This is a genomic window from Lactococcus sp. EKM203L (genome assembly GCF_011800585.1).
In the GTDB taxonomy this organism is placed as follows: domain Bacteria; phylum Bacillota; class Bacilli; order Lactobacillales; family Streptococcaceae; genus Lactococcus; species Lactococcus lactis.
Window position 1 is genome coordinate 516,554 of record NZ_JAALEQ010000001.1, and the last position, 57,671, is coordinate 574,224.

The following is a 57,671-nucleotide window of genomic DNA, read 5'->3' on the forward strand; positions in this document are numbered from 1 at the left end:
ACGGTTTTGGTGGAATTGGTGGAGCATACATCAAACCACCAGCGCTTGCAAATGTTCGTGCTTTCTATACTCGACTCAAACCTGAAATTCAAATCATTGGAACAGGTGGTATTGAAACAGGACAAGATGCCTTTGAACACCTCTTATGTGGAGCTACAATGCTTCAAATTGGTACAGCTTTACACAAAGAAGGCCCTGCAATCTTTGATAGAATTATTAAAGAATTAGAAGAAATTATGGATAAAAAAGGCTATCAATCAATTGCTGATTTCCATGGAAAATTAAAATCATTATAAAAAATTATCATAAAAAGCTGAATTTAAACAGCTTTTTTCTTATCTTATAAATGAAATTTAAAAATTACTAAAAGAGATGATATAATGTAAAAGATTAAACAAACAAGGAGAAATATATGGAAATTTTTATGACTTTTATCGTTTATTCTTTTGTTGGTTGGATATGGGAGACCTTTTATTGCTCATTTAAAGACCGGCATTTTGTTTTTAGAGGTTTTTTATTAGGCCCTTATTGCCCTGTTTATGGTTTTGGCGTCTCTGCCGTCTTACTTTTAGTTCCAGATACCGGAAATTTATTCAGCCTTTATCTTAATACGATTGTGATTGTGACAGTCGTTGAATTCATTGGAAGTTGGATTTTAGAGAAATTCTTTAATATGAAGTTATGGGACTACTCAACCCTCCCTTTCAATATTGAAGGAAGAGTGGCTGTTCCCGTTTCATTATTTTGGGGTGTAGGTTGTATTATCTTAATTAAATTAGTTAATCCACCTGTTCAAAATTGGATTCATGATTTTAATGAATTAACCCACAGTTGGGGTGTGATTTTGATATTAATTATCTTTCTGGCTGACCTTGTTTCAACATTTATTTTTACGATTTCAACCAAAAAAGAAGTCTTGGCTATGATTGATGATTCTGACAAAGAAAATGCAGCAATCAAAGAATTTCGTCTTAAACATCTCTTTGCAAACCATGAAACAGCAGCAAATCGGATAAAAGTATTAGAATTACTTAAAAATAAACCTCTAAAATTAAAACATTATAATTTGCGCAGAATTCTCAAAAACTATCCAAATATGAATTTGACCAAAAAACGATAATTTAAAAATCGTAAGCGTTTTTAGTAGCCTTAGAAATAAATTCGTGGCATAATGAGGTCATGAATAAAACATTTGAAAAAGAAGAAATTTTAAATGAACTCTATAATCTTATATTAGACCGAAATATTCGTGACTGGGAACGCCAGTGTTTACTTCATACGAAAGTTCAATTAGAAAATCAAGGTCAACTTGCAGATGAGTTAGCAAAATTAGAAGTGACCTTAAGACCACTGGCATTACGCTATAATCTTACACCAAAGGTCGCTGAATTTTATCAAAAAATTTCCAACAGCAAACTCTTTGGTCGAGGAGTTGGTGGCATTATATAAGCCCTTAGTTCTCCTTATGCTTTAAAAGCATAAGGAGTTTTTAAAAAAGTATTTTAAAAAAAGTAAAATTCATTTTATAATGAATTCAATAAAAGAAAAGGAAGTACAAAAATGAAATCAGCTTATTTTGTCGAAAAAAATAAAATGGAAGTTAGAGAATTTCCCAAAGCGCAACTTGTAAAAGAAACAGATGCTATCATAAAAATTGTTCGTGCCTGCGTATGTGGTTCCGATTTATGGTGGTTCCGTGGGATTTCTGAACGTCAACCTGGACCGGTAGGGCATGAAGCTATTGGTCTGATTGAAGAAGTAGGCACCGGAGTTAAAAACTTTAAAGTAGGAGATTTTGTCATTGTTCCCTTTACGCACGGTTGTGGACACTGTCCAATTTGTTTGGCTGGCTTTGAAGCCAATTGTCCAAATGCAAAAGACGGTGTGAATGGCGGCTATCAAGGAGAATTCTATCGGGCGATTAATGCTGATGGTGCACTTGTCAAAATCCCGGGCCAACCAAGTGATTATTCTGATGATCAGTTGGCTTCATTGACGACTTTAGCTGATGTCATGCCTACAGGTTTTCATGCAGCTAAAGCAGCAGATGTCCATGAAGGTGATACAGTGGTTGTCTTTGGTGATGGAGCGGTTGGACTTTGTGCAGTGATTTCAGCTAAACTTTTAGGAGCAAAACGGATTATTGCCATGAGTCGCCATGAAGACCGTGCAGCACTTGCGCGTGACTTTGGTGCAACAGATATTATTGCTGAACGTGGTGAAGAAGCGATTCAAAAAATAATGTTCTTAACCAATGGTTATGGTGCAGATGCTGCCTTAGAATGTGTCGGAACAAAACAAGCAATTGAATCTGCTTTTCAAGCGGTAAGAGCAGGAGGGCGAGTAGGTCGTGTGGGAGTTCCTCATGATGTTGATTACAATGAATGGATTGATTCTCTTTTTTGGAAAAATATTCAACTTGGAGGTGGAGTAGCCTCTGTCGCACGCTGGGATAAGGAAATCTTACTTGAAGCAGTTTTAAGTGGGGAGATTAATCCAGGCCGTGTCTTTACAGCAGAATTTAGCTTAGATGAAATTCAAAAAGCATATGAAGCAATGGATCAACGTACAGCAATTAAATCTCTATTGAGAATTTCAGAGGGATAAATAAGAAAATAGTAAATAAATCAAAAGTCTACCAAAGTTGGTAGGCTTTTTTGTATTCTAAAAGTCTTGTTTTTAAATTAAGTTAAAATAATTACTTTATTTTTACCAAAGTTTCTAATTAGGCGTATAATGTTAAATAATCAGAAAACAAAAAACATTCACTAAAAGGAGGTTTTGCATTGGAAAATCAGAAAAAGCACTTTCAGATGAAGTCATCAAGTAAATTTTGGTTACTTAGCACTGGAATTCTTTTTAAGTTTGTTAGTGACTAGTCACCCTTTAGCAGTAAAGGCTGATGAAAATTCGGCTGTTACCCCACCAAGTCAAACTGAAGCTGTCACCAATCCAACTGTAAATTCTTCTCTTGCCGCGTCTGATTCGACAACCGAAGGAAATACAGAAAGTTCACAGGCAGAAATGCAAACTAAAGAGGCAAACTCACTAACTTCGCAGGCAAGCACAACCCTAAGCGCCAGTTCAGTTTCATCATCTTCAACCAGTTCGGCTCAGGCTTCAAGTGTAGAAATAAGCTATAATTCGTTAGAAACTGCAAGTTCGACCAGTTCAGGCTCGGAAATAAACGCCTCAACTTCAAAAGCCCCAAGTGTTCCTCTTGATTCATCAAAAGCAAATGTCACAATTGCTTCAAGCCTATCGGCGAGCGGAACAATCATAAGTCCTGCTCTCACAAATGGTTCAATTGCCAGTCAAGCCGATGGTCAAGACCCTGCAATAAGCTCGATTTCTGCTACCGGTTCAGTCGCCAATGATATTACAGGACCAGCCACGCTAGATGATGTCAATATTACAATCAAGGCTAACAACCTTGTGCCAAATAACTTTCTGACCCCAGACGGACTCCATTGGTCTGACAATACGCAGGTTATTCCAATCACAGGTCAGGTAACAGGTCAAATCAGTACTGAAAACTTTGGACAAACGGATGGCCCGACCATACCTGCGACCACTTATACTATGAATGCAGGAGATTCTGGACGAATTACCAATGTCGGAACAACCCTAGCTGGAGCGACGCTTGATATGATTTATCAGGTCATCTCGACAGACGCGGCAAGTTGGCAAAACCCCTCAGAAAGTTCGACAGATTGTCCGATTGGCCTTGCTTTTACGGGTGAGCAAAATATCGCCAACTCTGACGGAAACTCGATTGTCGCCCTTTATTTTGGGGTAAACAATGTCAAAATTAACTACCAAATCGTCGCACATAACACGAATTTTCAAGTGCCAGTCCTTGCTTCGTTTATCACGACCGATATTGATATGGCTCAAGGAGTCAAGACTAACCTTGCCAATCTCTTAACGGTCATTCCAAAGACAACTAACCTTGCGACAGATAGTTCTAGTATTATTTATGATACGACAAGCCCTGATACCGACTTGAATGGTCAAGCTAGTCTACCTTATGGCGGTTATCTGGGTGTTGGTTTTCTGTCAAATTTTGACTATGATTTTTATAGTCCAGCACCAGTACGTAGTGGAGATTCTTATCAATATTCGCAAGGGGTTCGCTATGACCTCTTTGGTTCAGCGCTTCAAGCACATTTGACGACCCAAGTCAGAGATATTGTTTATCTTAACTATTATGATGCGGACGAAAACAATCAGCTTATCGTTCCCCAACATCAATTTATCTGGTTTCCAAATGTTTCTTGGAATGTTCCAGCCAGTAAATTCCCACATTATGCTTATGGACAAGAAAGTCAGCACAGAAATGGGAACACAATAATAGTTGGTGATTATTATCACATCCAAAGTACCGTAACTTATGATTATTATGGTACGTACGGTATTTATCTAGGACAACAATCAATCACGGGGCTTTATAACAAGCCATATTCGGTCAATGTCCCTTATAACTTTGGTAATTACTACATCGAAGGAAGCACCACAGAGTCAGGACTTTATCCGAAAACTGATGAAACGTTAGATGTTTACTACAAATATGTTCCACCGATTGTTTATTACAACACGAGCAATCCCTATGCGACGACTTATTATGCCAATGGTTATGAATATGTACCGAATTACATTGCGCCTGTGGTTTATTATGCACCTACTTATAATGAATATAATTCTGGTGGGGGATATGGTTATGACGGAGGTACTCCTTATTCTGGTGGGAATGGTTACTCATCAGGAGCTGGATATAGCTCTACAAGTGTAGCTTCAAGAGGAGGTTATTCTCTTTATGTTCCACAATCTGCTTATTACTCTAAAGAAGCTCAGCTTGTAGCAGAAGAAGGGGAAAGAGCAGAAAAAGCCGATGAGGGAGGTTTCAATTTAGGAGAAGAAACAAGAGATGCTGTTCTTGGCAAAGGCATGAGTGAGTTTAGTAAATGGGCTCTTTACGCTGAAGATGACACCGGATATGGAGTCATTATAGATTATGGAATGCAAAAAGCCGAGGGAGAAGATACGGCTGATGCTCTCACTAAAACAGGAGCACACTTTGTATTGGGGGAGGCTGGAATGGCAGCCGGTATGGCTATACCAGTTCCGGGTTTGGATGTTGTAGCTGGGTTTGCATTCGGGTTTATTCTCAATACAGGATTTGACTTTTTATATGATAAATTAAGGAGGAAACGTTAATATGTCAAAAATAGTTAATAACATGACTCCTTTAGGATTTGTAGATAAAAGTAGAAAGAAACGATACTATATCAATCAGAATACAAAAGAAATTTATGTAGCCGAGGAACCTACTCAAAAATCAATAAGTATTATAATGTTTGCGATAATTGTTTTTCCTACTTTTCTTTCTTCTTGGGCTGAAAAGAGTTCTAGAAACTTTTTTATCCATACTAACTTTAAATATAATATTTTAATAATATTTTTGATTTTATTGGTCACACTATCAGTAATTGTATTAGAGATTTTCTTTTTTGAAAAATTGTACACTCATTATGTCAAACGAATAAATTATCAAAAAGAAGAGATTTCACTAGCTATGAAACAAAAAATACTTTCTACGGGAATTAAGATGTGGTATTTTACAAGAGTTTTACTTTTTGTAGTTCCATTTATATTTTTGGGATTAGCCATCAGTTTTATTATGACCTCTCAGTTGACCATACTTGTTTTGACTGTCTGTTTTGCACTGTTAATTCTAATCCTTTTTCCAATTACAAAAAGAACTTTCCAGACAATTGGAATATTAAAAGGACTAGTACAATTATCTAGGAATGTAAAGGATGTAAAGGATGAAAGAAGAGATTGACGAAAATAAAGAAAAAGAAGTGATTCAAAAAGCATATAAATATAATATCTTTCTTGGAATCTGGATTATCGCTGTATTCATCATTTTTTTGCTACAAATAACAAAAATTATTACAGACCAATATTTAACTTTAGGTTTTGGTTTAATTATTTTAATTTATGCGATTGCTCTTCATACCCAAAATCATAAATTAAAAATAAAAAGTATTGCTTCGATTTTAGTATATGGTCTTAATATCTTGAGTGTTATTGGTGTTGTTTTGATTATTTTAGCAAATCAGGCGCATAATCTTTTGGAGTTAGCGGTAGGGGTCTTATTGGGATTGGTGACGCTTATCTTACAAGTTTCAGCTGCTATTTTTGCACTATTGTCAGCGAGAAAATTGCGAAAACTCTATCCTGATATTCTTGATAATAGAAGAAAGAATACAAATTAGTATCTTATTTTTTACAAGTAAATATTTGATAAATGCTATTGAATCAAAATAGCAGACTGTGTTATAATGAAAGGAATAAAAAGATAGGAAGATTCATGACTTACGCAGACAAGATTTTTAAACAAAATATCCAAAATATCCTTGATAACGGTGTTTTTTCAGAAAATGCACGTCCCAAGTATAAGGATGGTCAAACCGCAAATAGTAAGTATGTAACAGGCTCTTTCGTTACTTATGATTTGCAAAAAGGTGAGTTTCCAATTACCACTTTGCGTCCAATTCCAATTAAATCGGCAATTAAAGAATTGATGTGGATTTATCAAGATCAAACAAGTGAACTTGCTATTCTTGAAGAAAAATATGGAGTCAAATACTGGGGCGAATGGGGAATTGGCGACGGTACGATTGGACAACGCTATGGGGCAACTGTCAAAAAATATAATATTATTGGAAAATTATTGGATGGTTTAGCAAAAAATCCTTGGAATCGCCGTAATATCATTAATATTTGGCAATATGAAGATTTTGAGGAAACTGAAGGACTTTTGCCTTGTGCTTTCCAAACAATGTTTGATGTTCGCCGTGAACAAGATGGTCAGATTTACTTGGATGCGACTCTTATTCAACGTTCAAATGATATGCTTGTTGCGCATCATATCAATGCCATGCAATATGTTGCTTTACAAATGATGATTGCAAAACATTTTTCTTGGAAAGTTGGAAAATTTTTCTATTTCGTAAATAATTTGCATATTTATGATAATCAGTTTGAACAGGCAAATGAGTTAGTTAAGCGAACAGCTTCTGACAAGGAGCCCCGTTTGGTGCTTAATGTTCCTGACGGAACAAACTTTTTCGATATTAAACCAGAAGATTTTGAGCTTGTGGACTATGAACCGGTAAAACCTCAATTAAAATTTGATTTGGCAATTTAGATTAACCAAAAAGTTACTGACAGAACACTGTCAGTAACTTTTTTATTGATAAAAATTTAAATATTGTTCGTTGACGAACAAAAAAGATTGTGTTATAATAATTCGTATGCGAACTAAAAAAGAAGCAATTGGACGACTTTTAAAAGTTGCCAGCAATCAAATGTCACGAGAGTTTGATAATTTTGCAGCTCAGCTTGATTTGACGGGTCAGCAAATGTCAATATTAGATTTTCTTGGAAACCAGAGTGAAGAAGACTCAGGAAAAGAAATCAGTCAGACGATGATTGAATTAGAATTTAATATCCGACGTTCTACAACAACGGAAATTTTGCAACGTATGGAAAAACGGCAGTTGATTAAGAGAAAAGCGAGCCCAACAGATGCTCGTCAAAAATCAGTTGAATTAACTGAAGAAGGTAAACAATATCTACCTGAAATTAGAACATATATCCAAGGTCATAATCAAAAAGCTTTGGCGGGTTTGTCAGCAGAGGAGATTGCTGCAGTTGAAAAATTTCTTAATAATTTTAGCATGCAGAAAGGAAAAGAATGAACACAGAATTAGAAACAAATACAGCCAATCATAAAATTAGCGCGAAAACGCGCTTTTCAATTGTCGCCGTGGCCCTTGTGGCTTTTATGGGGATATTAGCAGAAACAAGTTTGAATGTCACGTTTCCAACGCTTGAAAAGACCTTCGGACTTCCACTGAGTACGGTTCAGTGGGTAACGACCGCTTATTTATTAGTTGTTGCGATTGTTATGCCAACGAGTTCATATATTAGTCAACGCTTTCAAAATAGGACTTTATTTTTTTCAGGACTAATCTTTTTTACCCTTGGAGATTTACTGAGTTTAATTTCTCCGAATTTTACTATTTTAATGGCGGGACGCTTAATTCAAGGAATCGGGACTGGTATTGCCATTCCATTGATGTTTAATCTTGTCTTAACTAAAATTCCGCGTGAGAGAGTAGGACTTTGGATGGGATTTGCTGGGATGATTTTGAGTATTGCCCCAGCACTTGGACCAACTTATGGTGGACTTTTAACAGGGACTTTAGGTTGGCGAATGATTTTTGCAATTATTTTGATTATCCCAATCTGTCTCTTTCCTTTAGGAGCTTGGGCTATTGAGAAAAGTGAAAAAAAACGTCCAGGTAAATTTGATTTTATTGCTTTTATATTTTTGTCATTAGCAATGACCAGCGCTCTTTTAGCTTTAGATTCACTTTCAAGTGCTCATTTTTCATGGATCTGGTTAGTGGTCTTTATCTTGGGGTTGATTGCTTTTATTTGGCGTTCAAAAACAAGTACATTGAATTTTATTGATATCAATGTTTTTAAGAGCCCAACTTTTACTTTGTCTGTCCTAGTTTATTGTATTTTACAATTTGTCAATTTGGGAATTAACTTTATCATTCCTAACTTCTTACAAGTTTCGTTAGGAGCTACAAGTACATTAGCAGGTTTTGCTTTATTGCCTGGTTCATTAATTGGTTCAGCAGCACAAGGTCCAATTGGTGCGCTCTATGACCGCAAAGGGGCCAAGAGGATTTTATATAGTGGAAATACTGTATTCTTTATCGCTCTTGTTTTATTAACGATTTTTACTAAGAATCTGACTTTACTGGGTGTAATGGGACTTTATGTTGTATTCACAATTGGTCGTTCTTCAAGTTTTGCAACAACCATGACCAATAGTTTAGCTCAACTTCCTCATGATAAAGCTGCCTCTGGTAATGCTTGGTTTACTACAACTTCTCAATTTGCAGCGTCAGCAGGAACGGCTACAGCTAGTCTTATTGCAACAAAATCAAGTAATTTAACAACAGGAACTCAACATGTATTTATGTTTTTCCTTTGTCTTGCTTTGCTTAATTTTGTCTTCTATACTTTGATTTTGAACAAGAAGATAAAATAAATCTGATTAAAAAAGTTTCGTAATGATACGAAGCTTTTTTTATAATTTAATATAGTATGCTTAAAAAGCATAATTATTGATATAAAAAGCATTTCACGGCAGGTAAAAAATATTTTATAATAAAATCATCGAAAAGATAAAGCAATGTGAAGCTTTTGAGTTGACTTGAAGTGAACTTCAAGGAATATAATGAAAACAGAAGTTAAAAATGAATGGAGAAAAAATGTCAAACAATATTGAAAACAAAGTCGTCTTAATCACAGGAGCCTCAAGCGGTATTGGCCAAGCAACTGCTGAATTACTTGCTAAAAAAGGAGCCAAAATTGTACTAGCAGCAAGGCGTGAAAATCGTTTGCAGGAGCTGGCTGATAAAATTAAAAAGGCTGGTGGACAAGCAATCTATCAAGTGACAGATGTAACTAATCCAGAAGATAGTAAAAAGTTGGTACAATATGCGAAAGAAAATTTTGGCAAAATTGATGCTATTTTCTTGAATGCAGGAATCATGCCAAGTTCCCCTTTATCAGCTCTTCATGTTGAAGAATGGGAAAATATGATTGATATTAATTTAAAAGGTGTACTTAATGGGCTTGCTGCTGTACTGCCTGAATTTACAGCTCAAAAATCAGGACATGTTATCACAACGAGTTCAGTTGCTGGCCTAAAAGCATATCCCAATGGTGGTGTTTATGGGGCAACAAAATGGGCGGTTCGTGAATTAATGGAGGTACTCCGAATGGAATCTGCTCAAGAAGGAACTCATATTCGGACAGCTACTATTTATCCGGCTGCTATAAATACTGAGTTACTGAATAAAATCACTGACAAAGATGCAGCAGAAGGAATGACAGCTCTGTATGAACAATATGGGATTAGTCCAGAGGCAATTGCTCGCATTGTTGCTTTTGCTCTTGAACAACCTGAAGACGTTAACGTCAGCGAGTTTACTGTTGGACCTACAACACAACCTTGGTAAGAAAAGGAGAAAAAATGAAAATTGATGTCAAAAAGTTTTCTAAGATACAAGATATTTATATTAGCCCAGACCCGCAACAACATCGTCCTGCTTGGATTTGGTTTGCTTATATTGATGATGATTTAGCGGTAGCAGCAGGTCGCGGAAGGGCATCAAGTTGGTGGAATTCGGCAATGATTTCACGTAAGGGTCAAATTCACATTGACGGGAAAGTCTATCAAGTGGAATTTGAACCTGTGACAGATAAAGAAAATATTGATAAATTTATTGATTCTTATCGACAACGTTCAGGTTATAGCTGGGACCCTGCTTGGGAGAAAAATTTTAGACCGACAGTGATGCGCCTAAAATTTTTGAAGGAACTTGGAAAAAGCACAAGATAAAATAATTAAAAAAATTGGAGGTTTAAATGGAAAAACAAACCGCAGGACATGAACAACTTGGAGAATTTGCTCCAAAATTTGCTGAATTAAATGATGATATTCTTTTTGGAGAAGTCTGGAGTCGTGAAAAAGAACTTTCAGCACATGAACGTAGTGTCATTACGATTACTGCTTTGATTGCTGGTGGAAATTTTGAACAATTAAATTTTCATATGGCAAAAGGAAAAGAAAACGGAATAAGTCAGGAAGAAATTTCAGAAATAATTACTCATCTGAGTTTTTATGTGGGGTGGCCAAAGGCTTGGTCGGCTTTTAATATTGCAAAAAAAATTTGGGAATAAGAGGAGAAAGCTATGACAATTACGGTCAACATTTTGTACCAAGGTGAGGGGGAGAATGCCCGTCTTTTTGCTGACGAAATGGTCAGTTCTGGTCTTGTCTATAAAATACGTCAACAAAGTGGAAATTTACGTTATGAATATTTTGTTCCTTTGGATAATCAACAAGCAATTCTATTGATTGATGAATGGGAAAACCAAGAAGCAATTGACATTCATCATAAAAGTCCGATGATGACAAAAATTGCTGAATTGAGAGAAAAATATCAACTGCGCCTAAAGGTAACGCGTTATCAACAGATTGATTAGAAAAGAGAGAACGAAATGAATAAAAAAGAATTAGAGAATGCACTTATTTTTCCTCAAGGTGAAAAAAATCCTTATGGCGCTTATTTTACTGGCCAATCTTATTTAGAAGGAATGATTGCGGATAAGGACTTGCCCTTTGGTGTGGGAAATGTGACTTTTGAGCCGGGCTGTCGTAATCATTGGCATATTCATAAAGATGGTTATCAAGTTTTATTGGTTACAGCCGGTGAGGGATGGTATCAAGAAGAGGGTAAGGAGGCCCAACTTTTACATGCGGGCGATACAATTGTTACTCATGCAGGAGTTAAACATTGGCATGGAGCGACAAAAGATAGCTGGTTCAGTCATGTGGCCATTACCGCAGGAGAAGCAGTTTGGTTAGAAGAAGTTTCTGATGAACAATATGAAAACTTATAAAATAAAAGAGTATTTCCGAACATTCAGCAAAACCGAACAATAAATTGAAAAAGTTCTAGTTTTATCCGCTAGAGCTTTTTTTATTTGGCTCATTAGAATAGAATAAGAAGCATAAAGAATTCCTTAAATGGATGGAGGATATTGTGGAAAAAGAAAAGTTGCTCTATGAAGGAAAAGCTAAGAAACTGTATTTTACTGATGATTCAGAGGTACTCTGGGTGGAATATTGTGACCAAGCGACTGCATTAAATGGTGCTCGTAAAGAACAGATTACGGGAAAAGGTGCTCTAAATAATCAAATTACTTCATTAATTTTTGAAAAATTAAATGCTGAAGGTTTAGAAACGCATTTCATAGAAAAGTTATCAAAAACCGAACAATTGAATAGAAAAGTTTCAATAATTCCTTTAGAAGTTGTTTTAAGAAATGTTGTTGCTGGTTCTTTTGCCAAACGATTTGGTCTTGAAGAAGGAATTGTTTTACAAGAACCAATTGTTGAGTTTTACTATAAGGATGATGCTTTAGATGACCCATTTATTAATGATGAACATGTTAGATTCCTGAACATTGCAACTTATTCAGAGATTGAATTTTTAAAGAGTGAAACGCGTAAAATCAACGAGATTCTTAAAAAAATCTGGGCTGAAATTGGCTTAACTTTGGTTGATTTCAAACTTGAATTTGGCCGTCTTGCTGACGGAAGAATTATTCTTGCTGATGAAATTTCACCTGATACTTCACGTCTCTGGGATGCGAATGGTCAGCATATGGATAAAGATGTTTTCAGACGTAATATTGGCGATTTAGTTGAAACTTATACTGAAGTTTTGAATTTGTTAGAAAATGCGAAATAAATGAGTTCTAGTTTTTAGGACAGTTCCTCACATCTTATATTAACTGAGTTCGGGCCGCTAAAAGTTCTAAAAATAGGTAGCTACGCTGTCCATTCTTGCTACGCGACTAAAGTCGCAAGGCGAATAGCAACTGGAACCGGCGTAAGCGCAGAACAAGATTTTCCTAATTTTCGTCACTTTTGAACTAGCGTCCCTCATATCTTATATAGAAAGAATTTTAAAATGACTAAAGTACGTGTTTACGTGGCTTACAAAGCCTCAATTCTTGACCCTCAAGCCCAAGCGATTAAAGCGGCAACTCATAAAATGGGTTATCAAGAAGTTACAGAATTAAATGTTGGAAAATTTTTCGATTTTGAATTTGATGCAGAAGCTGAGATTGCTCGCGCAAAAGCAATTGAAATTGCCAATGAATTGTTGGCAAATCCAAATATGGAAACTTATAAAGTTGAAATTTTGAATGAACAAAGCGAAGGAGCTAATTAATGAAATTTGCAGTCATTCAATTTCCAGGGTCAAATTGTGATTTTGATTTACTTTGGGCAATTCGTGATGTTATGGGAGCTGGGGCAGAATTTGTCTGGCATGATGAGAAGTCGCTTGCAGGTTTTGACGGAGTGTTGATTCCAGGGGGCTTTTCTTATGGTGATTATTTACGCTGTGGTGCGATTGCGTCATTTGCCAATATTATGCCGGAAATCAAACGTTTGGCTAAAGAAGGAAAACCGGTTTTTGGCACTTGCAATGGATTTCAAATTTTGGTTGAATCTGGGCTTTTACCGGGTGTATTGATTCGCAATGAGGGTTTGAAATTTGTTTCCAAATGGCAAGCTCTTAAAGTTGAAAATAATCAAAGTAATTTTACGACTGAATATGCCAAAGACGCTTTGATTAATTTACCAATTGCTCACGGTGAGGGTCAATATGTTGCTGACGAAGCTCAGCTTGCTGAACTTAAAGCAAATGGGCAAATTATTTTCACTTATGCTGACGAAAATCCAAATGGGTCAGTTGAAAATATTGCTGGAATTGTCAATAAAGAAGGAAATGTGCTTGGGATGATGCCTCACCCTGAGCGGGCTATGGAAGAACTGCTTGGTGGGGCTGATGGAGTACATTTGTTTGCTTCTGTCTTGAAAAACTTTGTTGGAAAATAAAAAAATTACTGACAGAATTTAGATTTTAAAAAACGAATCTGTCAGTAAATTTGTAATTTGAAATAATTGAATTCAGAGCGCTGAAAGCTTTTAAAGTAGAGAATATACAAGTTGCATTTCTATTGGAACGTATATTCTTTAGACTACTAATGCAGTAAATTGTGTAGTTTTCTACGTTTTTAAGCAAGCGTTTCTCATATCATATAGGAGAATAACATGACTTTGGAGATGTCACCAGAACAGATTCAAGAAAGCAAAATATACCGTGAGTGGGGACTGACGGATGAAGAATATTTGAAAATCAAGGATGAGATTCTTGATGGCCGTTTGCCAAACTTTACGGAAACTGGGATGTATGCCGTGATGTGGTCAGAACATTGCTGCTACAAAAATTCAAAACCTGTCTTAAAAAAATTTCCGACGACTGGGCCACAAGTCTTGATGGGGCCTGGTGAAGGAGCTGGGGTTGTGGATATTGGTGATGATTTAGCGGTTGTTTTCAAAGCTGAATCTCATAATCATCCATCTTACGTTGAACCTTATGAAGGTGCAGCAACTGGTTCTGGTGGTATTATTCGTGATATTTTTTCAATGGGAGCTCGTCCAATTGCAATTTTGGATAGTTTACGTTTTGGGCCAATTGACAATGGTAAAACACGTCATATTGTGGACCAAGTGACAGCCGGGATTGCGGGATATGGAAACTGTATTGGAATTCCGACGGTTGGTGGCGAAGTAGCCTTTGATGAATCTTACGCTGGAAACCCTTTGGTGAATGTCATGTGTGTGGGTTTGATTGAACATAAACGCATACAAAAAGGACAAGCTAAAGGTGTAGGGAATTCTATTTTTTATGTCGGAGCGAAAACAGGACGTGACGGCATTCATGGGGCGTCTTTTGCTTCTAAAGAATTTGGTTCTGGTTCAGAAACACAACGTTCAGCGGTTCAAGTCGGTGATCCATTTATGGAAAAATTATTGCTTGAAGCTTGTATTGAAGTCATTCAAAATCATGGCGATATTTTAGTCGGAATTCAAGATATGGGAGCAGCTGGATTGGTTTCATCTACATCAGAAATGGCTTCAAAAGCTGGGTCAGGTCTGCGTCTTAACTTGGATAATGTGCCTCAGCGTGAAACAGAAATGATTCCTTATGAAATGATGCTGTCTGAGTCTCAAGAGCGTATGGTGCTTTGTGTCAAAAAAGGACATGAACAAGAAATTATTGATTTATTTAAAAAATACGACCTTGATGCTGTGAATATTGGGCAAGTGACTGATGATGGCTTTTATACGCTTTATCATAAAGGGGAAATGGTGGCTCATGTTCCAGTTGATTCATTGGCGGAAGATGCTCCAACTTATTACCGTGAGGCAAAAGTTCCTGAGCGAATTCAAAAATTTACTGACAGCGAAAAATATCTTCCAGAAATTACTGACAGCTCTGTCATTGAAATTTTCAAAAAACTTTTGGCTCAACCGACAATTGCTAGCAAGAAATCAATTTATGAAACTTATGATTCGCGCGTGATGACCAACACTGTTGTTGCACCAGGCTCAGATAGCGCAGTTTTACGAGTGCGTGGCACTAACAAGGCACTTGCGATGACAACAGACTGTAATGCTCGCTATCTCTATCTTGATCCAGAAAAAGGAGGAGCAATCGCAGTTGCTGAAGCGGCTCGTAATATCGTGGCCTCTGGTGGAAAACCGCTTGCGATTACTGACTGTTTGAACTTTGGAAATCCGGAAAAACCAGAACAATTTTGGGAATTAACAACGGCGGCTGACGGAATTTCACGTTCTTGTTTGGCTCTTGATACACCGGTTATTTCAGGAAATGTTAGTCTTTACAATGAAACAAACGGTTCAGCTATTTTACCTACGCCGATGATTGGAATGGTTGGTTTGATTGAGAATGTAAAAAATATTACGACTCAAGAATTTAAAAAAGCAGGTGATTTGATTGTTTTGGTTGGTCAAACCTTTGATGATTTTTCAGGTTCTGAACTTCAAAAAATGCTGACAGGAGAAATTTCTGGCAGAATTGATTTTGATTTAGAAACTGAAAAAATCAATCAAGATTTTGTTTTAAAAGCAATTACTGACGGATTGGTCAGCTCAGCACATGACTTGGCAGAAGGAGGATTGGCGATTGCTCTAGCTGAATCTGCTTTTGCAAATGGCTTAGGCGTTGATGTGAAAGTTGATTTAACCAATGCCCAATTATTCTCAGAAACGCAAGGTCGCTTTATACTCTCAATTTCACCAGAAAATCAAGCTACTTTTGAAAAATTACTGACAGAAAGTTCTGTCAGTGGCGAAGTAATCGGAAAAGTTACTGACAGCGGAATTTTGGAAATGAATGAACTTTCTATTTCTACTGATGAAGCTGTCAGCATTTATGAAGGAGCGTTGCCAGCTCTGATGAAATAAAAGTTGATATAGATGTCTTTTTTTACTTAAAATTAATAAAAATCATTTACTTTACACTAAAGAAACAAAGAAGTATAATTTTGTTATATTTAATCGAAAGAAGGTTTCAAAATGCAAAAAGATGAAGTATGGCTTGTTACTGGAAGTTCAACGGGTTTTGGTAGAGCTTTGGTTGAAGAATTAATTGCTCAAGACTATAAAGTAGTTGCTACTGCTCGCCAATTATCAACTTTGTCAGAGCTTCCTGACAAAGAAAATATTTTAAAAATAAGTCTTGATGTGACGAAAGGAGATTCTATTCAAAAAGCTGTTGCTGAAACAATCGCTAAGTTTGGACGAATCGATGTTCTGGTTAACAATGCAGGATTTGGCTATTTTGGTGTCATGGAAGAATCTGATCAATCAGCAGTGCGTAAGATGATGGACACAAACTTCTGGGGAGCGAATGATATGACCTTAGCGGTTCTACCATATATGCGTAAACAAAAATCGGGGCGTATTCTAAATACGGTATCCCGTGGTGGACTGACAACAACCGAAAACCTTTCTTATTATCATGCTACAAAATTTGCTATGGAGGGACTTTTTCAAACGCTCCGAAAAGAAGTTGAACCTTTAGGAATTTTTGTGACAAATATTGAACCTGGTTCTTTTCGGACAGATTGGGCAGGGCGTTCTAAAGAGAGTGCGCCAGATAAGTTTTCAGATTATGAAAAGGCGCATAAACTGCTTGAACATCTAAATTCATATTCTGGCACTCAGGTAGGGAATCCAGCATCGGCAGCCAAAGCATTTATCAAAGTTTCCAAACTTGAAAATCCACCAATGCACTATCTTATGGGCAAAGATGCTTACCAACTTTCTAAACAAGTTTTTGAAGAAGCTCTTGCCGAATTTAAAAAATATAAAGAAGATGCCAAGCATCTTGATTTTGGAGATGAAGATTATTGGAAATGATTTTTCCGAACAATTAACTTGAAAAAATTAAAAAAGTCCTATTAGGACTTTTTATTTCCAAACAATATAGATAGAATTAAAATATAATAAAAGAATCGATAGAGGGAAAAAATTATGTTTGGCAAAGAACAGACGCTTGATTTAATAGTGTTGAGGAAGAATTCGTCCAATGAAAATAGTTGGTGGCAACAACATCCAGATGACGAACGATCTCATTTAAATGAAGAATGTGGACTTTTCGGTGTTTGGGGACATCCTGATGCCGCTCGCCTGACCTATTTTGGACTTCATGCTCTCCAACATCGTGGGCAAGAAGGTGCAGGGATTTTGGTCAATAATAATGGCAAACTCAATCGTCATCGTGGTCTGGGTCTGGTCACAGAAGTTTTCCGTGATGAAAAAGATTTGGAAGAGCTGACAGGCTCAGCAGCCATCGGTCACGTCCGTTATGCCACGGCTGGTTCAGCGAATATCAATAATATTCAACCTTTCCAGTTTGAATTTCATGACGGAGCACTTGGGCTTGCCCACAATGGAAATTTAACCAACGCCCAATCATTGCGCTGTGAACTTGAAAAATCAGGGGCAATCTTCTCCAGTAATTCAGACACAGAAATCCTCATGCATTTGATTCGCCGTAGTCATCATCCAGAATTTATGGGCAGAGTCAAAGAAGCGCTCAATACGGTCAAAGGTGGCTTTGCCTATCTCATTATGACTGAAAACTCAATTGTCGCAGCCCTTGACCCTAATGGATTTCGACCACTCTCAATCGGAAAAATGAGCAATGGTGCGCTCGTTGTGGCCTCAGAAACCTGTGCTTTTGATGTCGTTGGCGCCACTTGGATTCAAGATGTTCAACCCGGTGAAATCATTGAAATTAATGATGACGGCATTCATGTGGACCAATTTACTGACAGCATCAACATGACCATTTGTTCAATGGAATACATCTATTTTGCCCGTCCTGACAGTAATATCGCTGGAGTTAATGTTCATACTGCCAGAAAACGTTCAGGAAAAATTTTAGCCCAAGAAGCCCAAATTGATGCTGATATTGTCATCGGTGTTCCTAATTCATCACTCAGTGCTGCTTCAGGCTACGCTGAAGAATCTGGCTTGCCTTACGAAATGGGCCTGATTAAAAATCAGTATGTGGCAAGAACCTTCATTCAACCAACTCAAGAACTTCGTGAACAAGGCGTTCGCATGAAATTGAGTGCTGTTCGAGGTGTTGTAGAAGGAAAACGCGTCATTATGGTTGATGATAGTATTGTGCGTGGGACAACCAGCCGTCGCATTGTCAAACTCCTCAAAGACGCAGGCGCCGCTGAAGTTCATGTGGCAATAGCCAGTCCCGCTCTCAAATATCCATGTTTTTATGGCATTGATATTCAAGATCGTGATGAACTCATCGCAGCTACACACACGACTGATGAAATCAAAGAAGCTATCGGAGCAGATAGTCTGACCTATCTCAGCCAGACAGGACTTGTCAAAGCGATTGGTCATGATAAACTTTGCTTGTCATATTTTGATGGCGAATATCCAACGCCGCTTTATGATTATGAAGCTGACTATTTGGAATCGTTAGCGAAAAATAGCGTGAAATAGAAAACTAGAGGATTCACTCTAGTTTTTTTAGCTAAATTCTAAAGCGATTATTTTAGATTACTCCTTTTAATATGTTAGGATAAGAAATAAAAGCAAGTGAGGTGAGCAAATGATTATTACAATAGTTGGAGGAACAGGACTAGTTGCCCAAGGTATTTTCAAAGAGCTTGCTCAAGTTGTGGATTATGAATTACACAGTTTATCAAGAAATGGTAAATCTAAAGATAATCTAGTTGAGCCAGTCCTCTATCATTCCGCTAATCTAAATGAAACCGGTGATTGGCAAGAACTTTTACAAAAATCAGATTGGGTGATTGATGCGGTAGGAATTCTATTTCCAAGTAAATCAAAGGGAACAACTTATGAAAAAAATAGTATTCAACCAGCAAAAATAATTATTGATACAATAGTTAACTCAGAAAATCAATGTCTTTTTATTTCGGCAAATGATGGTCCTTTTTTTATGAATGACTATATGAGAGCTAAAAAAGAAGTGGAGGCTTATGGTCAAAAACGTTTGAAATCAAGATTTGTTTCTGTTTTTCCAGGAATTGTCTATGATGCTTCACGAAAAAGCAGTTATTTTCCAGCACGCCTATTGGAACCACTCATAAAAATTCCAATTTTTTCTTTCTTAAAAAGTTATCGTCCAATTAAACGAAGTCAATTTGCTAAAGAGATTCATAAAATTATCGAAGGAAAAGAAAGTTCACTGACCTCTCGTATTAAATAAAAAACTCATGTTTAGACATGAGTTTTTCTAATTTACTTTGATTTTTTAAGAAGTGGAACTATTTTTGGATAAATAAGATAGGCGATGATAATTAAGATAATCAATGACGTAGCAATAAGATTCCATGATTTCATTAGTTCAATACTTCGAGCTGTAGGAATAGGGGTTGAAGTAATAACGAACAGGGTCTTGATAGATAAGCCGTTTTTCATGATGATGAGTGAACCTAAAAGCATCAACAAAAATTGGTGAAGAATACTTCCGATATTTTGAATGGTATATTTTACCCAGATCCGTTTATCTTCAACGATATTAATAGTACTTTCATAGTCTTGAGTTAAGCTTGAATTTAAACTTCCTTTGAATAAGCTAGTAAGGAATAAACCTAGAGCAAATAGAGGACTAAAAACAATCAAAAGTAAACCTAGAAAAATGCCGATTAAAGAGTAGGTTTTGACATTATTTCCAAGTAAATTTTTGACCTTAGAGGCAAAGACAATTCCTAAAACATAAGGAAGATAAAACTGTAAAAATAAATGCTGATGACCATAAAAACCAGCGACATACAAAGAACAAAAAAGAAATAAATAATTTCCCACTGCCCCATTAATAGCTGTCAAATATGATAATTTACGAGGGATATTTCTTTGAATTTTATTTTTGAAAAAATTCGTAGCGACAATATAGAGAGTGACCAAAAAGAAAAATCCGAAAATGAAATAATCAAATTCTAAACTATTGGCAAGTAATCGACTTGAACGTAATAGAAAGAGGCAAACAAAAAATAAAGCAAATAAAATAAGATATTTATATGAAGCTTTTTCTAAATCATTTGGATCAACTTTGTAATTGTCCAAATTTCCAACTAATTGGAAGGAGAGAAGATAAACTATTCCATAGAAGACAAAGAACAGGGGATATTTTAGAGAAGGGGATAAGACAAAAGAAAAGCCAAGGGCTAAAAATAAAAGTAAGCTAACTAAGGTTTTTCCTTTGATAAGCTGGTTAGTATTTTTTAGATAATAATTTACCGAAGTGTTTGACATCGGCAACCAAGCTGCACTCACTCCTAAAAGAATACCGGATAAAGTATAGAAAGGAAAGTAGAAAGAACCAATAAAACCAAGTAAGCAACCAAGTAAACCGGCATACAATGAAATTTTTAAAAGACTATAGCTGTTAATTCTTGTTTTTATTCCCCTTATAAAGAATACGCCAGTCATTCTGAAAGTATAAAAGAGCAAAAAAGGAAGGAGGGCAAGAAGCGAGGTTCCTTTTGCAATTTGAATAAAAATCATGAATGGAAGGACAATAATTGTATTACTTAATATTAAGAGGGCAGACTTTCCCAAAGAATTTAGATGTTGAGTCATTTTTCTCCTATCTTTTCTATTTTGACATCTAAATCCATTATAAGGCAAAGTGTATTAAAAAGACAGCTTCACTTTTTTTGATAAAAATCTAATAAGAGACTTCTTCCGTTTTTTTGTAAAACTAAAATATTAAATTGACAAAAAATTAACAAAAGAATATAATATTAGCAACATAATAATAACGCTTTCAAAGGAGGAAGTAAATTATGAAAAAAATATTATTGGCTATATTAATAGTTGGAACCACCATCGCTGTGGGATTTCGAGTGAGTGCCGATAGCCTGGTTTATCGTCTATATAATCATAATACCGGAGAGCATTTTTATACTACAAGTGCAACTGAACGAGATTTTGATATTAAGGTTGGTTGGACTGATGAAGGATTAGGTTGGGTAGCGCCAGATAAAGGGACAACGGTTTATCGGATTTATAATCCCAATGCTGTGGGTGGTGATCATTATTACACAAAAAGTAAGTATGAAGCGCAGTCTTTGGTAAATAAAGGCTGGAAGTGGGATAATCAAGGAAAAGCAGTTTTTTATTCAGGCGGAAATTTGCCGATATACGTTGCTTATAATCCCAATGCCCAATCTGGTGCCCATAACTACACTGGTAATTCAAATGAAGAAAATAACTTGATTAATATTGGTTGGAAATATAAAGCAGTCGCTTGGAATGCTGTCAGTTTGTCAGTAAATCCTTCAAATAATTCTTTGCAAGAACTCGCTGATGGGATGAATGCAGAAAGTTCAAACATTATTTCTGAAAGTGGAGGAATTTTTACTAAGGCAATCGTTACTGTCAGTGGTAATACACTCGTTATTACTTTTACACTTTCTCAAAATATGGGAGTGGTCAGTCCTGATGAAATAGTAGGAATGAAAAATAATTTAGCATCCCTATTTAATGAAAACGAATCTATTTTTAAAAGTATAGGTATTGCCAACCTTTCAGTTAGATATAATTTTAAAAATCCTGACGGAAGCTTAGCAGCAAGCATTGCTTATCCATGAAATAACTGATTTTACTTATAAATATTAAAACTACTGACAAAAAATTGTCAGTAGTTTTTGTATATAATAAAAGTCAAAAAAACGAATCAAAAAGTTTGACCATTACTGACCAAAGTATTATAATTAGAATGTAGTGAGAAAAAGATAATAATCACTACTAACTATGAAATCGAAATGAGGTGTTTTTATGGACATCGAAAAAATGACAACAACGATGCAAGAAGCACTTGGTTCAGCGCAACAAATTGCGCAAGTTCGTCATCACCAAGTGATTGAAGTTCCACATTTATGGCGAATTTTTGTTCAACCTAATAGTTTTGGGGCGAACTTTTATAAAGATTTAGGGATTGACCTAGATGACTTTACAAATTTAATTGAAAAAGAAATTGACAAAATTAATTCAGTAGAAGGTTCAAATATTACTTATGGTCAAAACCTAAGTCCAGATTTGTTCCAAATATTTACTGAAGCAGACAAAATTGCGCAAAAAAAGGGCGATGAATACTTATCAACTGAGATTATTCTCCTTGCCCTCTTTGAATTAAAACAAAATCCATTGACCAGTTATTTGGTTAGCCATGGACTAACAAAAGCAAAAGCGCAAGCTGCAATTGAAAAATTACGCGGAGGTGATAAAGTGACCAGTCAAAATGCAGAAGAAACATACAAAGCACTTGAAAAATATGGGGTAGATCTCGTTGCTCAAGTTAAATCAGGTAAACAAGATCCTGTCATTGGACGTGATGAAGAAATTCGTGATGTCATTCGAGTGCTTTCTCGTAAAACAAAAAATAACCCCGTTCTTATTGGTGAACCTGGGGTTGGTAAAACAGCCATTGTTGAAGGATTGGCACAAAGGATTGTCAGAAAAGACGTTCCTGAAAATCTGAAAGATAAAACAATCTTTTCACTTGATATGGGTGCCCTGATTGCAGGAGCGAAATATCGTGGTGAATTTGAAGAACGTTTGAAAGCAGTCCTTAATGAAGTGAAAAAATCAGATGGACAAATTATCCTCTTTATTGATGAACTTCATACGATTGTTGGTGCAGGTAAAACAGAAGGTTCAATGGACGCTGGGAACCTTTTAAAACCAATGCTTGCACGTGGTGAACTCCATTTGATTGGGGCAACTACCTTGGATGAATATCGTAAATACATGGAAACAGATAAAGCACTTGAACGTCGTTTCCAAAAGGTATTGGTTACTGAACCTACTGTTGAAGATACAATTTCAATCTTGCGTGGTCTAAAAGAACGTTTTGAAATTCACCATGGAGTGACCATTCATGATAATGCTTTAGTCGCAGCAGCAACCCTTTCAAATCGTTATATTACTGACCGATTTTTACCAGATAAAGCCATTGACTTGGTTGATGAAGCCAGTGCAACAATTCGTGTAGAAATGAATTCACTCCCAACTGAACTTGACCAAGCTAATCGTCGCTTGATGCAATTAGAAATTGAAGAAGCGGCCCTCAAAAAAGAACGAGATGATGCTTCTAAGAAACGTCTTGAAATTATACGTGGTGAAATTGCTGAACTTCGAGAAGAAAATAATCAACTCAAAGCTCAATGGGAAGCTGAGAAAAAAGAAGTGGGCAATATTTCTGAAAAACGAAATGAATTAGAACATGCTCGCCACGAATTGGAAGAAGCTCAAAATGAAGGAAACTTAGAAAAAGCAGCAGCCCTTCGTTATGGTAAAATTCCTGAAATTGAAAAAGAACTCAAAGCTATTGAAGAAAAAGCAAAATCAGATGATTTATCCTTAGTTCAAGAATCAGTCACTGAAGAACAAATCGCTGAAGTGGTTGGACGCATGACAGGTATTCCAATTACCAAATTGGTTGAAGGTGAACGTGAAAAATTACTTCACTTGCCAGAAACACTGCATCAAAGGGTCGTTGGACAAGATGAAGCTGTTGAAGCCGTATCTGATGCCATTATCCGTGCGCGTGCAGGAATTCAAGACCCTAATCGTCCACTTGGCTCATTCCTCTTCCTCGGTCCAACTGGGGTAGGTAAGACCGAACTCGCGAAAGCTTTGGCTGAAAATCTCTTTGATTCAGAAGAACATATGGTTCGGATTGACATGAGTGAATATATGGAAAAACACTCTGTCTCTCGGTTAGTCGGAGCACCTCCAGGATATGTCGGTTACGATGAAGGAGGCCAATTGACTGAAGCCGTTCGTCGTAATCCTTATACAATCATCTTGCTTGATGAAATCGAAAAAGCACATCCAGATGTCTTCAATATCTTGTTGCAAGTTTTGGATGACGGCCGTTTGACGGACTCTAAAGGTGTTCTCGTTGACTTTAAGAACACAGTGTTGATTATGACTTCAAATGTCGGTTCTCAATATTTGCTTGATAATGTTGGAGAAAATGGTGAAATTTCGGAAGAAACAACTGAAAACGTGATGGCTCAACTTCGGGCACATTTCAAACCAGAATTTCTAAATCGAATTGATGATACCATTCTTTTCAAACCATTGGCACTTGAGGATATTAAGAATATTATCGTTAAAATGACTAGCCAACTTTCACATCGTCTTGAAGAAATGGATGTTCAACTTGAGTTGAGTGAAGAAGTAAAAGTTTGGATTGCCGAAAATGCTTATGAACCAGCTTATGGTGCACGTCCACTCAAACGTTATTTGACAAAAGTCATCGAAAATCCATTAGCTAAGCTGATTATCGGCGGAAAAATTCCACCAAAATCAAAAGTTATTGTAACGCTTGTAGATAACAAGATTGACTTTGATATTCAAACGATTGCTGAATAAATAGAAAAAAACCGTTAGCTGATGCTGGCGTTTTTTTATATTTGATAGACAATTACAGTTGAAATGATTTGTTATTTCCGAACGATTCAATCGAAAAGTTTCAGTACTACCCGCTGGAACTTTTTTTATGTTTGAAAATCATTTAACATGGAAGTAGAATAAAATAAATCAGAAAATGGAGAATGACAGTGTCTGAGAATGCGTATGCAAAATCTGGGGTAGATGTAGAAGCAGGATATGAGGTGGTTTCTCGTATTAAGAAGCATGTGGCTAAAACCGAACGTTTGGGTGTGCTTGGGGCACTGGGTGGTTTTGGTGGAAGTTTTGATTTATCTGTGCTTGATGTGAAAGAGCCTGTATTGATTTCGGGGACAGATGGTGTGGGAACTAAATTGATGTTAGCCATTCAAGCAGACAAACATGACACGATTGGGATTGATTGCGTAGCCATGTGCGTCAATGATATTATTGCTGCTGGGGCTGAGCCATTGTATTTTTTGGATTATATTGCTACAGGGAAAAATATTCCTGAAAAATTGGAGCAAGTTGTGGCTGGAGTGGCCGAAGGTTGCTTGCAAGCAGGAGCAGCTCTGATTGGTGGAGAAACAGCTGAAATGCCCGGAATGTATGATGAAGATGATTATGATTTAGCTGGTTTTGCTGTGGGTGTGGCTGAAAAATCACAATTAATTGATGGCGAAAAAGATGTGGAAACGGGCGATGTTTTGCTTGGTCTTGCCTCATCTGGGATTCATTCTAACGGATACTCTTTGGTTCGGAAAGTTTTTGCTGACTTTGATTTGAATGAATCGTTGCCTGAACTTGACCAATCTTTGATTGATTCTCTTTTAACTCCGACAAAAATCTATGTCAAAGAGCTTTTACCCTTGATTAAACAAAATAAAATAAAAGGGATTGCTCATATTACAGGCGGAGGATTCCATGAGAATTTACCAAGAATGTTCGGAAATAGCTTGTCAGCTGAAATTGTTGAAGGTTCTTGGAATGTTTTACCAATTTTCAATGCTCTTGAAAAATATGGGGATATCAAACATGAAGAAATGTATGAAATTTTCAATATGGGAATTGGAATGGTAATCGCTGTTGCTCCTGAAAATGCTGAAGCTCTCAAAAAAGAGTTGAATGCATTTGAAATTGGTAAAATGGTCAAAAGACAAGATTCAGCAGTAGTGATTAAAAAATAAATTTTTTTCATTGAGAATAGGGGATAGCGTGAAAATTGCAGTATTTGCATCAGGAAATGGCTCAAACTTTCAAACACTAGCTGAACAATTTCCAGACCAAGTGAAATTTGTTTTTTCAGACCATCATGATGCTTATGTACTTGAACGTGCTGAGCGATTAGGGGTGGCAAAGGCAAGTTTGGAGTTAAAAGAATTTTCTTCAAAAGTGGATTATGAGAAGGCTTTGGTGGAAATTTTAGAAGACCAAGAAATTAATTTAATTCTCTTGGCGGGCTACATGAAAATCATTGGTGCGACGATGTTATCAAAATATAAAGGAAAGATAATCAATGTTCACCCTTCTTATCTTCCAGATTTTGCTGGTTCACCTCATGCGATTGAAGAATCACATGAGGCAAAAAAGGGGTTGGGAATCAGTATTCATTATGTTGATGAGGGTGTTGATACTGGGGAATTGATTGCTCAAATCCCGCTCGCTTATCACGAAGATTTAGAAGTCTATGAGCGTTCTGTTCATGAAGCAGAGCACAAGCTCTATCCAGAAGTCGTTCGCCAAATTATACTTCATCAGCAATGATGAAGTTTTTTTCTTACGTTTTAGCTTAATAAAAATAAGAGAAAATTTTCAGTTCTTTTAAGAAAATAAAACATCTAAAATACTTTTGTAAGCGCTATTTACTTTTGAAATTTAAATGCTAAAATGTAGTGGTAACATAATCTTAAGTAAAATAAGAGAAGGAAAAATGGTAAAGTATCTTAAAGAATTCAAATTTGAAAATTTTATGGTTTTCTTACTTATCACGATTGATATTGCTCTTGCGGTCTTGAGTTCGGTCTTTTTAGCAAATGTGCTCAATTCTTTGATTGCAAAAGAGATGAATCAATTTTTCTTATGGTTAGCTATTGATATTATCCTTTGGATGGTCGATAGTTTTGTTCAAGGAGCGCGTGATGTTTGGAAAGAAATTGCCATACAAAAACAGCTTAATGCCGTACGCCGGGATATCATTGAGCCTCTGACGGAAATTTCTTATTCTGATTTTGAAAAAAATAGTAAGGAAGATTATAATTCGTGGTTAAATAATGATACAAAACTACTTTATGATAATGGTTTCCACCAGATTTATTTTGTTTATACGGGAATTGTTGCGATGCTATTCTCAGGAATTGCTATTATCTTTTTCCACTGGGTATTGCTTTTGACAACCCTTTTGGTTGGAGCACTTTTGTTCTATTTTCCAAAAATGTTTAAACAATCAGTGGAACGAGATACGGAACAAGTGTCGGAGCTTGCAAATGATGCCTTAGCGACATCTACGGATTACTTGCGTGGTTATGAAGTGCTTTATCATAATAAACAATTGGGTCTTATGCAAGAGCGAACCATGGGGAAATTTAATCAATTAGCTACGGCGAATGTGAAATTAATTTTTACTCGTGCTTGGATGCAGTATTCTTTATTAGGGACAAGTATGTTAGGGCAGTTTTTGATTTTAGCTGTTGCTGGTTTTCTTATCATGAATGGGCAAATTGGCATTGGTGTTGTCATGAGTGTCGGAAATTTGTCAGGGACAGTAACTAATTACTCAAAAAGTGTAGCAAATAGTTTAATATTGCTCAATGCAACTGGAAAGCTGCTAGAGAAATATGGAAAAATTACTGACGAATCAAAAGTTACTGACGGAGAAGAAGTGACAGCTTTTGAAAGTAAATTAGAATTAAAAAATCTGGCAGTTGCATTTCCTGATGGGCAAAAAATTGAGTATCCAGAAATTGTCATTGAAAAAGGAAAAAAATACGCGATTATTGGCGATAGTGGAAGTGGAAAATCAACCTTGATTAATTTGTTGGTTGGGAATAAGCAAGACTATGAAGGAGAAATTTTATTAGACGGGAAAGATTACAAAGGAATTAATCGAAAATCTTTACCTCATGTGATGAGTGTGATTATGCAATTTCCCTATCTTTTTAAGGAAACAGTAGAAGAAAATTTGACTTTAGGGCGCAAAATTTCGCCAGATATCTTTGATAAATCGATTAGAATTGCTTGTGCGGATGACTTTGTATTTAATAAACTTGATACGGTTTATGATAAAAATTTATCAGGAGGTCAGCAAGAAAGATTATCTGTTGCTAGAGAACTAATGGGCAGTAAGCCAATTTTAGTGATGGATGAAAGTACGGCGAGTGTTGACAAAAAAACAGCTCTAGCTGTAGAAAAAAATATTTTAGAAAATCCTGATTTGACGGTGATTATGATTACACACCATCTATATGATGAAACTCAAAGTTATTTGGATGAGGTGATTCATTTAGGACAGGAAATTGCTTAAAAAATAAATTTATATTAAAAAGACACGTGCAAGTGTCTTTTTATTTTTACTTAAATTGTAACAATTCTTCTAATGAGTTCATGTATTTCTTCAATTGGCTTATCTTGACCGTTCATTAACCATTTGCGCCAAAGAGCATAAACTCCATTTGCGACAAAAGTAATGAAATATTCGTCATTTGTCTTTTCATAAAATTTCTCAATTTCTTCAATATAAATCTGACGAATAATTGGTTCGTAACCTTGACTTTCAGAAAGGAAGAGGTCATCTTTGAATTCTTCAAAGAATTTTAATTGGTTTTCAATTTTTGAACTGGCAGAAACATCCTGACGAATGATTTCAAAACTTTGAGAAATTTGAGGCTGATAGTATTGATAAATGACCTGGTCAATGGACTCAAAGTTACGATAAAAAGCCATTCTGCTAACTCCGGCTCTCTTACAAACGTTTGAAACGGTGAGTTGAGCAAGATTTTTCGGTTTTTCAAATGTTTTTTGAATTCCTAATAGTTGCAAAATTACTGTAGTAATAAAATCTTTTGTATCGTTTTTGATAGTTTGGGAATAGTTTGTCGCTGCCATTACACTTCTCCTGATTGTGTCACACAAGCTTTTCAAAGGCTTGTATTTTTTACACTTCTATCGTACAATAATTTTACATAAGTTTCAAGTGTAACAGATGTGAATTAAGAAAAATAGAGGAAAAAATTAAATGACAAATACAAATAAAAAAACAATTGTTGTTACAGGTGGTTCTGGATATATTGCTATGTTTATCATGATTGCTTTATTGAAAAAAGGTTATCGAGTACGGGCGACATTGCGGACGATGTCTCGACAAGAAGAAGTGAAAAAAATGATGGCACAAGGCGGAATTTCAGATTTTACAGATTTAGATTTTGTCCAAACTGATTTGACAAAAGAAGAAGGATGGAGTCAAGCCATGACTGGTGTTGATTCTGTGATTCATGTGGCTTCACCAACACCTTTGCAACGTCCTGACGCTGATGATTTAATGGTGAAAATGGCTGTGGATGGAGTGAAGTTTGTGATGAAAGCAGCCAAGAAAGCAGGAGTTAAACGAGTGGTTTTGACCTCAGCATCGGGAGCAGTTTTAGCGGGGCATAAGGATCATCCAGAAATCTTCACAGAGAAAGATTGGACAAATCTTGATGCTCCAATTAATGCCTACCAACGTTCTAAAACGATGGCGGAAATGGAGTTTTGGAAACTTGCAGAAGCTTATGGTATTGAAGGAGCATCGGTTTTACCTACAGCTGTTATGGGTCCAATTCTTGGAAATGATTTTTCACATTCTAGTGCGGCTATAAAAAATATGTTTGAAGGTAAAATGCCCAGACTTTTAAATTTAGCATTTGATTATGTTGACGTTCGTGATGTTGCTGATTTACATTTGCTAGCTCTTGAAAAAAATGAAGCGATTGGTCAGCGTTTCATTGCAACTTCAGGCCAAAATATTACTTACAAAAAGCAAGCTGAGTTTTTGAAAAAGGAATTTGGTACAAAAGCTAAAAAAGTATCTACTCAGGTAATTCCCGACTTTTTAGTCAAAATTTTAGCTCGATTTGATAAAAGTTTGGCGATGCCAGCTACATTTTTGGGGCAAAACACAGCTTGTTCAAATGAAAAATCAGTTAAACTTTTAGGCTGGAAACCACGTTCAGGTGAAGCAGCGATTATTCAAACGGCACAAACGATGTTGGATTTGGGAGTTATTAAAGTTGATTAAGAAAATTATAGTTTTGAAAATTTTCTATTTCCGAACGTTGTAAGCTAAAAAAGACCAAAGTCAGACTTCTGATCTTTTTCTTCTCTCTAAAAAAGTCTAAAATAGAAACATATTGTGAAAAAAATTGGAGAGAAAAATGCATCCACATTTAAAAGAAGTTTTATTTACCAGAGAACAAATTGCCGAACGTGTCAAAGAGCTTGCGGAAGTTGTTTCACGCGATTATGAAGGAAAAAATCCACTTGTTGTTGGAATATTAAAAGGGTCAATCATGTTTACGGTTGATTTGCTTAAAGAATTATCAATTGATGCTGAAGTTGATTTTATGGATGTTACCAGTTATGGTTATGGGATTTCATCTTCTGGAGAAGTTAGAATTTTGAAAGATTTATCAACCGTGGCTCATGGACGTGATATTTTGATTGTTGAAGATATCATTGACACTGGAAATACTTTGCTCTATCTTAAAAAATTGCTGACAGGACGTCAAGCACATTCAGTAAAAATTATCTCTTTATTAGATAAACCAAGTGGTCGTAAAGTTGATATTGACGCTGATTATGTTGGCTTTGAAGTACCGGATGCCTTTATTGTGGGCTATGGAATTGATTATGCCGAACGTTACCGTCAGTTGCCATATATTGGAATTTTCAATGAAGAGTTTTTAATTAAAGACTAAAAGTAATTTCCGAACAATTATAATAAAAAAAGCCCAGTTTTAAAACTGGTGCTTTTTATTTCCAAACGATAAATGTAAAATAAAGACATGATAAATATTTACTGACAGTTCTGTCAGTTCTTTTATAAGAAAAAATATTACTGACAGAATTGTCAGCAGAAAACTTGGAGGAAATCATGTCAAAACGTGCACTTATCAGTGTTTCAGACAAAGAAGGTATTGTAGAATTTGCTAAGGAAATTCGAGAATTAGGTTGGGAAATTATCTCAACGGGTGGAACGAAAGCCGTTCTGGACCAAGAAGAAATTCCGAATATTGCAATTGATGAAGTAACAGGATTTCCAGAAATGATGGATGGGCGCCTTAAAACATTGCATCCACTAATTCATGGAGCCCTTCTTGGACGTAGAGACTTGGAAAGTCACATGAAATCAATGACAGAACATCATATTTCTCCAATTGATTTGGTTGTTGTAAACTTATATCCTTTCAAAGAAACTTTGCTTGCTGGGGGCAGTCAAGCAGAAATGATTGAGAAGATTGATATTGGTGGTCCTTCAATGTTGCGTTCAGCAGCTAAAAACCATGCGTCAGTCACAGTCGTTTGTGACCCAAATGATTATGAAAAAGTACTGACAGAGCTGTCAGTAAAAGGTGAAACAAGTTTAAGTTTTCGTCAGCAACTTGCAGCAAAAGTATTTCGCCACACTGCAAGTTATGATGCTTTAATTGCACAATATTTGACAGAAAAATTTCCAGTAGAAAATGTAAAACCAGAAAAATTAACCTTGACTTACGACCTTAAACAAGGAATGCGTTATGGTGAAAATCCGCAACAAAATGCAGATTTTTATGAGTCAGGAATACCTACGACTTATTCAATTGCCCAAAGTAAGCAAATTCATGGTAAAGAACTAAGCTATAACAATGTTCGTGATGCAGATGCTGCTTTACAGATTGCAAGAGATTTTGAAGAACCAACAGTTGTAGCCCTCAAACATATGAATCCATGTGGGATTGGAAGAGCAACGGATATCGAAAAAGCTTGGGATTATGCCTATGAAGCAGACCCAGTTTCAATTTTCGGTGGAATTATTGTTTTAAATCGAGAAGTAACTTTGGCAACTGCGCAAAAAATGAGTAAGATTTTCCTTGAAATTATTATCGCACCCTCTTATAGCAAAGAAGCCTTGGAAGTTTTAAGTAAAAAGAAAAATATTCGACTTTTAACCGTTGATTTTTCTAAAAAAGAAGCCTCAGAAAAAGAAGTGCATGTAACAGGGGTTCTTGGAGGACTACTTGTTCAAAATCAAGATGTCATTGTTGAAAATCCAAAAGAATGGACAGTGGCGACTAAAGTTCAACCAACTGACAGACAAATGGAGGCCATGGAGTTTGCTTGGAAAGCAGTTAAGTTTGTCAAATCAAATGGGATTATTGTGACCAATGACCACCAGACGCTTGGTGTTGGTCCTGGCCAAACTAACCGTGTGGGCTCAGTAAAAATTGCCTTAGAGGCAACCGCTGATAAATCAGTAGAACTTCAAGAAAATGCGGTTCTTGGTTCGGATGCCTTCTTCCCGTTTGCTGACAATATTGATGAAATTGCTAAGGCAGGAATTAAAGCAATCGTTCAACCAGGTGGCTCTGTACGTGACCAAGAAGTGATTGATGCCTGTGATAAATATGGAATTGCGATGGTCTTCACAGGACTTCGTCATTTTAGACATTAATAAAAAGTCTACCTTTAGGGTAGATTTTTTTCTCTAATTTAATATTAAAATTTCTATTGTAAAATCATCTGTATATTGTCATTGAAAAAATTTTCAAGTTTCAGAACATTCATCTTTATCTCCTTTTCTGATATAATGTAGGGAATGCAAAGAATACATTTAGCAAAGGAAAAGAAATGACTGTACTACTTTTTGATATTGATAACACCTTACTTGATTTTGATAAAGCAGAATATGATGCTTTGGGAAAAATTTTTACCCACTATCAAATTGAAGATAATCAGGAAAATCGTGCGACTTACTCTCGTGAAAACAAAGCGCTTTGGCGTTTACACGAATCAGAAAAACTTTCACGTGAAGAACTTCTATCTACTCGATTTGACCATGCTTTTAGAGCTTTAAATGTGTCAGTAAATTATAATCCAGTTGCTGTTGATGATGAATATCAACTTTACTTATCACAAGGGCATGAACTGATTAATCATGCCAAAGAATTACTGACAGAGCTGTCAGCAAAAGAGGCAGAAATGTATGTGGTTAGTAATGGAACTTCACGTGTTTCTCGTCCGCGAATATTTGAGTCTGGAATTTCTGATCACTTTAGAGAAATCTTTATTAGTGAAGAAGTGGGTCATCATAAGCCTTCGCTTGCTTTCTTCGATTATGTCTTTGATCACATTGAAGCGGCCAATCAAAAGGAATTTACAATCGTTGGGGACTCCCTAGCAACTGATATTTTAGGAGGGAATAGAGCTGGAATAAAGACAATTTGGTATAATCCAAAACAATTGGAAGTTAGTGGAGAAGCACAACCAGATGTGCAAATCCAAGACCTATTAGAAATTCCAGCTTTGGTTAAAAATTGGTAATAAAAAACACTGTTTATTTTAACAGTGTTTTTTTATTATGCCTTCACTTTTTTTCTCAAAAATAGACTTAAAATGAAACCGAAGCTTACAAAAATAAGAAGTAAGTAGAAAGTATGATGGAAGGCAGTTAAGTTCGCTTGTAAAGGAGAAAGTCCAGTCTGTTTTTTGATTTGACCACTTAAAAATGCTGTCAAAAAGGCAATAGCAAATGAGTTGACTACTTGCATCATTTCATTTGTTAGTGGAGTAACTCGACTGATATTTTTCATTGGAACAGATTGAAGGGCGTGATTATTAACTTGCATATTGACTAAACCTTGACTTAAACCAAGTAAAACAATAGCACAAAGTGTGAAAGCCAAAGAAGAACTAGGTTTAATTTGACTAAAAAGACTAAGACTTAGAGCTCCCAGAATAAAGCCCGGCAGAACTGCGGCTTTCGTCCCAAATTTATCAAAAATACGTCCACCGATTGTCATTCCTAAAAAACTAGCAATTGCCTGCGGAACCATGATTAGCCCTGTATTTTCAGAAGAAAGTCCAACGACATTTTGTAAGTAAAGTGGGACAAGAAGCATGGCCCCGAAAACAACGATTTGATTGAGCCACATGAGCGAAATTCCTTTTGTAAATTCAGGAATTGCAAAAGCTCGAAGGTGTAAAAGAGGATTTTCAACACGTAGTTCAACAATAATGAATAAAAGCAACATGATTATACCAAGGCCTACAAAAGAGAGGGCAGTAGGATTTGACCAGCCTTTATCTGTCCCAACGTGTACACCATAAATTAAAATTGGAAAGGCAAATGGAGAAAGAAGAGCCCCTTTTAAATCAATTTTACTTGCTTTATTTGCAGGAAAATTTGGGAGAAAGAGGAGAACAAAGATTAGAGCTAGAACTCCAACCGGAAGATTAATCAAAAAGACAGTTGACCAATTGAAGTGTTTAACTAAGAAACCTGAAAGTGCAGGTCCTATTGTTGGAGCGAGCAACATTGGTAACCCTAGAAGGCCCATCATTGAACCTCGTTTTTCCATTGGGATAATTTTAAAAGACATCCCAATTCCGATTGGAGCAACAACGCCACCAGTTAAGCCTTGAGCAATTCGCCAAATAATAAGACTTTGCAGTGAGTGAGCATTAGCTGCAAGAAATGAAGCGATAGTGAAAAAAATGATTGCTAAAGCAAAAACTTTTTTATCTGAAAAGCGGTCTCCCAAAAATCCAGCAAATGGAATAACTGTGGCCATAGCTAAAGTATAAGCAGTAATGACCCACTGACTATTTGAGAGATTTTGATGGAAAGCAGACTGGATATGCGGAAGAGTGACATTCATAATGGTTGTATCCATCATTACTAAAAGCATCCCAATTGCAATTGTTAGAACCGCAGGTAAGACTTTTTTTAAATTAAAATCATTAGTATTATTCATAAAGAACCTTCTTTTATATTTTTAGAACACTGTTCGGTAAAAATAATACCATTGTTCTGAAATAAAGTCAAGAAAAAAACTTCCTCAGGAAGTTTTTTATAAATTAATTAATTTTAAGCATTTTTTCAATTCCTGAAATAATAAGCTGTAAACCAAACTCAAAACTTTCAGAAGAGCCAAGACTGGTGAGGCTTTCAGTTCGCCAATATTTATCGAGAAAAGGAGCCAGTTGTACCAGAGGAATTTTGACAGTAGAAAGAGGTTTTTCGGGTTGCTCTACTAAACGATCACTATCTATTTTACTGGTGTAAATAAAATTTAGAAAAAGGTTAATGGTGTAAAATTTATGATCATCAGAAAGCTTGATATCATCTACAATCATTAAAAGTTTATCAAAGAGCCGAAGATAGTTCTCAGATTCTGGTGGATAATCCATCATCAATTGTGCGAGGTTTGGATAAGATTCTAAAACAGCATAAATATTTTTACCGTAGACGAAAAGGCGGTCTTGCCACGTTTTCTCATTTGCTGGAAAAATAATTTCAAGGCTTGCTTTATCAATAAGTTCTGCAAAAAGTGCTTCTTTACTTGAAAAATGGTAGTAAAGAGAAGACACTGTCATTCCTAGCCGACTAGCTAACTTACGCATTGAAAATTCTGTGAGAGGAAGTTCTTCTAAAAGTTCCCAGCTGCTACTAATAATTTTATCTTTGGTTGGTTGAGTCGCCATAAGTTTTCGCTTTCTTTTTCTACTTAGATTTATTTTACATGTTTTTAATGAAAATTGCGATAGAAAAGCTGATAAACAAATTTGTCATTTAAATATTGTAAGGGGAAAACTCTAGCTATAATTGAGTAAATACCGAACAATCTCTCTTCTTATTTCTTGAAACTTTTGTTCAGGCTTTTTCTTTTATCACAAATCTTTTAAGATAGAATTATAAGATTTATAAAGCAAGAAAAGATAGATGAGCTATCGTCACTTTGACTTTTATTATTCGTTCAAGATTTGTTGAATAATAAATAAAATAGCTGAATACACAAGTCTGTTTATATAAAAAGCGTTTGGGAATATCGGAGAAATGATGAAAATTTTGGTAATTGGTTCTGGCGGCCGCGAACATGCCTTAGCAAAAAAATTTATGGGAAGTCCTCAAGTTGAAGAAGTCTTTGTAGCTCCAGGCAATTCAGGAATGGAAAAAGATGGAATTCAAATAGTTGATATTTCCGAACTATCTAATGATAAATTAGTTAAATTTGCTCAAAATCAAAACATTGGACTAACATTTGTTGGCCCAGAAACAGCTTTGATGAATGGCGTCGTCGATGCTTTTATAAAAGCAGAATTACCAATTTTTGGGCCAAATAAAATGGCCGCAGAGCTAGAAGGTTCTAAAGATTTTGCAAAATCAATTATGAAAAAATATGGAGTTCCGACGGCTGATTATGCTACTTTTGATAGCTTAGAGCCTGCTCTTGCATATCTAGATGAAAAAGGAGTTCCTCTTGTGATTAAAGCTGATGGGCTCGCTGCTGGAAAGGGTGTGACGGTTGCCTTTGATATTGAGACCGCTAAGTCAGCTCTGGCCGATATTTTTTCTGGTAGTCAAGGAAAAGTTGTGATTGAGGAATTTCTTGATGGTGAAGAATTTTCTTTATTTAGTTTTATCCATGACGGGAAAATATATCCGATGCCGATTGCTCAAGACCACAAACGAGCTTTTGATGGAGATAAAGGCCCTAACACAGGGGGAATGGGGGCTTACTCACCGGTCCTACATATTTCTAAGGAGGTTGTAAATGAGGCTCTGGAAAAAGTTGTTAAACCAACAGTAGCTGGAATGATAGAAGAAGGCAAGTCATTTACAGGCGTTCTTTATGCAGGTTTAATTTTGACAGAAGACGGAGTCAAAACAATTGAATTTAATGCACGCTTTGGGGATCCTGAAACCCAAGTTGTTCTCCCCCGTTTAAAAAGTGACTTAGCTCAAGCAATTATTGATATTTTAGCTGGAAATGAGCCAACATTAGAATGGCTTGAGTCTGGTGTGACTTTGGGTGTGGTTGTTGCTGCAGAAGGCTATCCTAGTCAAGCAAAACTAGGACTTATTCTTCCAGAAATTCCTGAAGGTTTAAATGTTTATTATGCAGGAGTTTCCAAAAATGAAAATAATCAATTAATCTCTAGTGGAGGCCGAGTTTATCTTGTTTCTGAAACGGGAGAAGATGTAAAAAGTACACAAAAATTGCTTTATGAAAAACTTGATAAATTGGAAAATGATGGTTTCTTTTATCGTCATGATATTGGTTCACGAGCAATATAAAAATTTTGGTTAAGAAAAAAAGAAGAGGAAAAATGGCAGAAGTAGCAATTATCATGGGTTCGAGCTCAGATTGGGCGACAATGAAAGAAACAGCAAAAATTTTAGATGACTTTGGTTTAGCTTATGAAAAAAAGGTCGTATCAGCACACCGAACACCAGCTTTGATGGCTGAATTTTCGAGCCAAGCCCGTGAGGCAGGTTATAAAGTGATCATCGCAGGTGCTGGTGGAGCTGCTCATTTGCCAGGAATGGTAGCTGCTCAGACTCTCGTTCCAGTCATTGGCGTTCCAATAAAATCACGCGCTTTATCTGGTTTGGATTCACTTTATTCAATTGTTCAAATGCCGGCAGGGGTTCCTGTAGCGACAATGGCAATTGGAGAGGCTGGAGCAAAAAATGCTGCTTTATTTGCTTTGCAACTTTTGGCGAATACAAACGAGAATTTATACCAAAAATTGTTGGTCTATCGGGCTGCTGCGCAAGAAATGGTTGAGGAATCAAACAAAGCATTACTTTAAAAAGAGTTCAAAAGTTGTCGGATTTCAAATAATGAAGGGTAGGAAGACTTGTGATAAAGAATACAAAGCAAACAATTGGTATTATTGGTGGAGGTCAGCTTGGACAGATGATGGCAATTGCTGCTCAATACATGGGACATAAAGTCATTACACTTGACCCAAATCCAAACTGTTCTGCGGCAAAAGTATCTGATGAACTGATTGTTGCACCTTATGATGACGTTGACAATTTATTAAGACTCGCCTATGCTTGTGACGTCATTACTTATGAGTTTGAAAATGTATCAGCAAAAGCTTTGCACGAAATTGAAGGCTGTGTAAGGATTCCTCAAGGAATACGTCTGTTAGAGATTACGCAAAACCGTCGCTTTGAAAAAGAATTTTTGACCAACGAAGCTAAAGTTAATGTTGCACCTTGGCAACTCGTAGATTCAGCGGAAAAACTCCCAGAAACAGTAACTAGAAAACAAGTTTTAAAAACAACAACTGGAGGCTATGACGGTCATGGACAAGTGGTTTTAAATGCTGATAAAGACTTGTCAGCTGCAAAATCACTGACAGAACTTTCAGAATGTGTTTTAGAAGATTTTATTTCTTTTGAACGTGAAATTTCTGTTATTATTAGTGGAAATGGTCACGAATATGTGGTTTTTCCTCTAGCTGAAAACGAACATAGAGAAAACATCTTACATCAAACGATTTCTCCGGCTCGTATATCTGCTGAAATTACAGAGAATGCTTATAAAATTGCGACCTCAATTGCGGAAAAATTAGAGCTATCTGGCGTGCTTTGTGTGGAAATGTTCTTAACAGCAGATGGTCAAATCTATGTCAATGAACTAGCTCCAAGACCACATAATAGTGGCCACTTTACAATTGAAGCTTGTGATTTCAACCAATTTGATTTGCATATTAAAGGGATTTTAGGAGAAGACCTACCAGAACCTAAACTTTTGAAACCCGCCATTATGTTGAACGTTTTAGGGCAACACGTTGAGGCAGTTAAGAAACTTAATCATGAGCATGCCGATTGGCATCAACATGATTATGGAAAAGCAGATGCTAAACATAACCGAAAAATGGGACATGTGACAATCTTAACAAATGATTTTGACCAAACGATTAATGAAATTAAAGCAACTAAAATTTGGGATTAATAAAAAATACTTGGTAAAAGCCAAGTATTTTTTTTATTTGATTTAGGTATGATAAAATGGCAACATTTCCCCTGAAAAATAGAACAAAACAGTAAGATAAGATTCTTAGAAAGCGATATCATTAACTTGTTAAAAATAAAGAGTCTAAAAATGACTACTTGTTTTTTCAAAGTTTTTTTCTAAATAATATTGCAGAATATCAAAAGAGCCTCTATCAGAATAAAAAACTTGATTATCAATTTTATCTTGATTGAAAGTCATGTAGTTGAGATTTGGAAAGAGTACACTATTTTTTCTAAATTCTTTCGGTAGAACACCATAAGATTTAACGAAAGCGGTGTTGAGCGTTCTGATATCTGAGAAACCACACATGTAAGCAATATTTAATAAATTATCTTTAGAAGAAGAAAGTAATGTTCTTGCTTTTTCAGAACGAATCTTATTTAAATACTCGTTGAAATTAATCCCAAAATTACTTTTGAAGAAATGGGAAAAATACGTTCTGGAAAGTCCTTCATGCGAAGCAATCATTTCTAAAGAAATTTTATGGTCGTAGTTTTCATGAATGTAAGAAGAAATTCTTTCCATTCGCTCTTGGAGATCCATTAATTTATTTTGTTCAGAACTGCTTAAAATACTGTATTCAGAAATACTTAATAAGCGATCTAATAAAAGGGAAGTGTATCCGTGAGTACGCAAGGAATTATTCTTATCATCAGCAAAATAACTTAAAGCCGCTTGTAAGAGTAATTTTAAAGTTTCAGGTTGATTTTTTAGATTGAAAGGATGGCTTTCAAAATAAATTTTATCAAGCTGAGGGAAGATAATTTTAAAAATTTCTGATGAAAACTGTAGAATCAAAAGTTTCATAGAGTCGCTTGAAGATAGTTCGTGAACTTGGCAACTATTAAAGATAATTGCCTGTCCAGCTTTGATTTCAAAGCATTGCTCTTGTGTTATTACCTGACCAGCCCCTTCTAAGACAAAAGCTAATTCAATGTCAAAATGAAGGTGAGGTTTTCTGTAAGTAATATCGACAAGTAGAAAATTAAGATTATTTATTTTTGAGTGATAAATATTCTCTAATTCGTTTTTCATGTTCATTCTCTCCTAATCACTATTATTATGACATATATTACAAGAAATGTATAGTAGTAATTACGAGTTTGAAAATAATATTAATATCATAAAGAGGAGGAGCTATAAAAATGGCTTACTTTAACGACATCGCACCTATCAAATACGAAGGTACAAAAACTAAAAATATGTTTGCCTTTCGCCATTATAATCCAGAAGAAGTAGTTGCTGGTAAAACAATGGAAGAACAACTTCATTTTGCCCTTGCATTTTGGCATACAATTACAATGGATGGGTCAGATCCCTTTGGGGGAGCAACAATGGAACGTCCTTGGGATTTGGAAGGTGGTTCTGAACTTGACCGTGCTCACCGTCGAGTAGATGCTTTCTTTGAAATTGCTGAAAAATTAGGTGTTAAATATTATTGTTTCCATGATATTGATATTGCACCTACTGGAAATTCTTTGAAAGAATTTTATGCTAATTTGGACGAAATTACTGACCACCTTCTTGAAAAACAAAAAGCAACAGGGATTAAATTACTTTGGAATACAGCAAACATGTTTTCAAATCCCCGCTATATGAATGGTGTTTCAACTTCTAACCGTGCTGAAGTCTTTGCTTATGGTGCTGCACAAGTTAAAAAAGGTCTTGAACTTTCTAAAAAACTCGGTGGCGAAAATTATGTCTTCTGGGGTGGTCGTGAAGGTTATGAATCACTTTTGAACACAGATATGGGTCTTGAAATGGACCACATGGCAAAATTCTTCCATTTGGCAATTGATTATGCAAAATCAATCAACCACTTGCCTATTTTCTTGATTGAACCAAAACCAAAAGAACCAATGACTCACCAATATGATTTTGACGCAGCAACAGCTCTTGCTTTCTTGCAAAAATATGACTTGGACAAATACTTCAAACTCAATCTTGAAACAAATCATGCTTGGCTGGCTGGGCACACTTTTGAACACGAATTAAATACTGCACGTACTTTCAATGCTTTGGGTTCTATTGATGCCAATCAAGGAAATTACTTGCTTGGTTGGGATACAGATGAATTCCCAACACTTGTTATTGATATCACACTTGCGATGCACCAAATTCTTTTGAACGGTGGACTTGGCAAAGGTGGAATTAACTTTGATGCGAAAGTACGTCGTACAAGTTTCAAAGCAGAGGATTTAATTCTTGCTCATATTGCAGGGATGGATACTTATGCGCGTGCTTTGAAAGGTGCAGCAGCAATCATTGAAGATAAATTCTTGTCTGATATTGTTGACGAACGTTATAGTTCATACAAAAATACAGAAGTTGGTCAATCCATTGAAAATGGAACAGCAACTTTTGAAAGTCTTGCCGCATTTGCACTTGAACATGGTGACGATATTGAACTTGATTCTAATCACTTGGAATACATCAAATCAGTATTGAATGACTATCTTGTTTAAAATTTAGAACTTAAAAGAGGGCGAGGAATTCCTCCTCGTCCTTCTCTTTTATTATGAGGAATAATAATGACTTACGTGTTAGGAATTGACTTAGGAACATCAAGTCTTAAAGGAATTTTGATGGATGAAGTTGGTAATTTAATTACAACAAAATCTGCTGAATACCAAATTGATACGCCCAAACAAGGCTATTCTGAACAACGTCCAGAATATTGGATTGTGGCACTTGAATCAGTACTGACCGGTTTGTCAGTAGAAATTTCAGATTTTGGTCAGCAACTTGCAGGCATTAGTTTTTCGGGGCAAATGCATTCATTAGTCGTTTTAGATGACAATAATAAACCAGTTTATCCAGCAATTCTTTGGAATGATGTGAGAACAAGCAAACAATGTCAAGAAATTACTGACAGACTTGGTCAGCGACTTTTAGAGATTACAAAAAATATTGCTCTTGAAGGATTTACCTTACCAAAAATTCTTTGGCTCCAAGAAAATGAACCAGAGGTTTGGTCAAGAGTAAAAAAAATAATGTTGCCAAAAGATTACTTGAGCCTTTGGCTGACAGGAAATATTTATACCGAATTTTCTGACGCAGCAGGAACTTTACTTTTAGATATTGAGAAAAAACAATGGTCAGAGGAAATTACTGACGCATTCAATATTGATAGGGGAATTCTACCTGAATTGATTGAATCCACTGACCGAACAGGATTTGTCAAAGCAGAAATAGCTGAACGCTATAAACTGACAAATGAAGTAAAAGTATTTGCTGGTGGAGCCGATAATGCTGCCGCCGCTCTGGGTGTTGGTTTAATCAATGAAGAAGTGGGCTTGATTTCAATGGGAACCTCCGGAGTCGTTTCCGCTTATGAACCTAAAATTGCAGATTATAAAGGAAAACTTCATTTCTTTAATCACACGGTTCCGGGTGCTTATTACTCAATGGGAGTAACCTTGGCTGCCGGAAATTCTTTAAACTGGTATAAGGAAACTTTTGGAAAAGGCTTGAGTTTCAATGAACTTTTGTCAGAAGTTTACACAGTTTCTCCTGGTTCAGAAGGATTGCTCTTTACGCCATATATTGTAGGTGAAAGAACACCACATTTTGATTCAAAAATTCGCGGAAGTTTTATAGGAATTTCTGCTCATCATGAACAAAAACATTTTTCAAGAGCAGTGCTTGAAGGAATTACCTTTTCATTGCGTGATTCTAAAGATATCATGGAAAAAACGAAAAACAAGAAGTTTAAACGTTTGATTTCCGTAGGTGGGGGTGCGCAAAATCCCGACATTATGCAAATGCAAGCAGACATTTTTAATTCTGAAATGATTCGCTTAACGGTTGAGCAGGGACCGGGACTTGGTGCTTGTATGATTGCTGCTTTTGGTTGCGGACTTTTTGATAGCTTAGAAGCGGTCACTAAAGCTTTTGTTCATTACAAGGAAGCCAGTTTCATACCAAATCCAAAAAATGTAGCACGTTATGAGCAAATTTATCAAATTTGGAAACAAGTTTATAAAAATACCTCTGAAATTTCTCATCAATTAGTAGAATTCAATGACGAAGGTTAATTATGACATTTACCATTTCCAAAGAATCTTTGCCTTTTAGAGCTGACAAATCAATTAGTCAGATTACATTATCAAATGAACGACTCACCATCGTTGTCCATGATTATGGAGCAAGAGTCCATCAACTCCTCACTCCTGACAAAAATGGAACATTTGAAAATATTCTTTTATCCAAAAACAATTCCGAAACCTATGCAAATGATGGAGGATATTATGGTGTAATTTGCGGTCCAGTTGCCGGGCGTATTTCAGGTGATACTTATGATTCTGTCAGTTTAGAGGCAAATGAAGGAAAAAATAATTTACATTCAGGAAGCCATGGCTGGGAAAGACAATTTTGGTCTTATGAAACTTTTGAAACAGCATCATCTCTTGGCATTAAACTAAGTTTAAGAGATGAGGAGTCCGGTTTTCCAGGTCAAATCCAAGCAGAAGTCACTTATAAATTAACTGACAATAAGTTAGAAGTGACAATATCAGGTCTGTCAGTAACTGACACAGTCTTTAATCCGGCTTGGCATCCTTATTTTAATCTGTCAGCAGAATTATCAACGACTCATGAGCATTTCATTCAAGCAAATGTTGACTTTCTAGTTGAAACCAATCAAGAGAATATACCAACTGGTCGTCTTCTAACTGTTGACGACAGTTCTTATTCAATTAAAGAAAGCGTTTCAATCAAAAAGCTTTTAAAAGATAATCCCGAAGGACTAGATGATTGCTTTGTTTTTAATCCCAAAGGAGATAAAAGTTTAATGCTTTATGACCCTTTATCTGGTCGGAAACTAGTAGCTCAAACTGATAGACAAGCGGTCGTGATTTACACAGCCACAAATCCAGAAATAGAGTCAATGATTAATGGCAGACCAATGTCCAAAAATCGCGGAATTGCTATTGAATTTCAAGAAATACCTGACCTTGTTCATCATCCTGAATGGGGAACGATTGAGCTTAAAGCAGGTCAAAAAAAGACTTTTATAACAGAATATCTATTTACAACGAATTAAAATTTACTGACAGACTCATCAGTAAATCAGTAAAAATAATTTTAATAAAATAATAGGAGGAATGTATTCGAAAATGAGTAATGAAATCAAACAAGTTCAACATGATGAATATCATGAATTAACGCTTGGAGAACGTATTGGTTATGGAATGGGGGATTTTGCACAAAACCTTGTCTTTGGGACTGTTGGTGGCTTTTTAGCACTTTATATGACGACAGTCAATGCGATTGGTACTGCAACAGCCGGTTTTATTTTTCTGTTTGTCCGAATTATTAATGTATTTTGGGACCCAATGGTTGGGACTTTTATTGATAAAAGAACATCAAAAGCAGGAAAATATCGTCCTTGGCTTTTAAGAGCAGGTATTCCTCTAGTGATTTTAGCTGCCTTACTTTTTGCACCTCTACCAGGTGTTAAAGGGTCTGTTCCCTTTGCTTTTATCGTTTATTTTGCCTTAGACTTAGTATATTCAGTTGTTAATATTCCTTATGGTTCACTTAATGCATCATTAACTCGTAATCCGGAATCCGTTGATAAGCTGACAAGTACACGGATGATGTTGGCAAATGGAGCCAATCTCCTAGTCTATACCCTCTTTCCAATGTTTGTCCAAATGGCAGCACCGAAAGGAAGAAGTCTTAAAGATACTGGATTATTTGGCCTTAAACTTCATATGGGGAATTATACTGACCCTTCAGCGGGACATGCTTGGTTTGGAGTTTACTCAGTTTATATGATTATTGGTGCAATAGCTTTATTCCTATGTTATAAATTGACCAAAGAACGTGTGGTTGCAACAGCAGAACAATCGGCAGAAGTTAAAACAACTGACCTCTTCCTTGAATTAAAGAACAATCGTCCACTTGTGATTCTAGGGATTTTCTTCATGTTAGCTTTTACTTTCATGTTTTTTATGAATACTGTAAATGGTTTCTTTAATCAATTTGTTGTTGGACATTCAGAATGGATGGGAGCCATTGGCCTCATTGCTTCAATTCCAGGAATTGTTTTCCCAATCTTTTGGCCTCGTTTAAAGAAAATTTTCGGTAAAAAAGGTTTCTTTCATCTTTTTATCGGAATGTTCATTGTTGGAGAAATTTTGACATATATTTGGTCCCTTAATGGAATGCATGATGCCCTCTGGTTAGCTTATGTTGCAACCTTTATTAAACAATGGGGCTTAACTTCAGCAACAGGATTCATGTGGGCATTAGTTCCTGAAGTTGTCGCTTATGGAGAACTCAAATCGGGTAAAAGAAATGCTGCGATTATTAACGCAATCATGGGACTTTTCTTCAAAATTGGTTTTACATTAGGTGGAGCGATTCCACTTTGGTTCTTAGCAGCTTATGGTTTCAATGAGACAGCAGCACATCAACATGCTAATGCCTTAGCTGGTATAAATCTCACAGCAATTTGGATTCCAGCCGTTCTTGCTCTTGTATCAATGATTATTATGCAACTCTATCCAATTTCTGATAAGGATGTAGCAGAGATTAATCAACAGCTTGATGAAAAACGTGCTCAACTTAAGGAAGCGGAATAATTTATATTAAAAGGAGACAAAATCATGTCACTTATTCAAAACCCAATTCTTCCCGGCTTTAATGCAGACCCAAGCATTATTCGCGTAGAAGATACTTATTACATCGCGAACTCCACTTTTGAATGGTTCCCCGGTGTTCGTTTACATGAATCAAAAGATTTAGAACATTGGAACCTACTTCCAAGTCCATTGTCAACAATCACTTTGTTGGATATGAGAGGAAACTCAGCTTCAGGTGGGATCTGGGCCCCTGATTTATCTTATGCGGATGGTAAATTTTGGCTTGTTTATACAGATGTTAAGGTTGTCAATGGTGCTTTCAAAGATATGACCAATTATTTAACAACAGCTACAGACATCAAAGGACCATGGACAGACCCAATCAAGCTCAATGGTCTTGGCTTTGACGCTTCACTTTTCCATGATAAAGACGGACGGAAATACTTAGTTCAACAAACATGGGATCATCGTGAATACAAGCATCCATTTGACGGAATCACATTGACTGAGTTTGATGTGACAACAATGAAACTACAACCTAAAACAGCTAAAACGATTTACAATGGTACAAATGTTAAATTGGTTGAAGGTCCACACCTCTACCAAATTAATGATTATTATTATCTTTTTGCGGCTCAAGGTGGAACAGTCTTTACACACCAAGAAGTCGTGGCTCGCTCTAAAACATTGGATACTTTATCTTTTGAAACTGAACCCGGCGATCCATTTATTACAAACTTCGATACTCCTGATAATTATATTCAAAAGCAAGGACACGGAGGTCTTGTATCTACACCCAAAGGTGAGTGGTATTATGCTTCCTTATGCGCTCGACCATGGAATCATAAAAATGAATCAAGCACAGACCCTCGTGGCTGGAGCTCTTTAGGTCGTGAAACTTCCATCCAAAAAGTGGAATGGGACGAAGAAGGTTGGCCACGTATTGTTGGTGGTCATGGTGGGACAACTTTTGTTGAAGTACCAAAAGATGCAATTCAAACTAATGCACCTGCTGACCACAGTCAAAAAGACGATTTTGCAAGTTCTACTTTGGATATTAACTGGAATACATTGCGTGTCCCATTTACTGAGAAAATGGGTTCAGTTGGAAATGGCAAGTTAACATTAATTGGTCAGGGCTCTTTGGCAAATAATTTTGATTTATCTTTGATTGCTAGACGTTGGCAAGCTTTCTATTTTGACGCAGAAGTCAAAGTAAAATTTGACCCATTTTCTTACCAACAAATGGCTGGATTAACCAACTATTACAATGACCGTCATTGGTCCTTCGCTTTTATCACATGGAATGAAATCAATGGAGCTGTCATTGAAGTTGCTGAAAATAACAGAGGAAACTATACTTCTTATTTAAAAGATAATGCCATTAAAATTCCTGACAGAACTGAATATGTTTGGTTCCGCACTAAAGTCCGTAAAGAATCATATTCTTATGAATATAGTTTTGACGGCAAAAAATTCATAGAAATTCCTGTAGTCTTAGATGCGGCTGTCCTTTCAGATGATTATGTTTTACAAACTTATGGCGGATTCTTCACTGGAGCATTTGTTGGGCTTGCTGCCGTTGATTATTCTGGATATGATAGAGTTGCAGAATTTTATAACTTTGACTATAAAGAATTAGGAGACAAGGTCTTACCAGACGGTTCTTATACTTGGAAAGCAAGTGAATCAAGATTTGATTAGTCTACAATCCCTTACCTACATATTTGTAGTAAGGGATTTTTAGTAAAGGAAAAAGTCGATGAGAATGTTAGATGAAGCAGAAAAATTACGTTTAGCAAAGCTATCTATTTTTGATAAAATAAATAATGGTGATTGGTACCAATATAGCAAAGAAGTAGAACTACAAAAAATAGTCAAAAATTCTAGTCAAAAAATTTCTGAAATTAATGATAAGGCAAAAGAAAATATTGATGAAGCAAGAAAACTCTTGGAGGATTTTCTTCCAAATTTACCTCAAAGTTCAGAAATATATTTTCCAATAATTGCTTTGGAATATCCCAATCGTTTTAAAGTCGGAGAAAATACTTTTATTAATAGTGGACTTCAGATTATTAGTGCGGGTAAGGTTAAGATTGGGAAAAACTGTTTTATTGGACCAAATTGTCAATTATTTACACCTAATCATCATGCCAGGGATGTGTTTTTAAGACGTGAAGGCTGGCAATATGATGGGCCAATAGTAATTGGTAATGATTGTTGGCTTGGCGGTTCAGTGATTCTTTTGCCTGGAGTTTCTTTAGGAGATGATGTTGTCGTTGGTGCTGGCTCTGTGGTGACCAAATCATTTCCTAGCCACTGCATAATTGCTGGAAATCTGGCACGCTTAATAAAAAATGAATAAACTAATTAAAACTGCTCTTACATAAGAGTAGTTTTTAGCTTTATTATGAGCAACATTTCCATTTTAAAATATCAAGGATTACAAGAAAGTAAGTGTGGAAAGCGGTATCATTTGTGGGTAGTAAAAAAAGGCAAGAAGACTTGCAAATAAAAATTAAGGAGTTACTATCATGAGAAAACTTTCTCCCACTTTCATCTATTTTTTTGGTGCTTTAGGTGGCTTATTATTTGGATATGACACAGGCGTCATATCGGGAGCGCTACTTTTTATTGAAAAAGAGAGCTGGCAGGTGAGTTCTTGGGCTTGGATGGAAGGATGGATTACAGCGGCAGTCTTAATGGGAGCTGTAATTGGCGCGGTCGTGATTGGACCAATGAGTGACCGTTTTGGTCGGAAACGTTTGTTACTTTTGTCAGCGGTCATCTTTTTTGTTGGAGCTTTAGGTTCAGGGCTTTCAAATAGCGCTGAGTTACTAATTATTTCTCGGGTTATTCTCGGGATGGCTGTTGGGTCAGCTTCAGCTTTGGTGCCGACTTATTTATCAGAACTTTCACCCGCTAAAATTCGTGGTGGAGTTTCAACTATGTTTCAATTGATGATTATGACTGGGATTTTATTAGCCTATATCTCAAACTATGCTTTAAAAGGAGTTTCAGGAAATTGGCATTGGATGCTTGGTTTGGCCACTGTTCCAGCAGCCCTTCTTTTCATCGGTGGACTCTTTTTGCCAGAATCTCCAAGATTTCTTGTTCGTCATGATAATGAAGCAGGGGCCCGTGAAATATTAGGGATGATAAATGATGATCCAAACTCGATTGAAGCAGAAATTTCTGATATTCAATTGATGGCTAAGGAAGAAAAACAAGGTGGCTTACAAGAATTATTTGGTCAAATGTCACGTCCAGTTTTAATTATGGCAATTGGTCTGGCAATTTTTCAACAGGTTATGGGCTGTAATACAGTATTATACTTTGCACCATCAATTTTTGTTGCGGTAGGATTTGGGGCAAGCGCAGCTTTACTTGCTCATATTGGGATTGGTATTTTCAATGTTATTGTAACTTATATTGCTATGAGAGTAATGGATAAAGTTAATCGTCGGTGGATGCTTAATTTTGGTGCTTGGGGAATGGGAATTTCTCTAGTATTGATGTCAGTAGGGATGATTTTAGCAGAAAATGCTCATATTGGCTTTGGTAAATATTTAGCAGTTATCGCTTTAACGGTATATATTGCCTTCTTCTCAGCAACATGGGGACCAGTAATGTGGGTGATGATTGGTGAATCTTTCCCACTTAAAATCCGTGGCTTAGGAAATTCATTTGGTGCTGCTGTCAACTGGGCTGCTAACTGGGTGGTGTCATTAACATTCTTACCATTATTATCATTTTTTGGAACAGGTAAAATTTTCCTGATTTATGCGGCTTGTTGTTTCCTCTCAATTTGGTTTACTAGTAAAAAAGTTATTGAAACAAGAGGCAAAACACTCGAACAAATCGAAGCAGAATTACTGCATCGTGTGCATCATTTAGAAGAAGAGGGATAAAAGATTTAAAAGAACTCCTTGCATAAGAGGCGAGGAGTTCTTTTATATAACTTGGTATCAATCTTCAGTTTTTAGTTTTTTTACAGAATTTCTACGAATTAATTTTGGTGGGTAAAGAATATCTTTCTCAAATTTCCCATTTTTTATGGTATTAACAATCCATTTTGCAGCGTCTATTCCCATTTTTTCTTTAGGATGGACAGTTGTTGTTAAACTAACTTCTCCCATTTGACTTAGGGTAGAGTCATCGTTTCCAACAATTGAAAAATCATCAGGAATTTTATAGCCAAGACTAGAAAGTTTTCCAATTAGCGTTTTAGCAATCTTATCATTGTAACAAACAATTCCACTGATGTCAGTAAATTCTTTTAAGTGAGAAATTATTTTGTCATAGATTGACACTTCGCTTTCAGTAGTATAAGTAATAATGGAATTTGAAGAAAGTTTAATTTCTTTTTCTTCGCATGCCTTTATAAAACCTTTCATGCGGTATTTACCTTGTAAGTCGTCAATTTTAGTTATTAATAAGAGGCGTTGGTGATTATTATCAATAAGTTCCTTTGTTGCTAAATAGCCAGTTTCAACATCATCAACATGGATCGATGGAGTACTTAGTTCTTCATAAGTTGCATTAATCATAACGATTGGAATATTATGTTCTCGTAAAGTGACATAGGTTGCCAGATTAGGGTTATATTGATTACTTTTTGTTGGCTCAACGATTAATCCATCTACACCAAATTCAATCATTCTATCCAAGCACTCTTTCTCTTGAAGATAATCATTATTAGTGCTCGAAAGAAGAAGAGAATAGCCATCAGCTTTCAGTTCTTTTTCAATTCCCCGGATAATTGTTGGGAAGATATAATCAGAGATGTAAGTTGTTATTACGCCAATTGTTTTTTTGGGAGATATTTCACTAGTTGAAGTTGGGGGTTCATTGACATAGGTTCCAGAACCTTTTTCTTTGCGGAGATATCCTTCACTTACTAATACCGATACCGCTTGTCTTACGGTATATCGACTAGCATGATATGCTTCTTGCAATTGCAACTCTGTTGGAATGACTCCACCAACGACATATTCAGTAGAAATAATCTTATCTCGAAGTGAGTCAGCAATTACTTGGTATTTTGGTTTCATGGAAAGATCCCCTTTCTTACTTATTTTTTAGCGATATTTAAAGATTTTAACCTACTTCAAATATTTACTATTGTAATATATTATATCATAGGTACGGACAAAAAAGTAGATTAATAAAAGCCTCGCTTTATACGAGACTTTCGTTAATCTAGCTAGGATTTTTGACTAAATTTTCAGAGGAATGATCACTTAAGTTATCAATAAATTTAGGCTTTTATAAGAAAAGCAGAGCAAAAATTTAGATGATTAAGACAACCTTTCCCATTATAAGATAAGTCGTTTGGAAGCCGAGAGAATCATACATAGCTCTTGGACCCAATATATTGGATTTTTCGTCAGCAGTTAGCATTCCCATACAATAGTTCTCAACAGTAGCACTTTACTGAGTAAGTCAAAAAAAGTTTTCCATTAAGTTGTAGTGAAGTTGCATCAAGTTCAAAAAATCTATTGGTGTTAAAATTTGGCCTTTTTAAACCCAATTATTTTCATTTTCCATGTAGGAATTTAATTTTTTATATGTTTTTCAATTTCTTCAAGTGTACGGCCACGGGTTTCAGGGACGAAGAATTGGACAAAGAGCACTCCTAATAGACAAATTACACCAAATATAGCAAAAACAGCTTCTTGGCTCATTGATGCGGTCATAATTGGAAATAGAAGTCCAACGAGGAAGGAACCAATCCAGTTAAAGGATGAGGCTAATCCAGAGGCACGTCCTCGAATAGCTAAAGGGAATACCTCACCTACAAGCACCCAAGTTAATGGAGCCCAGGTACATGAATAAAGGGCGACGTAAATACACAAAAAGAAAACAATCATCATAGGACTCGAATTGGGTATGATGAAATTGATGATGGCTGGAAGAATAAAGGAGAGCCCCATGATACTTCCACCCAATCGGAGGAGAGTACGTCTATCAAAGCGATCAGCAATTACCAAGAAGAAAAGTGCACCAATCACGAGGATAATTCCCTGAATAATCGGCCACATCAATGCTTCACTAGCAGAGTGTCCTGTTGCTTTTTCTACAATCAGTGGAATGTAGTAGAAAATTGCATTAGCACCTTGAAATTGTTGAAAAGCAGCAACACCTAGGCCAGCTACTACTAAATACCTATAGCGACTTTTGAAGAGGGTTCCCCAGCTGGTAGAAGACAATGCAGCTGATTCTTGTTTAGCTGTATCTTGGATTGATTTTATTTCGTTTTCAATTTCGTCAGGTTTACGTATGAAGCTAAGAACTTGTTTAGCTTCATTTATTTTTCCAGATTTAATGAGGAATCGAGGGGACTCTGGCAAAGCTAATACCCCAAAGAAAAGAATTAATGCTGGAATTGCAGCAGCACCAAGCATAATACGCCAAGCAATATCCGTGGATAAATTTTTTAGAAAATAATCGGCGATATAAGATAAAAGCATACCAGAAACGATCATCACTTGATTAATACCTGACAGCCGTCCTCTAATATTAGCGGGTGACATTTCAGACATATATGATGGTACAAGGGCAGAAGCGGCTCCCACTGCTAGTCCCAATAAAATTCGGACAACGATTAAATAATATTGACCATCATGAGGGGAGATGGAAGAAAGTAACGAACCTACCATAAAAATTAGTGAGGAAATCAGAATCATTTTTCGTCGACCCAGACGATCGGACAAAAGTCCAGCTGCTGCACCACCAAAGATCGCGCCAAACATTACTGATGAAGTGATCCACCCTATAATTGTTGCATTGTTGGTTAAGCCCCAACTAGTTTGTAAAAAAGGGAGGGCTCCAGTCATAACTCCTATATCGTAACCGAATAGTATTCCGCCAAATGCCCCAAAAAAGTAGATAAAAGAAGCAGAAATTTTTTTATTAGTTTTCATGCTATTGAAAATCTCCTTATAAAATTATGTAATTATGTAAGCGCTGCGCTCTAAGCGTTTTCATTATACCTTTTATGTACGGACAAGTCAAGTGAGTTTTAAAAAATTTTTATTTTTTTCTTGACATGTCCGTACATAAGTGATAGTATTTGTTCTGTAAGCGCTACGCATTAGCGAATGATTAAGAAAAAGGAGAAAAAATGGTCTCTTTAAGAGCGGGAGAAATGTTAGATATTGTTGATGTCCGCACAAATTTGGGGATTGAGTTTGGGTCCACGCGAATAAAAGCGGTATTAATTGATTCCAAATTTCAGACAATTGCATCTGGAAGCTATGAATGGGAAAACAAGTTAGTTGATGGTTACTGGACTTATTCGACAGAAGAAGTATGGAAAGGGCTGCGAAGGAGCTATAGAGAACTAGCAACGGAAGTCTATAAAAAATATGGACTAATACTTGAAAAGGTTGCTTCGATTGGATTTAGCGCAATGATGCACGGCTATATGGCCTTTGATAAAACTGATAAACTTCTAATCCCTTTTAGAACTTGGAGAAATTCAACGACATCAGAAGCCTCAAGAATGTTGACAGAACTTTTTGATTTTAATATTCCTGAACGATGGACTATTGCTCATTACTATCAAGCGATACTAAATCGAGAAAAGCATATCAATCAAGTTGAATATTTAACAACTTTAGCTGGCTATGTCCATTGGCAATTGACAGGGGAAAAAGTTTTGGGAATTGGTGATGCTTCTGGAATGTTCCCGATTGACAGTGCAACAAAAACATATAATAAAAAATTTATTAATCTTTTTGAAAAAGAGACTTCAACGAGTTTAGAAAATATTTTTCCGAAAGTTTTACGAGCAGGTGAAAAAGCAGGTACATTAACAGAGCAAGGAGCATTTTTGATTGATCCTACCGGAGCTCTTAAAGCTGGAATTCCTCTTTGTCCGCCAGAAGGAGATGCAGGAACCGGGATGGTAGCGACAAATAGTATAGAGGTTCGCACGGGAAATGTTTCTGTTGGGACTTCAGCATTTGCGATGATTGTTCTTGAGAAGTCTCTTTCAAAGGTCTATCCTGAAATAGATATTGTGACCACTCCTGACGGAGAACTTGTTGGTATGGTTCATGCCAACAACTCTACTTCAGATATCAATGCCTGGATAAAGCTTTTTGAAGAATATACGACAAGTTTAGGAATTGCTGTTAATCGTGAGAAAATATTTTCAATACTTTTTAATAAAGCTTTGGAAGCGGATAATGATCTAGGAGGGCTATTAAGTTATGGTTATTTTTCTGGTGAAAATATAACAAAGGTAAGTGCAGGACGTCCTTTATTTGTTCGATTACCCGATGGTAATTTTAACTTAGCGAATTTTATGAGAACGCATATTTATAGCGCTTTTGGCGCAATGCGTATTGGTATGGATCTTCTAAAGCAGGAAAAAATCGAAATCAGCGGTTTAGTAGGACATGGAGGGATTTTCAAAACTCCAGAAGTTGGGCAGCAGATTTTAGCTGCTGCACTGCAAAAGCCTGTCACGGTTATGGAAACGGCAGGAGAAGGTGGTGCTTGGGGAATGGCTGTCTTGGGGGCATTCAGTTCGAGTGAAAATAATAATTTAAATGAATTCTTAAAAGAAAAAGTTTTTGCAGATGTTAAAAGTATTACAATAAATCCTAATCCTGAAGACGAAACAAGTTATAACTTGTTCATTAAACGTTATCGTGAAGGGCTTGATCTGGAGCGTCAAGCTGCTGAAAAAATAAATTAAATAGTAAGGAAAAAAATGTTAGAAGACTTAAAAGAAAAGGTATTAAAAGCAAATCTTGAACTTCCTGAACATCATCTTGTTGAATTTACTTGGGGAAATGCGAGTGCTTTTGATAAGGAAACAGGCTATTTTATCATTAAGCCAAGTGGGGTAGATTATGGGAGCTTAAAAGCATCTGACATGGTAGTGGTTGATTTGGAAGGGAAAGTTATTGAAGGAGAATTAAACCCATCGTCAGATACTCCAACGCACGCCGTACTCTACAAAAAATATCCGGAATTAGGTGGTATTGTCCATACACATTCGAATTGGGCAACTGCATGGGCAGAGTCAGGTGTAGATGTTTCGGCTATGGGTACAACTCATGCGGATACCTTCTACGGTCCGGTTCCTTGTACTCGCTACTTGACAAAGGAGAAAATTGATAAAGGATACGAGTATGAAACTGGTAAACTTATTATTGAAACTTTTGAAGAAAGAGGGATTGATATCTTAGATATACCAGCTGTTTTACTCCATGGGCATGGTCCCTTTACATGGGGGGGGGATGTTGAAGCTGCTGTATATAATGCAGTAGTTTTAGAAAATGTTTGTAAGATGAATATTTTTGCTCGTCAAATTAACAGTTATGCAGCGGATTTACCTCAAAGAATTTTAGATAAGCATTACTTACGTAAACATGGTAAAGATGCTTATTATGGACAAAAAAATAAATAATATGAAGAAAGTTGGTAGAAAAATGTTAGAAAATACTCAAAAAGAATTTTGGTTTGTTACAGGGTCTCAATTTTTATATGGTCCAGAAGCTTTGGCGACTGTTGAAAAAAATGCTCGAAAAGTAGTTGACGAAATGAATTATTCTGGTAGCCTCCCTTATCCAATTATTTTTAAAATAGTTGCAACAACTGCTGAAAATATTACTCAAATTATGAAGGAAGCAAATTATCAGGATGAAGTTGCGGGCGTGATTACATGGATGCACACCTTTTCTCCAGCCAAAAACTGGATTCGTGGGACACAACTTTTAAATAAACCCTTACTACACTTAGCTACTCAATTTTTGAACCATATTCCTTACAAAACGATTGATTTTGATTATATGAATGTAAATCAATCAGCTCATGGTGACCGAGAATATGCTTTTATCAATGCACGTTTGAAAAAAAATAATAAGATTATATTTGGCCATTGGGAAGATGATGAAATTAGACAACAAATCGCTAAATGGATGAATGTTGCGGTGGCTTACAATGAATCCTATAAAATAAAAATCGTTACATTTGCTGATAAAATGCGAGATGTCGCTGTTACGGACGGAGATAAAGTTGAAGCGCAAATTAAATTTGGCTGGACGGTTGATTATTGGGGAGTAGGTGATTTAGTAGAATATGTTAATGCTGTAGCAGAGAGTGATATTAATCAGCTTTATAAAGATTTACAAAGTAAATATGATTATATTGAAGGAAACAATAGTCCGGAAAAATTCGAAAAAAATGTTAAATATCAATTACGTGAATATTTAGGAATTAAGAAATTTATGGACGATAAAGGCTATAGTGCCTTTACTACTAACTTTGAAGACTTGGTAGGCTTAGAACAATTACCTGGACTTGCAGCACAATTACTTTTGGCTGATGGTTATGGATTCGCTGGAGAAGGAGATTGGAAAACAGCAGCACTTGTCCGTCTGTTCAAAATTATGGCGCATAATAAAGAAACAGTCTTTATGGAAGATTATACTTTGGATTTGCGTCAAGGACACGAAGCAATTCTTGGGTCACACATGCTTGAAGTTGATCCTTCAATAGCATCAGACAAGCCACGAGTTGAGGTCCATCCGTTAGATATTGGTGGTAAGTCAGATCCAGCACGCTTAGTATTCACAGGTATGATTGGTGAAGCTGTTGATATTACTATGGCAGATTATGGAAATGAATTTAAGTTAATTTCTTATGAGGTTACTGGAAATAAACCAGAAGAAGAAACTCCGTTTTTACCAGTTGCTAAGCAGCTCTGGACGCCTAAACAAGGATTAAAAGTTGGGGCTGAACAATGGTTAAAAGCAGGAGGGGGACATCATACTGTTTTATCTTTTGTGGTTGATTCAGAACAAATTGGTGATTTGTGTGCAATATTTGGACTAACTTATATTAATCTTGGATGAAAAATTTGAGAGAGAATTCTCTCTCTTTTCGTATTCGCTAATTTCAATAAACAAAAATATATAGCAATGTTTCCTAGTGGATATATGAACAAATTATTAGAATATTAAGCATAATTGACCTATAATGAAGGAAAATCAGGAGGAAAAAATGACAGAATATAATTCAGAATCTTATTTGAAAAAGCTTGATAAATGGTGGCGAGCAGCAACTTATCTTGGAGCAGGAATGATTTTCTTGAAAGAAAATCCTTTGTTCTCTGTGACAGGAACTCCAATTAAAGCAGAAAACCTTAAAGCCAATCCTATTGGGCACTGGGGGACGGTATCAGGACAAACTTTCCTCTATGCTCATGCCAATCGTTTAATCAATAAATATAATCAAAAGATGTTTTACATGGGGGGGCCCGGACATGGTGGACAAGCCATGGTTGTTCCTTCTTATCTTGATGGCTCATATACAGAAGCTTATCCAGAGATTACCCAAGATTTGGAAGGGATGTCACGTTTGTTTAAACGTTTCTCATTTCCTGGAGGAATAGGGTCACATATGACGGCGCAAACCCCTGGTTCACTTCATGAAGGAGGTGAGTTAGGTTATGTGCTATCACATGCAACAGGGGCTATTCTTGATCAACCTGAACAAATTGCTTTTGCTGTTGTTGGGGATGGAGAAGCTGAAACTGGACCGTTGATGACAAGTTGGCACTCTATTAAATTCATTAATCCTAAGAATGATGGGGCGATTTTACCAATTCTTGATTTAAATGGTTTTAAAATTTCAAATCCTACTTTGTTCGCTCGAACTTCAGATGTTGATATTCGTAAATTCTTTGAAGGACTGGGTTACTCACCTCGTTATATTGAAAATGATGATATTCATGATTACATGGCTTATCATAAATTAGCAGCTGAAGTTTTTGATAAAGCGATTGAAGACATTCATCAAATTCAGAAAGATGCGCGTGAAGATAATCGTTATCAAAATGGAGAGATTCCAGCTTGGCCAATTGTTATCGCACGTTTACCAAAGGGTTGGGGTGGTCCACGTTATAATGATTGGTCAGGTCCTAAATTTGACGGAAGAGGAATGCCGATTGAACATAGTTTCCGTGCGCATCAAGTTCCACTTCCGTTATCTTCTAAAAATATGGGAACTTTACCAGAATTTGTAAAATGGATGACTTCTTATCAACCGGAAACTTTATTTAATGCTGATGGAAGTTTGAAAGAAGAGTTGCGTGATTTTGCACCAAAAGGTGAGATGCGAATGGCTTCTAACCCTGTAACAAATGGGGGAGTTGATTCTTCTAATTTGGTCTTACCAGATTGGCAAGAATTTGCAAATCCAATTTCTGAAAATAATCGAGGAAAATTACTCCCTGATACAAATGACAATATGGATATGAATGTTTTGTCAAAATATTTTGCAGAAATAGTCAAACTTAATCCTACGCGTTTCCGTTTGTTTGGTCCTGATGAAACCATGTCTAATCGTTTCTGGGAAATGTTTAAGGTGACGAATCGTCAATGGATGCAAGTCATAAAAAATCCAAATGATGAATTTATCTCACCTGAGGGTCGGATTATTGATTCTCAATTATCAGAACACCAAGCAGAAGGTTGGCTTGAAGGTTATACTTTAACCGGACGCACA

At 36.2% G+C, this 57,671-nt stretch carries 51 protein-coding genes and 1 pseudogene (2 of these 52 running past the window's edge); 45 read left to right on the top strand and 7 right to left on the bottom strand.

Translation table 11 applies throughout. The features are described 5' to 3' along the window. The 22 genes and pseudogenes from HFD15_RS02710 to HFD15_RS02815 all read left to right on the top strand — a co-directional run. Positions 1 to 296 carry the final stretch of a dihydroorotate oxidase gene (locus tag HFD15_RS02710; protein WP_058208295.1) on the top strand. 640 nt of this gene lie to the left of the window's left edge, so the window shows 296 of its 936 coding nt (coding positions 641-936); the start codon falls outside the window, past its left edge; the stop codon is at positions 294 to 296. A gap of 116 nt (positions 297 to 412) precedes the next feature. After that, positions 413 to 1,120: a hypothetical protein gene (locus tag HFD15_RS02715; protein ID WP_023188731.1), complete on the top strand. Its 708-nt coding sequence runs from the start codon at positions 413 to 415 to the stop codon at positions 1,118 to 1,120. A gap of 59 nt (positions 1,121 to 1,179) precedes the next feature. Next, positions 1,180 to 1,449 (top strand): bacteriocin immunity protein, encoded by a 270-nt coding sequence (locus HFD15_RS02720; protein ID WP_003130676.1) that lies wholly within the window; start codon positions 1,180 to 1,182, stop codon positions 1,447 to 1,449. A gap of 111 nt (positions 1,450 to 1,560) precedes the next feature. After that, complete coding sequence (locus HFD15_RS02725; RefSeq protein ID WP_021722732.1) at positions 1,561 to 2,607, top strand: zinc-dependent alcohol dehydrogenase family protein; 1,047 nt, start codon at positions 1,561 to 1,563, stop codon at positions 2,605 to 2,607. Positions 2,608 to 2,786: 179 nt separating this feature from the next. After that, a pseudogene (locus HFD15_RS02730) lies at positions 2,787 to 5,217 on the top strand (cell wall anchor protein). A 1-nt stretch (position 5,218) separates the two neighbouring features. Further along, positions 5,219 to 5,845 (top strand): hypothetical protein, encoded by a 627-nt coding sequence (locus tag HFD15_RS02735; RefSeq protein WP_017864740.1) that lies wholly within the window; start codon positions 5,219 to 5,221, stop codon positions 5,843 to 5,845. Then, positions 5,829 to 6,281 carry a hypothetical protein gene (locus tag HFD15_RS02740; protein ID WP_003130012.1) on the top strand — a complete coding sequence of 151 codons (453 nt, stop codon included), beginning with the start codon at positions 5,829 to 5,831 and terminating at the stop codon, positions 6,279 to 6,281. The genes HFD15_RS02735 and HFD15_RS02740 overlap by 17 nt, the downstream gene beginning before the upstream one ends. A 95-nt stretch (positions 6,282 to 6,376) precedes the next feature. After that, positions 6,377 to 7,216: a thymidylate synthase gene (locus HFD15_RS02745; protein ID WP_058208494.1), complete on the top strand. Its 840-nt coding sequence runs from the start codon at positions 6,377 to 6,379 to the stop codon at positions 7,214 to 7,216. Between the two features lie 106 nt (positions 7,217 to 7,322). Next, positions 7,323 to 7,769: a MarR family winged helix-turn-helix transcriptional regulator gene (locus HFD15_RS02750; RefSeq protein ID WP_003130017.1), complete on the top strand. Its 447-nt coding sequence runs from the start codon at positions 7,323 to 7,325 to the stop codon at positions 7,767 to 7,769. Then, positions 7,766 to 9,139: an MFS transporter gene (locus HFD15_RS02755; RefSeq protein ID WP_058208495.1), complete on the top strand. Its 1,374-nt coding sequence runs from the start codon at positions 7,766 to 7,768 to the stop codon at positions 9,137 to 9,139. Before HFD15_RS02750 ends, HFD15_RS02755 begins: the two co-directional genes overlap by 4 nt. A 223-nt stretch (positions 9,140 to 9,362) precedes the next feature. Continuing rightward, entirely contained in the window at positions 9,363 to 10,115 is a 753-nt protein-coding gene (locus HFD15_RS02760) for an SDR family oxidoreductase (protein ID WP_167593186.1), read from the top strand. A 14-nt stretch (positions 10,116 to 10,129) separates the two neighbouring features. Beyond that, positions 10,130 to 10,498: a DUF2255 family protein gene (locus HFD15_RS02765; RefSeq protein ID WP_023188739.1), complete on the top strand. Its 369-nt coding sequence runs from the start codon at positions 10,130 to 10,132 to the stop codon at positions 10,496 to 10,498. Between the two features lie 26 nt (positions 10,499 to 10,524). Continuing rightward, complete coding sequence (locus HFD15_RS02770; RefSeq protein ID WP_021469567.1) at positions 10,525 to 10,839, top strand: carboxymuconolactone decarboxylase family protein; 315 nt, start codon at positions 10,525 to 10,527, stop codon at positions 10,837 to 10,839. A gap of 12 nt (positions 10,840 to 10,851) precedes the next feature. Further along, positions 10,852 to 11,145, top strand: a complete 294-nt coding sequence (locus tag HFD15_RS02775; RefSeq protein WP_023188740.1) for an antibiotic biosynthesis monooxygenase family protein — start codon at positions 10,852 to 10,854, stop codon at positions 11,143 to 11,145. Between the two features lie 15 nt (positions 11,146 to 11,160). Then, complete coding sequence (locus tag HFD15_RS02780) at positions 11,161 to 11,562, top strand: cupin domain-containing protein (RefSeq protein ID WP_010906023.1); 402 nt, start codon at positions 11,161 to 11,163, stop codon at positions 11,560 to 11,562. A gap of 143 nt (positions 11,563 to 11,705) precedes the next feature. Beyond that, a complete protein-coding gene (purC, locus tag HFD15_RS02785; RefSeq protein ID WP_010906022.1) occupies positions 11,706 to 12,416 on the top strand; it encodes a phosphoribosylaminoimidazolesuccinocarboxamide synthase in 711 nt (236 codons plus the stop codon). A gap of 222 nt (positions 12,417 to 12,638) precedes the next feature. Then, positions 12,639 to 12,902 carry a phosphoribosylformylglycinamidine synthase subunit PurS gene (gene purS / locus HFD15_RS02790; protein WP_010906021.1) on the top strand — a complete coding sequence of 88 codons (264 nt, stop codon included), beginning with the start codon at positions 12,639 to 12,641 and terminating at the stop codon, positions 12,900 to 12,902. Next, a complete protein-coding gene (purQ, locus tag HFD15_RS02795) occupies positions 12,902 to 13,573 on the top strand; it encodes a phosphoribosylformylglycinamidine synthase subunit PurQ (protein WP_023188741.1) in 672 nt (223 codons plus the stop codon). The genes purS and purQ overlap by 1 nt, the downstream gene beginning before the upstream one ends. Before the next feature lie 216 nt (positions 13,574 to 13,789). Beyond that, a complete protein-coding gene (gene purL, locus HFD15_RS02800; protein ID WP_023188742.1) occupies positions 13,790 to 16,009 on the top strand; it encodes a phosphoribosylformylglycinamidine synthase subunit PurL in 2,220 nt (739 codons plus the stop codon). A 111-nt stretch (positions 16,010 to 16,120) separates the two neighbouring features. Continuing rightward, positions 16,121 to 16,966, top strand: a complete 846-nt coding sequence (locus HFD15_RS02805; protein WP_023188743.1) for an oxidoreductase — start codon at positions 16,121 to 16,123, stop codon at positions 16,964 to 16,966. A gap of 114 nt (positions 16,967 to 17,080) precedes the next feature. After that, entirely contained in the window at positions 17,081 to 18,580 is a 1,500-nt protein-coding gene (gene purF / locus HFD15_RS02810; RefSeq protein ID WP_023188744.1) for an amidophosphoribosyltransferase, read from the top strand. 109 nt (positions 18,581 to 18,689) lie between these two features. Then, on the top strand, positions 18,690 to 19,313 hold the full coding sequence (locus HFD15_RS02815; protein ID WP_058208497.1) for an NADH dehydrogenase: 624 nt from the start codon (positions 18,690 to 18,692) through the stop codon (positions 19,311 to 19,313). Positions 19,314 to 19,345: 32 nt separating this feature from the next. Here HFD15_RS02815 and HFD15_RS02820 read toward each other — a convergent pair whose 3' ends face one another. Continuing rightward, entirely contained in the window at positions 19,346 to 20,686 is a 1,341-nt protein-coding gene (locus HFD15_RS02820) for a hypothetical protein (protein WP_058208498.1), read from the bottom strand. 206 nt (positions 20,687 to 20,892) lie between these two features. Between HFD15_RS02820 and HFD15_RS02825 the strand changes: the two genes are divergently transcribed. From HFD15_RS02825 to HFD15_RS02845, 5 genes are all read left to right on the top strand, one after another. After that, positions 20,893 to 21,699 (top strand): hypothetical protein, encoded by an 807-nt coding sequence (locus tag HFD15_RS02825; protein ID WP_023188746.1) that lies wholly within the window; start codon positions 20,893 to 20,895, stop codon positions 21,697 to 21,699. A gap of 187 nt (positions 21,700 to 21,886) precedes the next feature. Further along, a complete protein-coding gene (gene clpB, locus HFD15_RS02830) occupies positions 21,887 to 24,490 on the top strand; it encodes an ATP-dependent chaperone ClpB (protein WP_058208499.1) in 2,604 nt (867 codons plus the stop codon). 182 nt (positions 24,491 to 24,672) lie between these two features. Further along, positions 24,673 to 25,695 (top strand): phosphoribosylformylglycinamidine cyclo-ligase, encoded by a 1,023-nt coding sequence (purM, locus tag HFD15_RS02835; RefSeq protein WP_161934620.1) that lies wholly within the window; start codon positions 24,673 to 24,675, stop codon positions 25,693 to 25,695. 28 nt (positions 25,696 to 25,723) lie between these two features. After that, a complete protein-coding gene (gene purN, locus HFD15_RS02840) occupies positions 25,724 to 26,272 on the top strand; it encodes a phosphoribosylglycinamide formyltransferase (RefSeq protein WP_023188749.1) in 549 nt (182 codons plus the stop codon). A 166-nt stretch (positions 26,273 to 26,438) separates the two neighbouring features. Beyond that, positions 26,439 to 28,028, top strand: coding sequence for an ABC transporter ATP-binding protein (locus tag HFD15_RS02845; RefSeq protein WP_023164306.1), 1,590 nt, complete (start codon positions 26,439 to 26,441; stop codon positions 28,026 to 28,028). 50 nt (positions 28,029 to 28,078) lie between these two features. Here the strand turns inward: HFD15_RS02845 and HFD15_RS02850 are convergent, their stop codons facing one another. After that, on the bottom strand, positions 28,079 to 28,609 hold the full coding sequence (locus HFD15_RS02850) for a TetR/AcrR family transcriptional regulator (RefSeq protein ID WP_058208500.1): 531 nt from the start codon (positions 28,607 to 28,609) through the stop codon (positions 28,079 to 28,081). A 130-nt stretch (positions 28,610 to 28,739) separates the two neighbouring features. Here HFD15_RS02850 and HFD15_RS02855 point away from each other — a divergent pair, with 130 nt between their 5' ends. The 4 genes from HFD15_RS02855 to HFD15_RS02870 all read left to right on the top strand — a co-directional run bounded on the left by HFD15_RS02855 (position 28,740) and on the right by HFD15_RS02870 (position 33,058). Next, a complete protein-coding gene (locus HFD15_RS02855) occupies positions 28,740 to 29,777 on the top strand; it encodes an NAD-dependent epimerase/dehydratase family protein (RefSeq protein ID WP_124137274.1) in 1,038 nt (345 codons plus the stop codon). A 136-nt stretch (positions 29,778 to 29,913) separates the two neighbouring features. Beyond that, on the top strand, positions 29,914 to 30,456 hold the full coding sequence (hpt, locus tag HFD15_RS02860) for a hypoxanthine phosphoribosyltransferase (RefSeq protein WP_003130055.1): 543 nt from the start codon (positions 29,914 to 29,916) through the stop codon (positions 30,454 to 30,456). Between the two features lie 176 nt (positions 30,457 to 30,632). Next, entirely contained in the window at positions 30,633 to 32,189 is a 1,557-nt protein-coding gene (gene purH / locus HFD15_RS02865) for a bifunctional phosphoribosylaminoimidazolecarboxamide formyltransferase/IMP cyclohydrolase (RefSeq protein WP_058208502.1), read from the top strand. 176 nt (positions 32,190 to 32,365) lie between these two features. Then, a complete protein-coding gene (locus HFD15_RS02870; protein WP_012898134.1) occupies positions 32,366 to 33,058 on the top strand; it encodes a YjjG family noncanonical pyrimidine nucleotidase in 693 nt (230 codons plus the stop codon). Positions 33,059 to 33,093: 35 nt separating this feature from the next. Here the strand turns inward: HFD15_RS02870 and HFD15_RS02875 are convergent, their stop codons facing one another. Together HFD15_RS02875 and HFD15_RS02880 are read right to left on the bottom strand one after the other, a co-directional pair. Next, positions 33,094 to 34,491 carry an MDR family MFS transporter gene (locus tag HFD15_RS02875; RefSeq protein ID WP_039115622.1) on the bottom strand — a complete coding sequence of 466 codons (1,398 nt, stop codon included), beginning with the start codon at positions 34,489 to 34,491 and terminating at the stop codon, positions 33,094 to 33,096. Positions 34,492 to 34,594: 103 nt separating this feature from the next. Beyond that, entirely contained in the window at positions 34,595 to 35,221 is a 627-nt protein-coding gene (locus tag HFD15_RS02880; RefSeq protein WP_039115620.1) for a TetR/AcrR family transcriptional regulator, read from the bottom strand. Between the two features lie 355 nt (positions 35,222 to 35,576). On the opposite strand from HFD15_RS02880, the gene purD reads away from it, so the two are divergent. Genes purD through purK form a run of 3 tightly spaced genes read left to right on the top strand, consistent with a single transcriptional unit; the run spans position 35,577 to position 38,490 of the window. Further along, entirely contained in the window at positions 35,577 to 36,815 is a 1,239-nt protein-coding gene (purD, locus tag HFD15_RS02885) for a phosphoribosylamine--glycine ligase (RefSeq protein WP_058208503.1), read from the top strand. Between the two features lie 32 nt (positions 36,816 to 36,847). Beyond that, the gene (gene purE / locus HFD15_RS02890) at positions 36,848 to 37,333 is read left to right on the top strand and encodes a 5-(carboxyamino)imidazole ribonucleotide mutase (protein WP_012898130.1); all 486 of its coding nucleotides are present in this window, start codon (positions 36,848 to 36,850) and stop codon (positions 37,331 to 37,333) included. A 50-nt stretch (positions 37,334 to 37,383) separates the two neighbouring features. Then, positions 37,384 to 38,490 carry a 5-(carboxyamino)imidazole ribonucleotide synthase gene (gene purK, locus HFD15_RS02895; protein ID WP_023188756.1) on the top strand — a complete coding sequence of 369 codons (1,107 nt, stop codon included), beginning with the start codon at positions 37,384 to 37,386 and terminating at the stop codon, positions 38,488 to 38,490. Positions 38,491 to 38,634: 144 nt separating this feature from the next. Here purK and HFD15_RS02900 read toward each other — a convergent pair whose 3' ends face one another. Then, positions 38,635 to 39,588, bottom strand: coding sequence for an AraC family transcriptional regulator (locus HFD15_RS02900; protein WP_023188757.1), 954 nt, complete (start codon positions 39,586 to 39,588; stop codon positions 38,635 to 38,637). Between the two features lie 110 nt (positions 39,589 to 39,698). Between HFD15_RS02900 and xylA the strand changes: the two genes are divergently transcribed. The 7 genes from xylA (at position 39,699) to HFD15_RS02935 (ending at position 49,054) form a co-directional block, all read left to right on the top strand. Then, positions 39,699 to 41,018, top strand: coding sequence for a xylose isomerase (xylA, locus tag HFD15_RS02905; protein ID WP_023188758.1), 1,320 nt, complete (start codon positions 39,699 to 39,701; stop codon positions 41,016 to 41,018). Positions 41,019 to 41,084: 66 nt separating this feature from the next. Continuing rightward, on the top strand, positions 41,085 to 42,590 hold the full coding sequence (gene xylB / locus HFD15_RS02910; RefSeq protein ID WP_058208504.1) for a xylulokinase: 1,506 nt from the start codon (positions 41,085 to 41,087) through the stop codon (positions 42,588 to 42,590). Positions 42,591 to 42,592: 2 nt separating this feature from the next. After that, positions 42,593 to 43,597: an aldose epimerase family protein gene (locus HFD15_RS02915; RefSeq protein WP_167593185.1), complete on the top strand. Its 1,005-nt coding sequence runs from the start codon at positions 42,593 to 42,595 to the stop codon at positions 43,595 to 43,597. 61 nt (positions 43,598 to 43,658) lie between these two features. After that, entirely contained in the window at positions 43,659 to 45,143 is a 1,485-nt protein-coding gene (locus HFD15_RS02920; protein ID WP_080716006.1) for an MFS transporter, read from the top strand. A gap of 24 nt (positions 45,144 to 45,167) precedes the next feature. Further along, positions 45,168 to 46,847: a glycoside hydrolase family 43 protein gene (locus HFD15_RS02925; RefSeq protein ID WP_023188762.1), complete on the top strand. Its 1,680-nt coding sequence runs from the start codon at positions 45,168 to 45,170 to the stop codon at positions 46,845 to 46,847. A gap of 58 nt (positions 46,848 to 46,905) precedes the next feature. Further along, a complete protein-coding gene (locus tag HFD15_RS02930) occupies positions 46,906 to 47,508 on the top strand; it encodes a sugar O-acetyltransferase (RefSeq protein ID WP_167593184.1) in 603 nt (200 codons plus the stop codon). Positions 47,509 to 47,677: 169 nt separating this feature from the next. Further along, positions 47,678 to 49,054, top strand: a complete 1,377-nt coding sequence (locus HFD15_RS02935; RefSeq protein ID WP_012898121.1) for a sugar porter family MFS transporter — start codon at positions 47,678 to 47,680, stop codon at positions 49,052 to 49,054. Positions 49,055 to 49,111: 57 nt separating this feature from the next. Here the strand turns inward: HFD15_RS02935 and HFD15_RS02940 are convergent, their stop codons facing one another. Then, positions 49,112 to 50,197 carry a GntR family transcriptional regulator gene (locus HFD15_RS02940; RefSeq protein ID WP_058208506.1) on the bottom strand — a complete coding sequence of 362 codons (1,086 nt, stop codon included), beginning with the start codon at positions 50,195 to 50,197 and terminating at the stop codon, positions 49,112 to 49,114. A 504-nt stretch (positions 50,198 to 50,701) separates the two neighbouring features. Further along, positions 50,702 to 52,069, bottom strand: a complete 1,368-nt coding sequence (locus HFD15_RS02950) for a sugar porter family MFS transporter (protein WP_025016702.1) — start codon at positions 52,067 to 52,069, stop codon at positions 50,702 to 50,704. A 200-nt stretch (positions 52,070 to 52,269) separates the two neighbouring features. Here HFD15_RS02950 and HFD15_RS02955 point away from each other — a divergent pair, with 200 nt between their 5' ends. From HFD15_RS02955 to HFD15_RS02970, 4 genes are all read left to right on the top strand, one after another. Then, entirely contained in the window at positions 52,270 to 53,853 is a 1,584-nt protein-coding gene (locus HFD15_RS02955; protein ID WP_058208507.1) for a xylulokinase, read from the top strand. 15 nt (positions 53,854 to 53,868) lie between these two features. Further along, positions 53,869 to 54,570, top strand: coding sequence for an L-ribulose-5-phosphate 4-epimerase (locus HFD15_RS02960; protein WP_167593183.1), 702 nt, complete (start codon positions 53,869 to 53,871; stop codon positions 54,568 to 54,570). A 22-nt stretch (positions 54,571 to 54,592) separates the two neighbouring features. Then, positions 54,593 to 56,017 carry an L-arabinose isomerase gene (gene araA, locus HFD15_RS02965; RefSeq protein WP_167593258.1) on the top strand — a complete coding sequence of 475 codons (1,425 nt, stop codon included), beginning with the start codon at positions 54,593 to 54,595 and terminating at the stop codon, positions 56,015 to 56,017. Positions 56,018 to 56,165: 148 nt separating this feature from the next. Continuing rightward, positions 56,166 to 57,671: the 5' portion of a phosphoketolase gene (locus tag HFD15_RS02970; protein ID WP_058208508.1), read on the top strand. It continues 963 nt past the right edge of the window; only the first 1,506 of its 2,469 coding nucleotides appear in the window; its start codon is at positions 56,166 to 56,168; its stop codon lies off the right edge, out of view.

What these genes read in the sequence shown, in the direction of transcription:
- HFD15_RS02715 (WP_023188731.1), top strand. Translation starts at nt 413, where the DNA reads ATGGAAATTTTTATGACTTTTATCGTTTATTCTTTTGTTGGTTGGATA.
- HFD15_RS02720 (WP_003130676.1), top strand. Translation starts at nt 1,180, where the DNA reads ATGAATAAAACATTTGAAAAAGAAGAAATTTTAAATGAACTCTATAAT.
- HFD15_RS02725 (WP_021722732.1), top strand. Translation starts at nt 1,561, where the DNA reads ATGAAATCAGCTTATTTTGTCGAAAAAAATAAAATGGAAGTTAGAGAA.
- HFD15_RS02735 (WP_017864740.1), top strand. Translation starts at nt 5,219, where the DNA reads ATGTCAAAAATAGTTAATAACATGACTCCTTTAGGATTTGTAGATAAA.
- HFD15_RS02740 (WP_003130012.1), top strand. Translation starts at nt 5,829, where the DNA reads ATGAAAGAAGAGATTGACGAAAATAAAGAAAAAGAAGTGATTCAAAAA.
- HFD15_RS02745 (WP_058208494.1), top strand. Translation starts at nt 6,377, where the DNA reads ATGACTTACGCAGACAAGATTTTTAAACAAAATATCCAAAATATCCTT.
- HFD15_RS02750 (WP_003130017.1), top strand. Translation starts at nt 7,323, where the DNA reads ATGCGAACTAAAAAAGAAGCAATTGGACGACTTTTAAAAGTTGCCAGC.
- HFD15_RS02755 (WP_058208495.1), top strand. Translation starts at nt 7,766, where the DNA reads ATGAACACAGAATTAGAAACAAATACAGCCAATCATAAAATTAGCGCG.
- HFD15_RS02760 (WP_167593186.1), top strand. Translation starts at nt 9,363, where the DNA reads ATGTCAAACAATATTGAAAACAAAGTCGTCTTAATCACAGGAGCCTCA.
- HFD15_RS02765 (WP_023188739.1), top strand. Translation starts at nt 10,130, where the DNA reads ATGAAAATTGATGTCAAAAAGTTTTCTAAGATACAAGATATTTATATT.
- HFD15_RS02770 (WP_021469567.1), top strand. Translation starts at nt 10,525, where the DNA reads ATGGAAAAACAAACCGCAGGACATGAACAACTTGGAGAATTTGCTCCA.
- HFD15_RS02775 (WP_023188740.1), top strand. Translation starts at nt 10,852, where the DNA reads ATGACAATTACGGTCAACATTTTGTACCAAGGTGAGGGGGAGAATGCC.
- HFD15_RS02780 (WP_010906023.1), top strand. Translation starts at nt 11,161, where the DNA reads ATGAATAAAAAAGAATTAGAGAATGCACTTATTTTTCCTCAAGGTGAA.
- purS (WP_010906021.1), top strand. Translation starts at nt 12,639, where the DNA reads ATGACTAAAGTACGTGTTTACGTGGCTTACAAAGCCTCAATTCTTGAC.
- purQ (WP_023188741.1), top strand. Translation starts at nt 12,902, where the DNA reads ATGAAATTTGCAGTCATTCAATTTCCAGGGTCAAATTGTGATTTTGAT.
- purL (WP_023188742.1), top strand. Translation starts at nt 13,790, where the DNA reads ATGACTTTGGAGATGTCACCAGAACAGATTCAAGAAAGCAAAATATAC.
- HFD15_RS02805 (WP_023188743.1), top strand. Translation starts at nt 16,121, where the DNA reads ATGCAAAAAGATGAAGTATGGCTTGTTACTGGAAGTTCAACGGGTTTT.
- purF (WP_023188744.1), top strand. Translation starts at nt 17,081, where the DNA reads ATGTTTGGCAAAGAACAGACGCTTGATTTAATAGTGTTGAGGAAGAAT.
- HFD15_RS02815 (WP_058208497.1), top strand. Translation starts at nt 18,690, where the DNA reads ATGATTATTACAATAGTTGGAGGAACAGGACTAGTTGCCCAAGGTATT.
- HFD15_RS02820 (WP_058208498.1), bottom strand. Translation starts at nt 20,686, where the DNA reads ATGACTCAACATCTAAATTCTTTGGGAAAGTCTGCCCTCTTAATATTA.
- HFD15_RS02825 (WP_023188746.1), top strand. Translation starts at nt 20,893, where the DNA reads ATGAAAAAAATATTATTGGCTATATTAATAGTTGGAACCACCATCGCT.
- clpB (WP_058208499.1), top strand. Translation starts at nt 21,887, where the DNA reads ATGGACATCGAAAAAATGACAACAACGATGCAAGAAGCACTTGGTTCA.
- purM (WP_161934620.1), top strand. Translation starts at nt 24,673, where the DNA reads ATGACAGTGTCTGAGAATGCGTATGCAAAATCTGGGGTAGATGTAGAA.
- HFD15_RS02845 (WP_023164306.1), top strand. Translation starts at nt 26,439, where the DNA reads ATGGTAAAGTATCTTAAAGAATTCAAATTTGAAAATTTTATGGTTTTC.
- HFD15_RS02850 (WP_058208500.1), bottom strand. Translation starts at nt 28,609, where the DNA reads ATGGCAGCGACAAACTATTCCCAAACTATCAAAAACGATACAAAAGAT.
- HFD15_RS02855 (WP_124137274.1), top strand. Translation starts at nt 28,740, where the DNA reads ATGACAAATACAAATAAAAAAACAATTGTTGTTACAGGTGGTTCTGGA.
- hpt (WP_003130055.1), top strand. Translation starts at nt 29,914, where the DNA reads ATGCATCCACATTTAAAAGAAGTTTTATTTACCAGAGAACAAATTGCC.
- purH (WP_058208502.1), top strand. Translation starts at nt 30,633, where the DNA reads ATGTCAAAACGTGCACTTATCAGTGTTTCAGACAAAGAAGGTATTGTA.
- HFD15_RS02870 (WP_012898134.1), top strand. Translation starts at nt 32,366, where the DNA reads ATGACTGTACTACTTTTTGATATTGATAACACCTTACTTGATTTTGAT.
- HFD15_RS02875 (WP_039115622.1), bottom strand. Translation starts at nt 34,491, where the DNA reads ATGAATAATACTAATGATTTTAATTTAAAAAAAGTCTTACCTGCGGTT.
- HFD15_RS02880 (WP_039115620.1), bottom strand. Translation starts at nt 35,221, where the DNA reads ATGGCGACTCAACCAACCAAAGATAAAATTATTAGTAGCAGCTGGGAA.
- purD (WP_058208503.1), top strand. Translation starts at nt 35,577, where the DNA reads ATGAAAATTTTGGTAATTGGTTCTGGCGGCCGCGAACATGCCTTAGCA.
- purE (WP_012898130.1), top strand. Translation starts at nt 36,848, where the DNA reads ATGGCAGAAGTAGCAATTATCATGGGTTCGAGCTCAGATTGGGCGACA.
- HFD15_RS02900 (WP_023188757.1), bottom strand. Translation starts at nt 39,588, where the DNA reads ATGAAAAACGAATTAGAGAATATTTATCACTCAAAAATAAATAATCTT.
- xylA (WP_023188758.1), top strand. Translation starts at nt 39,699, where the DNA reads ATGGCTTACTTTAACGACATCGCACCTATCAAATACGAAGGTACAAAA.
- xylB (WP_058208504.1), top strand. Translation starts at nt 41,085, where the DNA reads ATGACTTACGTGTTAGGAATTGACTTAGGAACATCAAGTCTTAAAGGA.
- HFD15_RS02915 (WP_167593185.1), top strand. Translation starts at nt 42,593, where the DNA reads ATGACATTTACCATTTCCAAAGAATCTTTGCCTTTTAGAGCTGACAAA.
- HFD15_RS02920 (WP_080716006.1), top strand. Translation starts at nt 43,659, where the DNA reads ATGTATTCGAAAATGAGTAATGAAATCAAACAAGTTCAACATGATGAA.
- HFD15_RS02925 (WP_023188762.1), top strand. Translation starts at nt 45,168, where the DNA reads ATGTCACTTATTCAAAACCCAATTCTTCCCGGCTTTAATGCAGACCCA.
- HFD15_RS02930 (WP_167593184.1), top strand. Translation starts at nt 46,906, where the DNA reads ATGAGAATGTTAGATGAAGCAGAAAAATTACGTTTAGCAAAGCTATCT.
- HFD15_RS02935 (WP_012898121.1), top strand. Translation starts at nt 47,678, where the DNA reads ATGAGAAAACTTTCTCCCACTTTCATCTATTTTTTTGGTGCTTTAGGT.
- HFD15_RS02940 (WP_058208506.1), bottom strand. Translation starts at nt 50,197, where the DNA reads ATGAAACCAAAATACCAAGTAATTGCTGACTCACTTCGAGATAAGATT.
- HFD15_RS02950 (WP_025016702.1), bottom strand. Translation starts at nt 52,069, where the DNA reads ATGAAAACTAATAAAAAAATTTCTGCTTCTTTTATCTACTTTTTTGGG.
- HFD15_RS02955 (WP_058208507.1), top strand. Translation starts at nt 52,270, where the DNA reads ATGGTCTCTTTAAGAGCGGGAGAAATGTTAGATATTGTTGATGTCCGC.
- HFD15_RS02960 (WP_167593183.1), top strand. Translation starts at nt 53,869, where the DNA reads ATGTTAGAAGACTTAAAAGAAAAGGTATTAAAAGCAAATCTTGAACTT.
- araA (WP_167593258.1), top strand. Translation starts at nt 54,593, where the DNA reads ATGTTAGAAAATACTCAAAAAGAATTTTGGTTTGTTACAGGGTCTCAA.